Here is a 56,967-nt window from a genome sequence, read left to right on the forward strand (position 1 = left end):
TTTATCCGGTCACCTACCAGAAGGATTGGGCCATCGTGCGGGAAGTGGCCGAATCGGGCGGCGAGAGCTTCAACCGCGCCGCCTATGACCGCGAGGCCGCCAAGTCCAAGGGCAAGCAATAAGCATGACGACGTCTTTGCGTATTACCGGCCTGGTCAAGGAGTACCGGGCCGGGCAGCCGGTGCTCAAGGGGATCGATCTGCAGGTGGCCGGCCAGGGGCTGACCGCCATCATCGGCCCCTCGGGCACCGGCAAGAGCACGCTGCTGCGCTGCGTGAACCGGCTGATCGAGCCCACCCGCGGCGAAATCGTGCTGCAGGCGGACGGCGCCACCGTGGACCTGGCGCGCGTGCGCGGCCAGGCATTGCGGCATGCGCGCCGGCGCATCGGCATGGTGTTCCAGGAGTACAACCTGGTCGAGCGGCTGACCGTGATGGAAAACCTGCTGACCGGGCGCCTGGGCTACACCTCGGCGCTCAAAGCCTGGTTGCGGCGTTTCGAGCCCGAGGACATCGAACGCGCCTTCGCGCTGATGGATACGGTGGGGCTGGCAGGCTTTGCCGATCAGCGCGCCGACGCCCTGTCCGGCGGGCAGCGCCAGCGCGTGGGCATCGCCCGGGCCCTGATGCAACGCCCCCAATTGCTGCTGGCCGACGAGCCCACCTCGTCGCTGGACCCCAAGACCTCGGTGGAGATCATGGAGCTGCTGACCGAACAGGGCAGCGCCAGCGGGATCCCGGTGCTGGTCAACATCCATGACGTGGAGCTTGCCCGCCGCTACGCCTCGCGCATCGTGGGCATGTCCGGCGGCCAGGTGGTCTACGACGGCGACGGACGGGGGCTGGACACGGCCACGCTGAAAGCCATCTACGGAGGCGAGTCGTGGTTGCAGTAGCAAACAGCCAGCGCAGCGGCCGGCGGCCGTTCGCCCTGTCATGGCAGACCCGCCTGCTGGCGTTGCTGCTGGTGGTGTACGCCGTCTATGCCGCAGCGCAACTGGACTTTAACTGGACGCGCATCAAGCATGGCATGGACCATGCATCGACGTTCCTGGCGCGCATGTTTCCGCCCAATTTCGAAAAGCCCGCCACCCTGTGGAAGGGTATCGCGGAAAGCCTCGAGATCGCGGTGCTGGCCTCGCTGCTGGGCATTGTGCTGTCGCTGCCGGTCGGGCTGCTGGGCGCGCGCAATATGATGCCGGCCTGGGTATCGTGGCCGGCGCGCACGCTGGTGGCGCTGTGCCGGTCCTTGCATCCGGTGATCGTGGCCATCCTGTTCGTCAAGGCGGTAGGCTTTGGCGCGCTGGCCGGCATCCTGGCGCTCACCGTGGCCTCCATCGGCTTTATCGGCAAGCTGTTCACCGAGGCCATCGAGGAAATCTCGCTCAAACAGGTCGAAGCAGTGCGTGCCACGGGCGCATCGTTTCCCAACCTCATCATCTTCGGCGTCCTGCCCCAGGTGTTCGCCCGCTTTGTGGGCTTTGCCACCTATCAGTTCGACTCCAATTTACGCAACTCCACCATGGTGGGCATCGTGGGCGCGGGCGGCGTGGGCGGCACGCTCTTTTCGGCCTTCCAGCGCTTTGACTATGACTTCGTCTCGGCCATCCTGATCACGCTCATCGCCATCATCATGCTGGGCGAAATGCTGGCCGGCATGGTGCGCGCCGTGTTCCTCGAGGGCTGGAGCTTCGACCGCATCCTGGCCAAGCGCTTCAATGGCGCGCGCGGCCTGGGCAAACCGGAGCGCCGACCATGACCAGTGCGCTGATGTCCCAACCGCAGGCCGGGCAACGCATCTGGCGGCGCTACAGCGCAGGGCAACGCCTGCTGCGCTTCATGCTCTATCTGCTGGTGGTGGCCGCCGTCGTGCAGGCCGTGCGCAGTGTCGAGGTCATTCCGGAGTTTCTATACGACGCGCCGGAACAGATGGCCGATCTGCTGCGCCGCATGTGGCCCATAGACTGGTCGTTCTACGCCGAAGGCGTGCATGGCCCGCTCATCGAAACGCTGCACATCGCCACACTGGGCACGCTCCTGTCGGTGCTGCTGGCCGTGCCGGTGGGCCTGCTGGCCGCGCACAACCTCACCCCCAGCCGCATCCTCAATCAACTGGCGCGCCTCATTCTGGTTTCCAGCCGCTCGGTCAATTCGCTGGTGTGGGCCTTGCTGTTCATCGCCATTTTCGGTCCGGGCGCGCTAGCTGGCACCCTGGCCATCGCCTTCCGGTCCATCGGCTTTGTCGGCAAACTGGTGGGCGAAGCCCTCGAGCAGGCCCATCGCGGCCCCATTGAGGCGCTGACCGCCACCGGGGCCAGCCGCGCCGCGGTGCTGTGGTATGGCTATTGGCCCCAGATACGGCCGGCGTTCTGGTCCATCGTGCTGCTGCGCTGGGATATCAATGTGCGCGAATCGGCCGTGCTGGGGCTGGTCGGCGCGGGCGGCATCGGTATGGCGCTGGACACCGCGCTGAACCTGTTCCAATGGGATCGGGTCGCGCTGGTGCTGGTCTCCATTTTTGCGATCGTCGTCGTGGCAGAGATCCTCATCACCCAGGCCCGCAAGCGCATCCTTTGAGCCGCCGGCAGGCCGCCCGGACCATGCCGCCCCTTTCGGGCGGCTTTTTTTCGCCGGCGCCGGGAGGTTAGTCGCGGAATTGGCGATAAAGCACCGGATTTACTCAATTTTCTTGATTTATTTCCAATATATGACCGGTCATCAAGAACCGGCTATGCCATGATTACTATCCCAACTTTTGCGTGGGCCAGGCCGACATGTCAGAACAAGAGTTGAAACTGCACGTCCCCGCCGCCGCGGTCGACGGCGTCAAACAGGAAATCGCCGCACGCCAGGCCACGCGCCTGCCTCTGCGCGCCATGTATTTCGATACACCCGAGCGCGAGCTGGTCAGGGCGCGCATCGCCTTGCGTCTGCGCCAGGAAGGCGACACCTGGGTGCAGACCGTCAAGATGCCGGGCGCCAATGCGATCAGCCGCATCGAGCTCAATCACATTCGTCCCGGCCCGGTGCTCGATCTGTCGGTCTACGCCGGCACCGAGGTGGGCGACGCCCTGGCGCGCATTCAGGGACAACTGGGTGTGCGCTACGAGACCGATGTGCAGCGCCTGCTCTGTAAGCTGCGGGCCCGCGAGGGCACGATCGAAGCCGCCCTGGACCTGGGCGTGCTGCGCGCTGGCGGGTTGGAACTGCCGATCTGCGAGGTCGAGTTCGAGCTGCTCTCCGGCCGCCCTCAGGCGATCTTCAGCGTGGCGCGCAGTTGGCAGCAGCGCCACGGACTGGTGCTGGACTCACGCAGTAAATCCGAGCGCGGCGATGCGCTGGCGCAACTGGCCGCCGCGCTGCAGCTGGCGGGCGACGAAGCCACCGCCCAGCAGATCGTGGCGCGTTTCTGGGCCCCGCGGAACGCGGCCAGCGTCAAGCTCGGCGCGGAGATGACGCCCGTGCAGGCGATGAGCCGGGTGGGCGACGAATGCCTGGAGCAGATCATCCGCAATGCGGCGATGCTGGCCGAAGTGGACACGGCCGGGGTGTACGCCGCGGGCGGCCCCGAGCATGTCCATCAACTGCGCGTGGGCATGCGCCGCCTGCGCTCGGCATGGAGCCTTTTCGACGGCGTCGTCGAAGCCGCGCCCGAGCCCTTGCAGGCGGGGTTGCGGGAATACTTCGGCGCACTGGGCGCCAGCCGCGACCAGGATGTGCTGGCCGACACCATCATCCCCGCGCTCACCGAAGCCGGCATGCCCGACATCCCGGTCGAACCCGTAGCACGAGGCGCCGATGCGCGGGCGCTATGCGGCGGCGCGGCCTTCCAGAGCTGGCTGCTGGACTTATACGAATGGAGCATGAATGTGCGTCCGGCCCCGGGCACCCAGGGGCTGCCCGCCGCGGTGGTGAGCGACGGCTTGCCTATCGAACCGGCCATCATCCCGCTGGACGCCGCGCCGCCCAAGCCGACACTGCAACCCTTTCTGGCCGGACGGCTGCGTAAATGGCATAAACAGGTCGTCTCGCAAGGCCGGCAGTTTGCCGATCTGGAGCTCGAAGCACGCCATGAACTGCGCAAACGCGCCAAGCGGCTGCGCTACGCGCTGACGTTCGCGGAATCCCTGCTGCCCAGCGCACGGCTGCGCGCGTATCGCAAGCAACTGGCGCGAGTGCAGGATCTGCTGGGCGAAATCAATGATCTGGCGGTCGCCGCGGAGCACTATCGGGCGCAGACGCTGCATCATCCGCAGGCCTGGTTCGCCCTGGGCTGGATCGCGGCCCGCCTGGAGACGCTGGCCGCCGAGGCCCAGCCCACGTTCGTGAAGCTGGCCGGCGGCAAGGCTTTCTGGAAGCGCTGACCCTGGCGCCAGGCTTGCGGGCGCGCGGCCCGCAAGCAGGCCGCCCACCCGCCACGCCTCAATCGGCCAGCAGCGCGGAGGCGAACTCCTCGGCCACAAAGGGTTGCAGGTCTTCGAGGCCCTCGCCCACACCGATCCAGTAGACCGGCACGGGCCGCACGCCCTGGCTGCCCGCGGCCACCGCCGCCAGCGTGCCGCCCTTGGCGGTGCCGTCCAGCTTGGTCACGACCAGGCCGGTCAGTTGGATGGCGGCATCGAAAGCGCGGATCTGCGCCAGCGCGTTTTGCCCGGTATTGCCGTCGACCACCAGCAACACCTCGTGCGGCGCGCTGGCGTCGGCCTTGCCCACGACGCGGCGGATCTTCTTGAGCTCTTCCATCAGATGCAACTGCGTGGGCAGACGCCCGGCGGTGTCTATCATGACCACGCCGACGCCCCGGGCGCGGCCCGCATTGACGGCGTCAAACGCCACGGCGGCCGGATCGCCACCCTCTTGGGCGATGACGGTGACGTTGTTGCGGCTGCCCCATTCGATCAGTTGCTCGCGTGCGGCGGCGCGGAAGGTGTCGCCCGCGGCCAACAGCACGCTGGCACCCTGGCGCTGGAAGGTGTGCGCCAGCTTGCCGATGGAGGTGGTTTTGCCCGCGCCGTTGACGCCGGCGATCATCACCACCAGCGGCTGCGTGCGCTTGAGATCAAAGCTGCGCTCCAGCGGCTTGAGATGTTGCGTCAGCAACTGACGCAACGCGGTCTTGACCTGGGCGGCGTCTTCGATGCGTTCTTTCTTGACGCGGGCGCGCAGTTCGGTGAGCAGCTTGTCGGTGGCCTCGATGCCGGCATCGGCCATGATGAGCGCCGACTCCAGTTCTTCGAACAGGTTCTCATCGACTTTGACGCCGACGAAAATGCCGCCGATGCTCTGCCCCGTACGCGCCAGGCCTTGCTTGAGCCGGCTGAGCCAAGAGGATTTCTTGGGCGCGGCGGCGGCTTCGGGCTCGGCAGCCGGCACGGGCGCGGCAGGCGGCACGCTGGCCGGCGCCGGCGCCGCGGTTGGCGTTGGCGTTGGGGCGGGTGCTGGGACGGGTGCCGGTGCCGGTGCCGGCGCGACGGGCGCGGGGCTGGGCGCGGCCGGCGCCGCGGCGGGCCGAGGCACGGCCACCGGCGGCGGCGCGGCGGGTGCCGGCGCGGACGGGACGGGGGCCGGGGAGACCGGGGACGGAGCAGCGGGCGGCGAGACGGGCTCGGCCGGCTGGGTGACGGGCTCCGGCGGCGGCGCGGGCGTGGCCGGCGCGGCGGGCGGAGGGGTCTTTTTCTTGAAGAAGCTGAACATGAGCAAAAGTATATTCGGGATCGCCATCACCACGCTGCGACCGGCTACTATTCGCGCCAGGAGGTTCCGTTCTTGAAGCAATCCGCAAGCGGCGCACGCGCCATACGCATCGTCGGCGGCCAGTTCCGCCGCACTCCGATCACCGTGCCGGATGTCCCCGGCCTGCGGCCCACGCCCGACCGGGTGCGTGAAACCCTGTTCAACTGGTTGAGCCACCTCTGGCAGGACGGCTTCCACGACAAGCGCGTGCTGGATCTGTTTGCCGGCAGCGGCGCGCTCGGGCTGGAAGCCGCCTCGCGCGGGGTGGCCCAGGTTCAGATGGTCGAGCGCGACCGCGCGGCGGTGTCCGCGCTGCGGACGCTGCGCGACAAACTGAAGGCCGAGCAGGTCCGCATCCATGCGGGCGACGCCATGCATGCCCTCGCGCGCATGGACGCATCGCGCTTTGATCTGGTGCTGCTGGACCCGCCTTTCGGGCAGGGCTGGCTGGAGCGGATCTGGCCCTTGCTGCCCGCCGTGCTGGACGACGGCGCCCTGGTCTATGTGGAATCGGAAGCGCCGCTCGCCCCGCCCGCGGGTTTTGAGCTTTTACGCAACGGTAAAGCCGGCGCTGTCCATTACGGTTTGCTCCAGTTTGCTGCATTGCGGAAAACGGACAATAATCCGGTTTCGGAGGATGGTGTAACGCCATAAACAAATAAGGTTTGGGAGCCTGCATGATCACTGCCGTATACCCCGGCACGTTCGACCCGCTGACGCGCGGTCACGAAGACTTGGTGCGCCGCGCCGCGGCCCTGTTCGACAAAGTGGTCGTGGGGGTGGCGTTCAGCCGCAACAAAAAGCCTTTTTTCAGCATCGAAGAGCGGGTGGAGATCGCCCGCGAGGTGCTGGGCCATTACCCCAATGTCGAAGTGCGCAGCTTCGGCGGCCTGCTCAAGGACTTCGTGCGCGAGCAGAATGGCCGCGTCATCGTGCGCGGGCTGCGCGCCGTATCGGACTTCGAGTATGAGTTCCAGATGGCCGGCATGAACCGCCATCTGCTGCCCGACGTCGAGACGCTGTTCATGACGCCCTCGGATCAATACCAGTTCATTTCGGGCACCATCGTGCGCGAAATCGCCCAACTGGGCGGTGACGTCAGCAAATTCGTCTTTCCCTCGGTCGAGCGTTGGCTGCAAGCCAAGGCCAAGGAACGCCGCGAGCAGTCCTGGCCCAATAACGCGGGCTGAGCACGCCGGGCGGGCGCTACAATGCGAGGGACTCCCGTCCCTCGCACCGCTTTGCCATGGCCCTACTCATTACCGACGAATGCATCAACTGCGACGTCTGCGAACCGCAGTGCCCCAACGAAGCCATTTCGATGGGCGAGGACTATTACGTCATCGATCCTGACCGTTGCACCGAATGCGTGGGCCATTACGATGAGCCCCAATGCCAGGTGGTGTGCCCGGTCGAGTGCATCGAATTGCACCCCCAATGGAAAGAAGGCCAGGAAAGCCTGATGGCCAAGTATCGCCGCCTCACGGGTGCCCCCGCATGAGCGGGGCCGGCTCGTCGTCCACGCTGTCTTCTCCCCGCCACCGCGCCGCGCAAGACTTCTCCGTCTCGGCGCTGGTTGCCGGCCTGGTGGCGGTGATTGTCAGCTTCAGCGGCACGGCCGTGCTGATGGTTCAGGCCGGCCATGCTGGCGGGCTGAGCACCGCGCAGATCGGATCCTGGCTGGGCTCGATCTGTCTGGCGCTAGGCCTGGGCGGCGCGGTGATCAGTCTGCGTACGGGACTGCCCGTGGTGTTCGCCTGGTCCACGCCCGGCGCGGCGCTGCTGGTGACCGGATTGGTGGGCGTGCCGTTCGATCAGGCGGTTGGCGCTTTCATCCTGGCTGCGCTGCTCACCCTCGTGTGCGGCATCTTCGGCTGGATAGACCCCATCGTGCGACGTATCCCGGGCGAGATCGCCGGCGCCATGCTGGCAGGGGTGCTGCTGAATTTCGGCATGGGCGTGTTTCGCAATATGGCGGGCGCGCCGGCGCTGGTGCTCACCATGTGCCTGGCCTATCTGATTTTCAAGCGCTGGCTGCCGCGGTTTGCCATCATGGCCGTGCTGGTGCTGGGCCTGGCCGTGGCCGCCAGCCAGGGCCTGCTGCATCTGGAGACCGTGCGCTGGGAATGGACGACCTTCGTCTGGACCACGCCACATTTCACCCTGCCGGCCGCCATCAGCCTGGGCATCCCTTTGTTCGTGGTGGCGATGGCTTCACAAAACCTGCCCGGTCTGGCTATTTTGCAGGCCGCAGGCTACCGCCCGCCGGCATCACGGCTGGTCGCCGTGACCGGCCTGGTGGGTTTGGCGGCGGCTCCCTTCGGCGCGCACAGCGTCACCCTGGGCGCCATCATCGCCGCGATCTGCACAGGCCCGGAAGCGCACCCCGATCCCGCCCGGCGCTATATCGCGGCGGCGACCTATGGCATCAGCTATGTGCTGCTCAGTGTGGCCGCCGGTACGGTCGCGGTGTTCTTTCAGGCCTTGCCCGCAGCGCTCATCGCCGCGCTGACCGGTCTGGCCTTGTTGGGCGCGATCATGGGCGGCATGGCCAACGCCATGGGCAATGCGCAGCGGCGCGAGGCCGCCTTGATCACCTTGCTGGCGACCGCCTCCGGCGTGAGTTTCTGGGGTATCGGTTCGGCCTTCTGGGGGCTGGCCGCGGGCCTGCTGGCCCATGCGATATTCAGCCTGCGCGCCAGGGCCTAGCCAGGCCAGCGCACCGATTCCATATCGGGATGCACTTTGAGCAGGCGCGCCGGGATGCCCAGATAGTTGGACATCCAGGCCGAGGCCAGCTCGCCCTCATCGACCACGTCGACCGTCTGCTCGCCGATCAGAATTTGATAGCGCACGCTGTCGTCGTCCTCGATGACGTCCAGCGGGATGTCCAGGCGCAGCATGCCCGGGGCCCGCAACACCAGATATCCCAGCCGCAGTTCGATGCCGATCTCGGCCAGCCGGGGTGCGAGCTCACGCGTGAGCCACTGCCCGGCATCGTTGCTGATCAGCCAGCGGCGGTGATAGCCGGCCGCCTGTGCCTGGCCGGTCAGGCCGCACTCGGCCACGGGTTGATAGCTGGCGCTCATTTGCCCAGAATGCCCTTGAGCGCCTTGCCCACTTCGCTTTTGCCGGACTTGCCGCCCAGCGCATCCTTGATCTTGCTCTCCACGCCGCGCTTGAGCAGCGAACCGGCGATGTCGCGCCACTGCACGGTATAGACCGGCTTGTCGAACGTGCCGCTGATGAGCACGGGCACGGGCAGATTACGCAGATCGGCCAGATCCTTGCCTTCATTGCTGGTGTTGACCACGCGCGCGATCGCCACGAAGTTGATGGCGCTGTTGACGAAGTCGATGGTGGCGGGGCTGCCCTGCGTGACGCGCAGATAATCCGTGGCGATGTCCAGGCGCTTGACCGTGCCCACCCCCTTGGCCAGCGTCATATCGCCTTCCATGGCGGTGAAGGCCGTCTGGCGCGAGTTATCCGCGGCAAAAGACATTTCCTGAGACTGGCTCACCACGGCCTTGAGGTCGCGCAGCGTTTGAGACAGGTTGATGCCTTTGAGCGCCCCATTGCGCAGGCGCACTTGCACCGAACCGGCCAGATTGTTGGTCAGCGCGTACGTGTTGGCGCCCGCGGTGCTCAGATCGAGCGTGAGGCTGCCGGACCCGGACAAAGCATCCTGCTTGGCCACGTCGACCAGCAGGGGCTCGATGGCGATGCCGGTGAGGTTGAGCTTGGCCGCCATCTGGTTGCCCTCGGCCGCGTTGACCGACAGGCTGCCCGCCAGTTTGCCGCTGTAGAGATCCGCGGCCAGCGCAGAAATGTCCAGCTTGCCTTTCTCGAGTTTGATGTTGGCGCCGACCTGCGCGGCCTTCAGGCCCCGCACGACCAACTGCCCTATTTTGACGGAGCCCGTGGCGCTCGGGCCCACCAGCCCGGACAGGTTGATGCTGTCGTCACTGGGTTTGGCGGGCGCGGCCGGTTTGGCCGGCGGCTTGGACTCATCCTGCTTGCCGTCGCCGGCGGGCTTGGCCGGCGCCGCGCCGACCGGCGGCACGAGCTTGTCCAGATCGAGGGTGTCGACGGCCAGCGCGAACTTGAGTTGCGGCTGGGCCGAGAGCTGGGACAGATCGGCGGTCAGGTCGAATTTGCCGCCTTCGAGGACGGCGTTGATCTTGGCGCTGGCCAGATCCTTGAGCAGATCGGCCGACAGGCTGCCGATCACCGGGATCTGCAGGCTGCCCTTGGGCAGCGCCGGATCGGTGATGTTGACGTCGCCCTTGAGCGCGGACAGGCCAATGACCCGCGGCACCAGACGCAAGGCGACCGGCGAAGCGAAGGACGCTTTGACGACGCGCTCGCCCTGCTTGAAGCTGCCGTCGACCTTGGCTTCTTTGATGTCCAGCTCGGACGCATTACCGCTGATGCCGGTCAGGCCAAAGCTGGTGTCGAGCGTCTGGGTGCGCACCCGGCCCGTGAGGGCATCGCCGCCGGCCGAGGTCGGCGAGACATGCAGGTTGGGCGTGTCGAGCGCGAACTCGAACGGCCCGTCCGGCGCCGCACCCTTGGCGCGCACCGCGAGTTTTTCGACCTGCAACTGCGTCTTGTGCGGATCCAGCGAGAGCTTGGGCACCGCCAGACTGGCCTCCACCCCGGTCAGCCTGGTCGCAGCGTGAGCGATGTCGCCCTGAAACAGTAATTCCAGGCCGGCCACATCCAGCGAGGACGTCGCGCCATTGAACGCCAGGTTGCCGCGCATCACCAGGCTCTTGGCCTGCGCGCTGGGGATCTGGCCGTCCATGCGCAGGTCCAGCCGCTGCGCCGAATAACGCTTGGCCGCCGGATCCAGACGTAGCAAGGCCTGGCCGGTGAGGTTGGCGTCAAAGCGCGGATCGCCGCCTTCGACGCGCGCCGTCAGGCTGACATCAAACGGCTGATTGAACGTGACCCGCCCCGTGTTGGCATTGAGCTGCGTGACCGAGACCGCCATCCCCGTCATGGCGTCCTGCATCTGCAGTTCGCCGTCTTTGAGGTCCAGCCCGGCGATATCGATCTGCATGCTGCGCGGCGCCTTGACCGTGCCGCTGGTCAGGGCCTGCGCAGCACCCGCGATGGCGCCGGCCGTGGCCTCGGCCGCGTTGGCCGGAACCGCGGAGCTTTGCACCGAGTCGCCCACGAGATTCTCGAAATTGAAGTGCCCGTTCTTGTCGCGCATGATGCGCGCCTTGAAGCCGTTGATCGTGACGTGATCGACCACCAGATTGTCGGACAGCAACGGCCAGACAGCCACGGCCAGACGCATGCTGTCGATGGAGGCGAAGGTCTCGGGGCTCTTGGTTTCGGACAGCGAGACGCCTTGCACCGACAGGCCGATGCGCGGGAAGAGCGACAGCTCGATCTCGCCGTCGATGGTCAGCGTGCGCTGATAGCGCTCCTGAACCAGCTCCTCAAGCTTGTACTTGTAGGCGTTGGGATCGAAGGTCAGCAGGAAGATGGCCGCACCGACGACCGCCACCAGCACCAGCACCACCAAGCCTATCAAAATGCGCTTGAACCACGTCTTCATTGCCGCCCCGTCGATAACTCGACTTGGAATATTCCCAAAGGGCCGGCCCCTGGAGACCGGCATGTTTGCCGTGGCAGCCCTTCGCCAACCAGGGCTGCCCGCGTTGGCGGCAAGCCACATCGACCTGGTCAACGGGACAAGGCGCAGGTAGGGGGAAAGGGAGCGCAACGGCTAGATCCGGGCGCAGTGCGCCGGATACCGCTATCGTAACAAATCGGGGGCGTGTAAAAGAGAATGCCGCGCATTCGGGAAGACAAAACCCCCGGGTTTGATCAAGGATAAGGGAAAATCCCAGGCCCTGTTTGCGGCAAAACCCGAAAAACGGCGCGCGCGCCGGCGTTTTCCCAGTGCGCGCCGGCAGGTTTTGTTGCGCAATGCCGAGTTTTGCAACGCGACAAGGCCGGCGCCTGCCCGGCCGGAAGTCGTCTAGAATCCTCAGCCATCATGCCCGCTCCGACCCACCGCCTGCCGCGATACCGCGCCGCCTTCTGGCTGGCGCTGGTGCTTTTCGCGCTCAAGGCCATGGTGCCGCAGGGATTCATGCCCGGCTCGGCGCGGGGCGGCACATTGATCCAGCTGTGCTCGGCCGCCGGCCCGGTCTGGGTGCAAGGCCCGGCCAAGGCCGACCACGCGCCCGATGAGCGGCATGCCGCGCAGGCGGCCGCCTGCGCCGTCGGCGCCGCCGTGGCCGCCGCGGCCTTGCTGGGCGCGCCGCCCAGCCCAGTGCCGGTCGCAGAAAAGATCTTCCCGGTAGCGGCGCGCGCACCGCCGACCCGGCGCGCCTACCCCGTCCTGAACGCGCCGCTCGGCGCACGCGCCCCACCTTTGTCTCTCGCCTGATCGACGCCGGCCTGCTGCCGGCGTGTTTCCTGCCGCGCGCCACGCGCGGCCGTCCCCGATCTGAACGAGAACTTCATGCCTATCTCATCCGTCAGGATGTTCCTGGCTGCGCTTTGCTGCGCGCCAGGCGTGTCTTGCGCCGCGTCCGTCGCCACCTTGCCCGGCATCGCCGTGCATAGCGATGACCCGGACAGCCTGCTCCTCGAATCCGCCGCCACCGGAACGCTGCTGGGGCTCACCCCGTTGCAGACGCCGGCCAGCATCGAAATCATCGACAGCGCCCAATTGCGCGAACGCGCCGCGCCCACCGCCATCGACGCCATCACCCAGGCCACCGGCATCAGTGCCATGCGCCATCCCGGCAATGGCGGCTCTTCGCTGTCCTCGCGCGGCTTCAGCGACAGCAACTCGGTCGCCCTGCTCTACGACGGCGTGCGCCAGTTCGGCGGCGTGGGCCAGACCTTCGTCTACGACCCCTGGGCGGTCGAGCGCATCGAAGTGCTGCGCGGCCCGGCCTCCGTGCTCTATGGCGAGGGGGCGATCGGCGGGGTGGTGAATGTGATCCCGCGCAAACCCGCCCCCGGACCCATCGAGAACGAACTCCAGCTCACCGCGGGCACGCACGATACGCAACGCCTGGGCTTTGGCAGTGGCGGCTCATTGGATGACCGCTGGTCATATCGCCTGGATGTCAGCGGCAATCACACCGATGGCGGCATGAGCCTGGGTGACAGCCGCAACGCCGCCGTGACGGCCGGCCTGCGCCTGGACGTCTCGCCTGAGCTGAGCCTGACGCTCACGCAGGCGTTCTCCTGGCAGGAACCCATCCGCTACTTCGGCACGCCGCTGGTCGACGGCGAGCTGGACTTTGGGCTGCGGCATCAGAACTACAACGTGGCCGACAGCAAGATTGTCTACCGCGACCACCGCAGCGAGCTGAAGGCGGAATGGACACCCAACCCGGCCACCCGCGTGCGGGCCCGGGTCTACTACCTCGGCAGCGACCGCGACTATCGCGATGCCGAGGAGTACCGCTGGCTGCCCTCGGGGATGATAGAACGCAGCGCCTACACCGACATCCGGCATGATCAATCGCAAACCGGCGCGGTGATGGACGCCAGCTTCGACGGCCACCTCCTCGGCCTGCGCAACACCGTGGCGATCGGGGTGGAACGCAACCGCGCCTCGCTCAAGCACACCAACAACTCGCCCTATGGGGGGACGTCGCTGGTCGACCCCTACGAGGTGAACCATGGCGACTTCATGAACCTGGCCGGCACCACGCCTCGCTACCGCAACACCGCCGAACAGTACGCGCTGTTTGCCGAGGATCGCCTGATGCTGACCGAGCGATGGTCGATTCTGGCCGGCATGCGTTACGACCACATCGACCTCAAGCGCCAGGATCTGGTGGCGGGCCAGACGGCTTATCGCACCCGTTTCAACAATGTGGGCTGGCGTGTGGGAACGGTCTATGCCTTCACGCCCGATGTCTCGGTCTATGCCCAGTACGCGCAAGCGGCCGATCCGGTGGGCAGCCTGCTGCTGCTGTCGCCCGCCAACAAAGATTTCGACCTGTCCACCGGCAGGCAGGTCGAGGTCGGCGTCAAGCAGGTGTTCTGGGATCAGCGCGGCCAATGGACGCTGGCTGCCTACCATCTGCGCAAAGACCACTTGCTCAGCCGCGATCCCGCCGACCCCAGCCTAAGGGTGCAGGTCGGCGCGCAATCCAGCCGGGGGCTGGAGGCCACGCTGGGCCTGCAGCTCACCGCCGCCTGGCGCCTGGATCTGAATGCCGCCCTGCTGCGCGCGCGTTACGACGACTTCAGCGAATCCCAATCCGGCCAGACCGTTTCGCGCGCCGGCGATGTCCCGACCGACGTGCCGCAAAAGCTCGCCAACGCCTGGCTGAGTTGGCGCTTCGCCCCGCAATGGACCGCGGCGGCTGGCCTGCGCTATGTCGGCCGGCGCTACGCCGACGCGGCCAACACGCTCGAGATGGCGGGCTACACCACGACCGATCTGGCCCTCATCTGGCAGGCGCGCCCCGACCTCACGCTCGCGCTGCGCGGCTACAACGTGTTCGACCGTCAGTACGCGGAGACCGCCTATTACAACCAGACCCAATGGCTCATCGGCGAAGGACGGCGCCTGGAACTGAGCGCCAACTACCGATTCTGAGGAGACCCCAGTATGTCTTTGCCCCTCCCTGACACCACCGCCCCGCGCCCGCCCGCGGGTGACCTGTACCGTGCCGTGTGGCGTTGGCATTTCTACGCCGGCCTGCTGGTGCTGCCTTTCATGATCGTCCTGGCCATCACCGGCGCGCTCTATCTGTTTCACAACGAAATCGAAGACGCCTGGTATCGCGATCTGCGCGAGGTGCCCGCCGCAGTCGGCACCGCGCACACGCCGGCGCAAATCGCCCAGGCGGCGGTGGCCGCGCAGCCCGGCAGCACGCTGCTCAAGTATCTGCCGCCCACCGGGCCGGGCGCTTCGGCGCAGGCCGTGGTGCGCACGGCGGCCGGCGTGCGCCTGTCGGTCTACGTCGATCCCTACACCCGGAAGATCCTGGGCAGCCTGCCAGAGCGCGACACCCTGATGTGGACCATCAGGCGCCTGCACAGCCTGGATTACTTTGGCCCCGTGGCCAATGCGCTCATCGAAGTCGCCGCCGGCTGGTCCTTGCTGCTGGTGGCCAGCGGGCTCTATCTCTGGTGGCCGAGAGGCCGGCGCCAGGGGGTGGTCACCGTTCGCGGCGGCCCGGCGCAGCGGGTGTTCTGGCGCGATCTGCATGCGGTGACCGGCGTATTCACCGCTTTCTTCATTGCCTTTCTGGCGCTCACCGGCATGCCCTGGTCGCAGGTCTGGGGCGCGAAGATCAACCAATGGGCCAATGGCAGCAACTTCGGCTACCCCGCCGGGGTGCGGGTGCAGATCCCGATGTCGGAGCTCAAACTCGCCGACCAGGGCAAAACGACCTGGTCGCTGGAACAGGCCAGGTTGCCGCAGTCGGCGGCTGGCGGGCATGAAGGGCATGAAGGCCATACTGGCCATGAAGGACACGCCGGCGGCGCCTCGCAGGCGCCGCAACCGGCCCGGGACGAACACGCGGGCCACGGCGGCGGACCCGCCGCGCCCGCAAGCCAGGCACACGCCCTGCCCGCCGCCCCGGCCATCGGCCTGGATCGTGCCGTGGCGGCATTCCAAACCTTGGGGCTGGCCCCCGGCTACGCCGTGAGTGTGCCCAATGGGCCGCGTGGTGTGTATACCGCGTCGGTCTATCCCAATGATCTGCAACAGCAGCGCGTCGTGCACCTGGATCAGTACACCGGCAAACCGCTCCTGGACATGGGCTACCAGGATTACGGGCCACTGGGCAAAACGCTGGAGTGGGGTATCAACGTCCACATGGGGCAGGAATTCGGCCGGGCCAATCAGATCGTCCTGAGCCTGGCCTGCCTGGGCATCGTACTGCTGGCCGTGTCCGGCGCGGTCATGTGGTGGAAGCGGCGCCCGGCCGGCAGCCTGGGCATTCCCCCCGGGCCGCGCGATGCACGCGCCCTGCGCGGCGTGCTGGCCATCATGGTGGCGGGCGGCCTGATCTTCCCGCTGGTCGGGCTGTCGCTGATTGTGATGTGGCTGTTCGATAGGCTGGCCTTGCGCCTGGCGGCCCGCGCGGGCTGAGCGGACCGCCAGCGGGCGCTAGCGCGTAAAGCCCACGACGCGCTGGCGCTGGCTGCCCAGGCCCTGCACGCCCAGGGTCATGACATCGCCCTCGCGCAGAAACACCGGCGGCTTCATGCCCAGGCCCACGCCCGGCGGTGTGCCGGTGATCACCACATCGCCGGGAAGCAGCGTCATGAAGCGGCTGACATAACTCACGATGGTCTTGACGCTGAAAATCATGGTGCGGGTGTTGCCGCTTTGCATACGCTGGCCATTGAGATCCAGCCACAAGTCCAGCGCCTGCGGATCGGGCACCTCATCGGTCGTGACCAGCCACGGACCGATCGGGCCGAAAGTATCGCAGCCTTTGCCCTTGTCCCAGGTGCCGCCCCGGTCCATCTGGAACTCGCGCTCGCTGACATCATTGACCACGCAATAGCCCGCCACATAGTCAAGCGCCGCGTCCTCTTCGACATAGCGCGCGCGCTGGCCGATGACGATGCCCAGCTCCACCTCCCAATCGCTTTTCTGCGAGGCCTGCGGCAACATGACAGGATCGTCCGGCCCCTGGATGCACGAGGTGGCCTTCATGAAAATAATGGGCTCTTTGGGGATGGGCGCGCCCACCTCGGCCGCATGGTCGAAGTAGTTCAGGCCGATCGCGATGAACTTGCCGACCTGGGCTACCGGGCACCCCATGCGCGGCTCGCCCTCGACCGCGGGCAAGCGGGCCGGATCATGTCCGGCCAACGCCGCCAGCGCCTGCGGGCTCAGTTGCTGCGCGCCGATATCGGGCACCACCCCCGACAGATCCCGCAATACGCCCTGCGCATCGATCAGGCCGGGCTTTTCCTGGCCCGCCGGGCCGAATCTCACCAGTTTCATACTTGCTTCCTCATTGCTGCTTGGATGATAAAAGGCGCGGGACATGCCGCGCCGTGACTTGCCGGCCTGGCGCCCTTATTCCAGCTGGACGTTGGCGTTCTTGATGGTATCTCCCCAACGGACGATTTCGGCCGAGATGTATTGGTTGGTCTGCTCGGGCGTGCTGAGCATGACCTCGGCGCCCAGCGCGCCCAGTTGCTGTTGTATGGCCGGCTTCTGCAACGCGACCTGCATGGCCTGGTTGAGCTTGGCGACCATAGGCGCGGGTGTGCCCTTGGGCACCAGCAGCGCGGCCCAGGTCTGAGCGTCAAAGCCCGGCACGCCGGCACGGTCCATGGTGGGGATGTCCGGCAACGCCTTGGACCCGTTTCGGCTGCCCACGGCAAACACCTTGAGCGCGCCCTTTTGCACGTGCGGCATGATGGCCGGCCCCGACTCGAACATCATCGCCACGTCGCCGCTCATCAGCCCGGTCAGCGCCGCCGCGGCGCCGCGATAGGGCACATGCGTGATGTTCAAGCCGGCCTGATGCTTGAACATTTCCATCGTCAGGTGGTTGGTCAGCCCCGTGCCGCCCGAGCCGTAATTGAGCTGGCCGGGATGTTTTTTGACGTAGTCGATCAGTTCCTTGAGATTGTTGGCGGGAAAATCCGCCCGTGTGACCAGGAACTGCGGCACCACGACCACCATGGACACGGCGGTGAAATCTTTCTGCGTGTCATAGGGCAACTTCTTGTATAGCCCGGGGTTGATCGCCAGCGGGCCGCTGGAGGCCATCAATAGCGTATAGCCATCGGCCTCGGAGCGTTTGGCGCCCTCCATACCGATGATGCCGCCGGCTCCGCCGCGGTTGTCCACGAAAAACGCCTGCCCCATGGATTCCGTCAATTGCTGGCCGATGGTGCGCGCCAACACGTCCGTCGTCTGTCCGGCCGGGAAAGGCACGATGATCTTCACGCCCCGGTCCGGGTAATCGGCCTGGGCGGGCGCGCTCAGGACCGCGCCCATGCATAACAGTGCTGCGAGTGCTCGTTTCATGGATTGTCTCCTCCATCGTTTTTTCCGAGCACGCCACAAATCAGCCGAGAGGGATGCTGCTCATGGCTCCTCTCCACGTTCCCATTCGGTCTGTAACTTGAAGCGGTCGGCTACATAGAAGTTTTCAGAAACCGTCAACAACCGGTCTTGCGGGTCGAAATAAGCGCGCAGCATCCGCAAGGCGGGGCTGCCGCTGTCCAGGCCGAGCTGAAACAGGGCGTTCTCGGGCATCAGCGTGGCCTCGATCTGCTGGCGGATCCGGTGGATGTCCTGACCATAGTCATCCTGCAGCAGCTTGTAGATGCTGGGATGATTGCCGTGCAGCTTTTCTTTGATCTTCTCGAATTCGGGGCGCAGATAGACGCGCGTATAGGAAATCACGCGGCCGTTCTCGATCAGGCAGCGGTTGGTGTGCAGCACCAGCCATTTGGAGCCCGGCTCGCAGCGCAGCGATTCGGCCATGGCGTCATCGGCCACGGCAACCGTCTCGCCAAACACCTCCAGGCGGGTCTGGTCCGTATAGGCCAGGATGTCTTTCATGGTGCCCAGGCCGGCCACATAGCTGGGCTGAGTCACGCCGGGCTGGGCCGACATCACCACCGTGCCGATGCTGGGATAGCGCACGATCATGCCGGTGTCCACCAACCGCCGGGTGGCCTCGCGAACTGTATGGCGGCTCACGCCGAAGGTCGCGCTCAGTTGCGCCTCGGTCGGCAACAAGGAGCCCACGGGGTATTTCCCCGACACGATGCCGTCGAGCAGGCTTTGATGCAGCCACGCATAGCGCGGCTGGGTCTTGCTTCTGGGCGTGGCCCGCGTGGGCTTGCCCAGCGGCTTGCCGTCGTTCCTGGACATGTGTCCACCTTCGTTCCAAAAAATTTAGAAAGCAATGTACGTACATTAAAACTCAATGTAAAGTGATGAATGTACGTACATTGAATAAAGCGTTTTAGCGCCCGCCAGAGTGCGCATAGGACGGAGACATTTCATGCAACCTACGAGCGACACCTCCCCGGACTCGCCCGCCCGCCCCTTTGAAGGCATGGTGGTGGTCGAGCTGGGGCACAGCGTGGCCGCGCCCTTCGCCGGGCAGATTTTCGGTGAACTGGGCGCGCAGGTCATCAAGATCGAAAAAGCCGACGGCGACTCCGCCCGCGCCTGGGGGCCGCCCTTCCAGGAGGGCGCGGCCACGTTGTTTCAAGCGCTCAACCGCAACAAGCAATCCGTGGTCTGCGATCTGCGCGACCCCGCGCAGACCGAAACCCTGCGGCAGTTCATCACCGAACGGGCCGACGTCGTGCTTCAGAACCTGCGCCCCGGCCAGGTGGATGCGCTGGGGCTGGGCGGCGCCGCGCTGCTGGCGCGCAAGCCCGCGCTGGTGTATTGCAACATGGGCGCCTTTGGCGGCGCGGGCCCGCTGAGCCAGCATCCGGGCTACGACCCGCTGATGCAGGCGTTCGGCGGCATCATGAGCACCACGGGCGAGGCCGGCCGGCCCTCGGTGCGCGTGGGCGCTTCCATCGTCGACATGGGCACCGGCATGTGGGCGGTGATCGGTGTACTGGCCGCGCTGCTGCAGCGCCAGACCAGCGGCCTGGGCCGCATCGTGGACGTGTCCTTGTTCGAGACCGCGACCACCTGGGTGTCGCTGATCGCCGCGCAAGTGCTGGCCTCGGGCGAGGCGCCGGCGCGCTACGGCTCGGGCACGGCCAGCATCGTGCCCTACAAAGGCTACGCCACCGCGGACGGCGAAATCGTCGTGGCCGCCGGCAACAACGGCCTGTTCCGCAGCCTGGCCCTGGCCGTGGGTCATCCCGAATGGCTGGCGGATCCCCGCTACGCCGACAACCCCCGCCGCGTGGCGAATCAGGTAGGCTTGTACGCGGCGCTGGACGCCATCTTCGCTCGGCACCCCACGGACTACTGGCTCGAACGCCTGGAAGCCGCCGGTCTGCCCTGCTCACCCGTCAACGACATGAACCAGATGCTCACGCACCCGCAAACCCAGGCCCTGGGCCTGGTGCAGCGCGTGCCGGGCACTGGCATGGACTTCATCGGCCTGCCGCTGAGTTTCGATGGCCAGCGGCCACGGCCCCATTCCCGCCCGCCCACGCTGGGCGAACACACCGAGGCGCTGCTGGGGCCGTCCCCCGCCGCCCAGGAGACCGGTCTATGACAGCGCAGTCCCCCGCACTTCCCGCCTACGACACCGTCAGCACCCGCCTGCACGGCGAACACACACTGGTGGTAACGCTCAACCGCGCGCCTAACGGCAATGCCATCAATACCCAAATGGGCCGGGATCTGCTCGATCTCTGGAACCGGCTGACCGAGGACGCCGGCGCGGTGCGCTGCGTCGTGCTCACCGGCGCGGGCGAACGCATTTTCTGCGCCGGCGGCGACCTCAAGGAGCGCAATGGCATGAGCCGCGAAGCCTGGCAGCGGCAGCATGAGTTGTTCGAGCGCATGTACTGGACCCTGGTTGACCTGCCGCTGCCGGTCATCGCCGCCGTCAACGGCCACGCCTATGCCGGCGGACTGGAGATGGCGCTTTCCTGCGACTTTGTCTATGCCAGCACGCAGGCCCGCTTCGCCCTGACCGAAGTCACTCTGGGCATCATGCCCGGCGCGGGCGGCACGCAGAACCTGCCGCGCGCCGTCGGCGACCGTCGCGCCAAGGAAATCCTCATGACCGGCCGCCCCTTCGACGCCGCGCAAGCCGAGCGCTGGGGGCTGGCCAATGCGCTTTACGAGCCGGCCGAGGTGCTGCCTGCTGCCCTGGCCACGGCAGACATCATCGCCGGCAATGCGCCCCTATCGGTGCGCCAGATCAAGAAATCCGTGCGTTATGGCGGGCAGATGGAGCTGCGCACCGCATTCCGGTTTGAGATCGAAGCCTACAACCATTTGATCGATACGGAGGACCGGCGCGAAGGCGTGCTGGCTTTCAATGAAAAACGCAAGCCGGTCTTCAAGGGCCGGTGAGGAGAACAGCATGACAAGAGAGGTCACCCTGCGCGAAGTGGGCCTGCGCGACGGTCTGCAGAGCATCGCCACCTTCGTTCCGACGGCAGACAAACTGGCCTGGATCCGCCAGGAAGCCGCTGCCGGCGTGGCGGAGATCGAAGTCACCTCGTATGTGCCGCCCAAGCTATTGCCCCAGTTCGTCGATGCCGCCGAAGTCACGCTAGGCGCCTTGCAGATCCCCGACCTGATGGTGGCCGCGCTGGTGCCCAATACGCGCGGCGCGCAACGCGGCCTGGAGCTGGGTGTGCATAAGATCAATTTCGTGATGTCGGTCAGCGAGACCCACAACATGAAAAACGTGCGCCGCAGCCGCGAAGACTCGCTGGCCGATTTCCGCACCATGGCGCAGTTGGTGCGCGAGCAAGCCTCGCGCCCCATTCTGTGCGGCGGGCTGGCCACCGCGCTGGGCTGCTCTTACGAAGGCGACGTCCCGGTTGACGACGTCGTCCGTTACGCCGTGGCGCTGGTCGAGGCGGGCGCCGACGAGCTGATCGTGCCCGACACCGTCGGGTACGCCAATCCGGCGCTGGTGCGACGCGTGTTCAAGGCCGTGCTGGCCGAAGTCGGCGATCTGCCCGTCGCGGCGCATTTCCATGACACGCGCGGCACGGGCCTGGCCAATCTTCTGGCGGCGCTGGACTGTGGCGTGCGCGCCTTCGACGCCTCGCTGGGCGGATTGGGCGGCTGCCCGTTCGCGCCGGGCGCCACCGGCAACATCGTCATGGAAGACGCCGCCTACATGCTGGAGTCCATGGGGGTCGACACCGGCATCGACCTCGATGCCCTGCTGGCCTTGCGGCCATTGCTGCAGGCTGCCCTGCCCGACGTGACGCTGTATGGCGGCCTGGCCCGCGCGGGCCTGCCGCGCGGCTTTGTTGCGGCGCGCGCAGCGCTGGCCGCCTGACCCGGATTCGAGACACCATGGACACTTACTCCACCCCGCTTTCCATGCCCGTAGGCGAAGACTTCCCGGACATCCGCGACAGTGTGCGCCGCATCTGCGAACAGTTTCCCGGCGAATACTGGCGCGCCCTGGAGCAGGATGAGCGCTACCCCGACGAATTCGTCGCGGCGCTCACGGCGTCCGGCTTTCTGGCCGCGCTGATACCGGAAGAATATGAAGGCAGCGGCATGCCGCTGCGCGCGGCCGCTGTCATCCTGGAGGAAATACATGCCGCCGGCTGCAACGCCGGCGCCTGCCATGCGCAGATGTACACCATGGGTACCGTGCTGCGCCACGGCAGCGCGGAACAAAAAGCCCGCTATCTGCCCGCCATCGCGCGCGGCGAACTGCGCCTGCAGGCCTTCGGCGTCACCGAACCCACCAGCGGCACGGACACCACGCGTTTAAAGACCCGCGCCGTGCGCGAAGGCGACAGCTACGTCATCAACGGCCAGAAAGTCTGGACCTCACGGGCGCTGCAATCCGATCTGATGCTGCTGCTGGCCCGCACCACGCCTTACGACGCCGTGCAGAAGAAAAGCGACGGCCTGTCGGTCTTCCTGGTGGACATCCGCGCCGCCCTGGGCCAGGGCATGGAAATCCGGCCCCTGAAGGCCATGGTCAATCACAACACGACGGAGGTCTTCTTCGACAACCTGCGCATTCCCGCCGACAGCCTGATCGGCCAGGAGGGCAAGGGCTTTCGCTACATCCTGGATGGAATGAACGCCGAGCGCATCCTGGTCGCGTCGGAGGCCATCGGCGATGCGCGCTGGTTCATCCGCACCGCGGTGGCCTATGCCAGCGAGCGGCGCGTCTTTGACCGGCCCATCGGCCAGAACCAGGGCATCCAGTTTCCGATCGCGCGCGCACACGCCGAGACCCTCGCCGCCGACCTGATGCTGCGCAAGGCGGCCACGCTGTTTCAGGCCGGCCAGCCCTGCGGCGACGAGGCCAATATGGGCAAGATGCTGGCTTCCGAAGCCTCGTGGCACGCCGCCGAAGCCTGCCTGCAGACACATGGCGGCTTTGGCTTTGCGCGGGAGTACGACGTCGAGCGCAAATGGCGCGAAACCCGGCTGCTGCAGATTGCGCCCATCTCGACCAACCTCATCCTCTCTTACATCGGCCAGCACATGCTGGGCATGCCGCGCTCGTTCTGAGCCGCCCCCGCCACGGAGACCATCATGACAGGACTGACCCAGGCGCTGGGCGCCTATATCGCCAACCCTGGCTTTGGCGCGCACCCGGCGCGGGCCGAGGCCATTGCCCGGCAAGGCATGACGGACACTATTGCCGTGGCCTTGGCCGCGCGAGACGAGGACGTCACCCGCGTGGCGCTCGCGCACGCGCGCAATATGGGCGGCGCGGGCGACGTCCCCCTCTGGTTCGACGCGGCCGCCCTGCCCCCGGCGATGGCCGCTTTCGTCAACGGCGTGGCCGGCCACGCGCTGGACTATGACGACGTGGCGCTGTCGGGCCATCCCAGCACCGTGCTCACCCCGGCCATCCTGGCGCAGGCGCATGTCCAGGGCGCATCGGGCCGGGACTGCCTGCGCGCCTATATCGTGGGCTACGAAGTGTGGGCCGAGCTGACCGCGCGCGAAGCCGACCCGTATCACATCAAAGGCTGGCATCCGACCGCCGTATTCGGCACGGTCGCCGCGACGGCGGCGCTGGCCTATTTGCAGGGGTTCAACGCCGCAGACGCCGCGCGGGCGCTGGCCATCAGCGCCAGCCTGGCCAGCGGCCTGGTCGCCAACTTCGGCACCATGACCAAACCCCTGCATGCAGGGCGCGCGGCGGCGCTCGCCTTCGAGGCCATCAGCCTGACCCGGCTCGGGCTGACCGCCGCAGCCGATGCGCTGGAACATCATGCGGGCTTTCTGGCCGCGCTATCGCCGCAGGGCCGGGTCGATCGCGAGCGCCCCTACCAGCCGGGCGAACCCCGCATCCTGGCTACCGGCCTGTCGATCAAGAAATACCCCGTCTGCTACTCGGGCCACCGCGTCATCGACGCGGTGATCGATCTCGCGCGCGACCACACGCTGGACCCGGACCAGGTCACACGCGTGGCCATCGGTATCGGCCGCCCCCAGGCCTCCATGCTGCGCAATGCCGCGCCCATCACCGCGCTGGAAGCCAAGTTCAGCGCCCAGTTCGCGGTGGCCGCCGCGTTGTCGCGCGGCAAGGTCGGCCTGAGCGAACTCGATGACGGCGTTGTCAATGAACCCGGCGTGCGCGCCCTCTACGACATCGTGGATATCGATCTGATCGAGGAGGCCGACCCCGAGGACAGCGCGTTTTCCCGTTATGACACGGTGGCCATCACCTTGCGCGACGGTCGCGTGCTGCGTTCCGGAGAAATCCGCTACCCCCGCGGTCACGCGCATCTGCCCTTGTCGGAAACCGAGTTGCGGGCCAAGTTCGACGATTGCGTGACCCGCTGGCGCCGTTCCCCTGCGCCCGAGGGTATGCCCGCCGGAGGCGCCTTGTACGACCGCCTCGCCAGCCTGGCGCAGGTCGATGATGTGCGCACCCTCTTTCGGAGTTGAGCATGACCGATACCATCCCCTGGTCGCAGGAACTGCACACCCTGGACCAGCGCTTCGGGCAAGCGGTCGCCGTCGATGACGGCCACACGCAACTGAGCTTCGCGGCCCTCAACCGCCGGGCGCATGCGCTGGCCTGCGCCTTGCAGGCCCAAGGCGTGGGCGCCGGGGACTATGTGGGCATTTATCTGCCCAACGGCTGCGCGGCGGTGTGGGCCGATTATGGCGTGACGATCAGCGGCGCCTGCCTGGTGCACCTGAACGCCGCCTACACCCGTGAAGAGATCATGTGGGCTCAGCAGCTCACCCCTATGCGCCATATCATCACCGACCGCGCCCTGGCGCCGACCTTGGCCGATCTCGGCGCAGCCCTCGTGCTCTGCGAAGACATCGTGCCCCTGGATTCGCCGCCCGTGCTGCCCGCCGTCAATGCCACCGACCCCGGCCGCGTGATCTTCTCGTCCGGCACCACGGGCAAACCCAAAGCCCTGCTCTACGACCAGGGCCGCCGCTGGCTGGCCGCCGTGATGCTGCGCGCCGTGCTGCCTTTCACACCCGGGCCAGGTTCGCGGGTGCTGTTGATGACGCCTTACGTGCACGGCGCCTCCATGCAGGCACGCGCCTGGCTGGATCACGGCGGCACCGCGGTGCTGCTCAATGGGGTGGAACGGGAGGCCGCCGGCCGCGAATTGCGCAGCGGCGCGCTGGACGCGATCTTCGCCCCGCCGACGGTGCTGGCCAAACTGGCCGCTTCATTCGAGGGTGAGCAGTTTTCCAGCGTACGGTGTGTCTTCACCGGCACGCAGACCCTCACGCCCGGCCTGTATGCCAAGGCCCGCGCCATGTTCGGCCCGACCGTACGCATCACCTACGGCAAGAGCGAGAACGTCAACCCCATCACCGTGCTGGATCCCCAAGCCACGCAAGCCTGCTTTGATGCCGCGCCGGCCGAGGGCGCCTGCCTGGGATGGCCCGCGCCCGGCGTGCAGTTGCGCATCAACGACCAGGGTGAAATCGAACTGCGCTCGCGGCACATGTATATCGGCCACATCGACCAGGAGGGTTTCCACGCCCCGCCCGCCGATGGCTGGCATCGCACCGGCGATCTGGGCCGCATCGACGAACAAGGCCGGCTCTGGCTTCTGGGCCGGATGGCAGACGTCATCAAAAGCGGCGGCTACAAGATCTACCCCGACGAAATCGAGGCCGCGCTGGCCGGCATGCCGGACTGCGGCGATATCTGCGTGGTGGCGCTGCCCTCCGATTATTGGGGCGAGGTCATCATCGCCGTGGCCGAACACGCGGACCCGGCCTGGCAGGAGGCCGCGCAACGGCGCGTAGCGGAACTGGCCCGCTACAAGCACCCGCGCGCCCATATCGCGGTCGCCGCGCTGCCGCGCAATCCGCAAGGCAAGATCAGCCGCCGCGCGGTGCGCGACCTGGTGCTATCGACCCACACACTGATCGACGGCCCCTACCCGAGCGTCCAGGCGCGCTGATCAATCCACCCGGGCATTGGACGTTTTGACGGCCTGCCCCCAGACCGATATTTCGCGCGCGATGAACTCGCGCGTCTGCTCGGGGCTGGCCGATACCGTCTCGGCGCCCAGACCCGCGAGCTTGGCCTGCAGATCTGCGCGGCCCAGGGCCTTGCGCGTCGCCGCATTGAGCTTGTCGACGACCGGCCGGGGGGTGCCCGCCGGCGCCAGCAGCACGATCCAGGCCTGCGCCTCGTAGCCCGGCACCCCTGACGCGGACACCGGCGCGGCCTTGGGAAAGGCGCGCGCCGGCTCCTTGCCGCCGACGGCCAGCACCTTCAAGGTGCCGGCCTGCACGTGCGGCATGATGGCCGGCCCGGCCTCGAACATCACGGCGACATCGCCACTGATCAGCCCGGTCAGCGCGGCGGCGGCTCCCCGATAGGGCACATGCGTGAGGTTCAGCCCGGCCTGGCTCTTGAACATTTCCATCGCCAGATGATTGGTCAGCCCGCTGCCGCCCGAACCATAATTCAACTGCCCGGGACGCTGCTTTACGTAGTCGACCAGCTCGCGCACATTGTTGGCGGGGAAGTCGGCGCGCACCACCAGAAACAGCGGCACCATGGCCACCAGCGCGACGGGTTCGTAGTCTTTCTCGACGTTGTAGGGCAGTTTGCTATAGAGCCCCGGATTGATCGCCACGGGGCCGCTTGCCGTCATCAGCAGCGTGTAGCCATCGGCCTCCGAGCGCTTGGCGGCCTCCATCCCGATGATGCCGCCGGCGCCTCCCCGGTTATCCACGAAGAAGGACTGGCCCAGGGCCTCGCTGAGTTCCTGCCCGACGGCGCGGGCAATCACATCCGTGGTCTGCCCGGCCGGATACGGCACGATGATCTTGACCCCCCGCTCGGGGTAGGCCGCCTGCGCCGCCGCGACCACGCCCGCGGCGCCCAGCAGAACACCCGCAATCCAATTGCGCATCCTCATTCTCCTTTGATGGCCCGGCGCAGCTCTTTGGCTACATCCGTACATAGAACATCTTGCTGATATTCATTATGTACGTACATTGATCTCGGGCCAATCAAAATCGTCAGCGAGGTCCTCTACCGGCCTGTCACGCCTGCGCCGCCGAGAAGTATCCGGGCCACAAGCCCGCCGCCGAGGCCGCGTGCACCGGGACGACGTGTTCGGTGCCCAGGCCAAAACGCATCACCGCAGGGCGGGCGGGATCAAACCCGGACCAGCCTGGCGATTGCTCGACGATGAAGTCGCGCCAATGCCCCATCATGGCCTGCGACGCGGCCAAGGCCTCGGCGGGCCGGCCTATTTTCTGGCTCACGTGCGCCTGGCCGGTATTGCCGAACACGAAAGGAACATCCGCCGCATGCGGTGAGCTGTCGGCGCTGCCAGCGACCGGAAACCCGAACTCGTAGGCCCAGGCCGGCATCCCGGCGCGCGCATGGCGCGCCAGCATATGCAGCATCGGCGCCCGGAAGACCAAGTCGGTATAGAGCGCTCGCCAGATGGCCGGCGCCGTGTCGTGTCCCTGGGCGTAGAGGTCGATGACCTCGCGCACGTCGGGCGCCTGGGCGAAAGCATAGTGGGCCGCGATCAGGGCGGCCGCACGCGGCTGCAGTTCGGCCAGCGTGGCCGGCGCCTGCATGGGAGACAGGCGCTGCCCCTGGCCGTCGGTCAGATCAAACCAGAAGTCCGCCTCGGTGGCCGTCCACCCCGCCAGCAGCGGCACCCGGGCGGCCGGGGCATCGTATGGCCACTGCCGTATCAATTGGCCGTCACGCACCGGCGCCGTAGCCGGCCGCTTGAAAGCCGCCGAAACCGCAAACGCCTGCTCCTGCTGTTGCAGCACGGCGCCATCGATCTGGCGCAGGCCCGCGACGTCCACGCCCAACGACGCGCACAGCGCTTCGGTATAGGCGCTGGCGGCCTCCATCTCCGCGAACATGGGAGGGCGAAACAAGGGCGGGCTCTGCGTGATGATGCCGCGATACAGCCCGGCCTCCAGCCCATGCTGGGCGATGAGGGCGACATTGGCTGCCCCCGACGACTGCCCAGCCAGCGTGACCCGGGCCGGATCGCCCCCGAAGGCCGCGATACTGTCGCGCACCCAGCGCAAGGCGGCGAGCTTGTCCTGCAGCCCCCAGTTGGCGCACAAGCCGGTGTCAGGATCGGCGAGCAAGGGATGCGCCAGCCCGCCCAGCGCGCCCAGCCGATAGTTGATCGTCACCACCACCACGCCATGCGCGGCCAGCGCCGCGCCATCGATGGCGCTGGCCGCGCCACTGCCATTGCGGGTAGCGCCGCCATGCACCCACAACAGAACCGGGTGGCGGCCCGAGGTCGAGGGTGTCCATACATTGAGGAACAGGCAATCCTCCGACTGGGCGGCCGGCGGTTCGTTGAGCCAGCTCTGATTGCCCAGCGGCGTCTGCAAACTCGCCGGCCCGGGCCGCAAGGCATCCCGCGCACCGCTCCAGGGCCGGCAAGGCCGCGGCGAGCGCAGGCGCAGCGCGCCTACTGGCGGCTCAGCGTAAGGAATACCAAGAAAGGCGCTCACGCCGCTTTGGCGCTGCCCGCGCAACAGGCCTTGCGGCGACGCCGCCATTACGAAATCCGTCATCCATCCTCCACGATATGCCGCGCCCGCAAGCGGCCGCGCCCTCAAAACAATATTGAGAATTGATTGCATTATGAATGCAGACCCGCCGGTGGACGCCCCGCTTCGCAGCAACATAAATAATGAGTATTATTCTCAACCTATCCGAAGGCGCCCGGCTGGCGTCTCGCATCCGGGGCGCCCGCATGTCCACTACCGAATTCGCCGGTTCTCGGCCCAGGCTCGAGCACTTGTATGCCGAACACCATGGCTGGCTGCGCACCTGGTTGCGCCGCCGCCTGGGTAATGCGTTCGACGCGGCGGATCTCGCGCACGACACTTATCTGCAGTTGCTCAAGACCGGCCACCTGCCTGAACCGCAGGAATCGCGTCAGCATCTGGTGCAGATCGCCCGTTGCCTGGCCATCGACCTGCATCGCCGACGCAAGATCGAGGCCGCCTATCTGGATGCCCTCGCACAATCGCCCGCCACGCATGTCCCCTCCGAAGAGGCGCGCGCGCAGGTCATCCAGACCCTGATGGAAGTCGACAGGCTGCTGCACAGCCTGCCGGCCAAAGTCCGCATGGCGCTCTTGTGGTGCAAGCTCGACGGCCTGAGCTACGCCGAGATCGCCCAGCGGCTGGGCGTTTCCACGTCCTCCGTGAAAAAATACATCGCGACGGCGCTGCTGGCCTGCTATGAGGCAGACCCGGGTCAAGGCGCATGAGCGACACCGCCCGCCCCCCCGCCTCGCCGCGGCCCATCGATCCTGGCGTTATGCGCCAGGCTGCGGAATGGATCGCCCAGCTCTGGTCGGACGACGCCAGCGAGCAGGATCAACGGGCCTGTGAGCGCTGGCGTGCCCGCCACCCCGACCACGAGCAAGCCTGGCAACGCCTGATCGCCTTTGAAGCCAAGCTCGGCAGCGTCCCGCCAGACGCGGCACGCCTGGCCCTGCATCAGCCGCTGGCCAACGGCCGCAGGCGCGCGCTGCGCGCCTTGAGTCTGGGCGCGCTGGTTCTGGGGACAGGCTACGTCGTGCACCGCAGCGACACCTGGCAACGGGCCACGGCCGACCACCGCACCGCGACCGGCGAGATCCAGGCCCTCACCCTGCCCGACGGCACGCAAATCGTGCTGGCGACGGATACTGCGCTGGACGTGCGCTACAGCGGCACCGAGCGGCTGCTCGTGCTGCGGGCCGGCGAAATCCTGGTCGCCACCGCGCCCGACAACCACCAGCCGGCCCGGCCCTTCCGGGTCAGCACCCGCCACGGCACCGTGCAGGCGCTGGGCACGCGCTTCACCGTGCGCGAGGACGCCGACGCCGCGCGCGTGGCGGTCTTCGAAGGCGCCGTCGAAATCCGCGCCGGCGGGCCGGTCGTGCGCGTCGACGCCGGCCAGGGAACACGCTTTACGCAGTACGCCGTGGATGCGCCTGCCCCCGTCTCGGAGCAGGCTGCCGCCTGGGCGCAGGGCGTGCTGATCGCCGACAACATGCGGCTCGACGCCCTGCTCGCCGAGCTCGGCCGCTACCGCAAGGGGCTGCTGCGTTGCGATCCTGCCGTCGGCGGCTTGCGTGTCAGCGGGGTGTTCTCGTTGCGCGACACCGACCGGGCCCTGCACAACCTGACCCGCGCCCTGCCCGTGGACGTGATCTACCGCACCCGCTATTGGGTCAGCGTGCGCGCGGCGAGCTAGCCCCGCGGCCGGCCGTTACAATTTTTTTGAGGCAACCGTTGGCCCTTTGGCCGTGCTCGAACGGAATACAAGGTGACCCCATCCACCTTGGTTCCTGACCAGCAAGGCTTCACGCATGCCCTCTCATCCCTTCCGTCCTGAACACCGCCGCCCCCCCGCGCGCTCCACGGCCGCTGACTCCGCCCTGGGCCGGCAACGCCGCGCCGCCCACCTGGCCTGGCTACTAAGCACCACACTGGCGTTGGCCACGGCCGGCGCCGCGGCCCAAAACCAGGCCACGCCACAGGCCCGCGCCTACGCCATCGCTGCGGCGTCGTTGAGCCAGGCGCTCACTGCCTACGCCAACGCAGCGGGAGTGGAGCTCACCATGGATGCCAAACTGCTGCAGGACAAGCAGAGCCCGGGCCTGAACGGGCGCTACAGCGTGGCCGAGGGTTTCGCCGAACTGCTGCGCGGCCATGGCCTGCGCGCCGAGCCGGAGGCCAACGGCAGCTACACCTTGAGAGCCGCCGGTGCGGCCGACAGCGTGACACTGGCGCCGGTCAACGTCACCGGCCAGGGCGAGAGCGCCACGGGGCGCTTTACCGGCTATGCCGCCACGCTCAGCGCCACCGGCACCAAAACCGACACCCCGCTGATCGAAACGCCGCAATCGATCTCGGTGGTCGGCGCCGAAGAAATCGAAACGCTCAAGGCCCAGAACCTGCAGGACGCCCTGGGCTATGTCGCCGGCGTGAGCCGGTTCGAGGGCATCTCGCGCGTGCAGGACACCCTCTACATTCGGGGTTTCCAGGCCCAGGCGGGCACCGGCAGTTTCTATCGCGACGGCACCAAATACACCGTCAATGCGTTCAACGGCAAACAGGAAATCTACGGCCTGGAGCGCATCGAAGTCCTCAAGGGCGCCTCCTCCGTGCTGTACGGCTCGGCCGCACCTGGCGGCCTGGTCAATATGGTGAGCAAACGCCCCACGCCCTATGCGCTGCGCGAACTGAATGTCGAGCTCGGCAACTTCGACCGCAAACAGATCTCGGGCGACCTGGGCGGCCCCCTCGACGATGACGGTGTCTGGTCATACCGGCTGACCTTCCTGCAACGCGACAGCGACACCTTCGTCGACCATGTCAAAGACGACCGCAGCTTCGTTGCCCCCGCCCTGAAATGGCAGCCCAATGCCTCGACCTCGCTCACGCTGCTGGCCGATTACCAGAAGGACAAGACCAACTACGTTTATTGGCTGCCCGCCGACGGCACGATCTTCTCCACGCCCTACGGACGTATCCCGCGCAACCGCTTCACGGGCGAGCCGGGCTACAGCAAGTTCGACGTCGAGCGCTACTCGGTGGGCTATCTGTTCGAGCATGCCTTCAACGACCAGGTGACGTTCAAGAACAGCCTGCGCTACTTCCATTCGCGCAGCGACTTCCCCCAGGTCTGGGTCTCCGGGCTGGCCGCCGATCAGCGTACATCGGCCTACCGAGGCGGCACGCTGCGCTGGGAGCGCTCATCGGCCATCGTGGCCGACACCTCGGTGCAGATCCGCGCCTCGCACGGCGCGGTCGACCATACCCTGCTGGCAGGCTTTGACTACACCCGCCCCAAAAACCAATCCGAACGCTACGACCGAAGCGCCAGCAATATCGATTACTACAACCCGGTCTACGGCAGCCCGCTGGGCGCGCCCACGCGCGACGACTGGTGGTCATACAACGCCGACACGACCCAGTTGGGCGTCTATCTGCAGGACCAGATCAAGATCGCCAACAAATGGGTGATCCTGCTCGGCGGCCGCTACGACCATGCCCGCGATAACCAAAGCAATCTCTACACCGGCGTAAAGTCCGTCGACAACGAAACCAGCCAGGCCTTCACCGGCCGCGCCGGGCTGGTCTATCTCGCGGACAACGGCCTGGCTCCGTTCTTGAGCTTCGGCCAATCGTTCGAGCCCACCACGGGCACCGATCGCCAGGGCTCGCGCTTCGAACCGTCAACCGGCGACCAATACGAAATCGGCCTGCGCTATCAACCTCCGGGCTCGCGCACCTTGATCTCCATCGCCGCCTACCAACTGACCCGCCAGAAAGTCTCCGTCACCGACCCGGTGGATCCCAGCTACTCGGCGCAGATCGGCGAGGTGCGCTCGCGCGGCTTCGAACTCGAAGCGCGCAGCCGCATCGGCAGCAGCACCAACCTGATCGCCGCCTATGGCTACACCGACGCGCGCACGACCAAAGCCAGCCCGCTGCAACCCGCACAAGTCGGCCTGCGCTCACCCGGCATACCTTTTCACCAGTTCTCGGTGTGGGCGGACTACAGCTTCGGCCAATTCGGCCTGCCCGGCTTCAAACTCGGCGCGGGCGTGCGCTACCAAAGCTCGACCAAGCCCAACACCGGCGACTTCAACGTTCCGGCCTTCACCCTGGTCGACGCCATGGCCGGCTATACCACCGGCCCCTGGAGCCTGGCGCTCAACGTGACCAACCTGTTCGACAAGACGTATGTCGGCAGTTGCACCACAGGCTGCTTCTACGGCGAACCGCGCCGCATCATCGGCACGGCGAGCTATCGTTGGTGAACAGGCAGGGCTTCGGCCCTGCCGCCAACTTCAAAATGCCTGCCGATAAATAGACAGCGCGTCACCCATTCCTACTGGGCGCCGATTATTTATCAGGAGCCGTTGCTGCGCCATAGCGTCCTCAGCCAGACCCTCCAGGTCGCGCTCTTCTATACCGACATCTCGCAGCCGGAGAGGTATGTCTCCGATCTGAATGATCTGCTCCATACGCTCGATCAAAATCGCTGCAGCCTCATCTCCTTGCCCTGCTGCCGGTAAAGCCAAGCCATGGGACAGCTCGGCGTAAAGCGATGCGCAGGCTGGCAAATTGAATCGCATGACATGCGGCAACATCAGAGCATTCGACAAACCGTGCGGGATATGAAAACGCCCACCAATTGGATAGGCCAAAGCGTGCACCGCCCCGACAGGGGCATTAGCAAAAGCCTGGCCCGCGAACATAGAGCCAAGCAACATAGCCTCTCTGGCCTGAAGATTCTCACCGTCCTCCAGAACCGCTTCAATGTTGCTTATCAACATGCGCAGCGCAGCTAATGCGTAATGATCAGAGATCGGATTCTTCAAGCGAGCTGTCGTGTACGCCTCGATCGCGTGCACCATCGCATCGATGGCCGTTGCAGCGGTAACGGCTTTAGGAAGACCGACTGTTAGGGCAGGATCCAGTACCACCGCATCGGCATACAACAAATCAGAAACAACACCGGCCTTGACGCCTTCGCCCACGCTCAATATGGCAATGGGCGTGACTTCGGAGCCAGTACCCGCCGTTGTGGGAACCTGCAACAACGGCAGCCGCGGACCATCAGCTTTACCGATACCGTAGAGCTGATTGAGCGCCTGCTTGCTGCCCAAGAGCAGCGCCAGGACTTTCGCACTGTCCATGGACGATCCGCCTCCCCAGCCAATGATCACGTCGGCGCCCGCCTGCTCTGCCGCTGCCGCCAACGCCAGCACGACCTCCTCTGGAGGATCTGCCACCACGCCGTCGAGCGTGGTGACCTGCCAACCGGCCTTACGAAGCGCGTCTATTGGGACGCGCAGCATGCCGCTAGCCGCAATCACCGCATCCGTCACGATTACGGCTCGTCGCCCCGGAGTCATCGAGGCCAAGGTGTCGTGAAGCTCGGCGCTGCGGCCAACACCGCATATCACTGACGCCACCGTTTTAAAGGTGAACGATGTCGATCCGGAGGAGGCACTCACTTTGCCTCTCCTCGTGTGGCGTACCCAGCCTGAACAATGCTATTCCTCAGCAGTCCAACCCCCTCAATTTCAACCTCGCAAACATCGCCTGGCTTCATCCATAACGGCGGAGTCCTAGCCGCCCCAACTCCCGAAGGCGTCCCAGAGAGAATCACATCTCCCGGCAGAAGTGTCATAACCTCGGAGAGAAGCTCAATGAGTCGCGCGACATTGAATATCATGTCGTCCGTGTTGGCCTGTTGTACGACTTCCCCATTCAAGCGTGTCTGTATTGACAGACCTGCGCCGCCCTTAGGCAGCTCGTCTGCGCTCACGAAGCAAGGGCCAAACCCTCCGGTCGCATCGAAATTTTTCCCCATCGTCCACTGATGCGTGCGTAATTGATAATCGCGTAAAGACGCATCATTGAATACTGAATAGCCAGCAACATAATCCAGCGCGTCGTCGTAACTCACCCCGCTACACCGTCGACCGATGAAGACCGCCAACTCCCCCTCGTAGTCAAGTTCCTGAGACACAGCAGGACGCACTATTGGAGCGTCATGCCCCACCAACGTCGTGGTCGTTCTCAAGAAAACCACTGGATAGTCTGGTTTCTCGAACCCAGTTTCGGAAGCATGATCGATGTAATTCAAACCGATACAAATTAGCTTTCCCGGATGCTGAGAGGGCGGAAGCAACTCTAACTTCGCCAGGGGCAGGCGCTCTGCATTGCATTGGTCCAGGCGTGAGCGGATGTGCTCAATAACCCCGGATCCGGCGGATAGTAATTCGTTCATATCCTGCGGCAACGCAGGATCCAAGGCCTGCAGCGCAATCACTTGCTGACCTTCAAGGACCCCCAACTGGCTTGTATTCTCCCCGCGAAATGAAACGAGTTTCATACTGTCCCCTGCGAGTGGCCTGGTAGAGAGATATAGCGCTCCCCAAATACGGTATAGGTCTGGCTCTTCGGACCAACGCGATCTTCGGCGTGCACGAACCTGGTAGAGCCGAGTCCCTTCACGGATCGTGGCAGAAGCAAACCACGGACGAAAGCTGTCGTCTCTGTTTGACTCATTACTGCAGACACGGGCTCATCGATTCCATTCTCGATGAAAACATCGCCTGGCCTGTGGATATGCCGCACGCCGCCCGGACCGATAGCATCAAGCTCTCCGGTCAATACGTAACGCAATCCTGGGCCTTGATGCATATGCACCGGGGCCGCCGATCCAGCCGGAAAGCTCACCTGATCACAGCGCAACAGCCATTCAAATGCGGGATCGAGATCCACTTCGCAGTCCATCCGGACCACTGACTCGGACTCCGGCGCGGACTTCAGACGACCCGTGTATCCGCCGCCTAGAGAAACCAACTCCCAACGCAGCAGGTGGGTTCCACTCGAACCGGCGTGGAAGGTTGCAGCAGTTTCATTGATCCACGATGACGCCGCACGAACCAGTTGCCGCGAACAATCAGTCTCAATCGTGACGTCACCCGCAACCACATAGACACCGCGCGCCGCGCGCGGAAGAAACACCGGGCTATTGCCCTTGCCAAGCTTGTCTTCAATGATACGAAAAGAGAAAAGCACAGTAGCTCCAGCTCAATGATTCAAAAAGTGTTCTGCCACCCGGAAGGGAACAATCTCGATGTCGTGCCAGACGCCAGAAACTCGCCACGGGTCGTCAGCAAGAATTCCCTCTAACTCCTGCAGCGAGTCGACGTTCCAGATCGCGCCAGAACCGGCGGGATTCTCATGAGTGTCCTTAATCATCCCCCCGATCAGGAGCTTTCCCATCGCCTGGAATTTGGCGGCACGTTCAATATGCGCTGGCCTTAGCTCCAGACGTTTACGCTGCGTCTCTGCATCCAAAGGATCTCGCATCCGGCATAGGACTATGAATTGCATAACAAGTGGATTCCTGCTTACTGGATAATGGAAAAGACACAACCGCCCAGCGTCTCGGCGCGCAACCTCACCCTATCTCCTGCCTGTAATGCCACGGCCGCCGTGGCGCCTCCAGACATGAGAATGTCACCCGCCAACAACTCACCGCCATAGCGCGTCACAAGCTCAGCGGCCGCAACCAGAGAGCGGCTCGGATGACCCAAGATCGCGGCACTTGAACCGATCTCCCGCGCTTGGCCATTCACTTCCAGAATCATCCCCAGATTGGAGACGTCAACGGTCGGCGGGAACCAAGGACCCAGTACCACGCCGCACGATGATGTGTTGTCTGCAATAGCGTCTGCAGCGCGGAACTTGAAGCTCTCGTAACGGCTATCTATGATTTCCACGGCAGCGGCCACGCCGCCCACGGCAGCCCAGGCTTGCAAAGGAGTCACCTTACCTTTGAGGGGCGCTTTCAGTAGGAATGCGATTTCTGGCTCGGCTCGGGGGTGAATCATGCGCGAACGAGAAATCGACCCACCATCTTCGATGCACATGCCGTCGGTCAATCTTCCCCAACTCATTTCATCCACGCCGACCTGGGCCATCTTAGCTTTGCTAGTCAAACCCATTTTGATGCCAAGCCTGCGTTCACCGCTGGCAAGGCGCTTTTCGACCAAGCGCCTTTGGACCTCATAGGCCTGGGTAGACGTCATGGAGAATCCCGGCTGTGGAATGGGCCGCGCACTTTCCGCTGCGGCACAAAGCCGATCTGCCAGAGTGGTCATATCATTGTCCGTCATGACAAAACTCCTTGTTTCTTCTATTTCGCCGAATCAGTGCCGTAGTTGACCGCGACGCTACCCAGGCCAGAGATGCGTATGCAAATGTCGTCACCGGGCCGCATCGATACCATCGGCCCCAGAGCCCCGGACAGCACGAGGTCTCCGGCAAGCAGCGGGCGTCCCAACTTGACCATGATGCGCGCTAGCCACAACACAGCCTGCAAAGGATTCCCCATACAAGCAGCGCCCGCGCCAAATGACACCCCCTCCCCATTCCGCTCAACCGTCATCCCTACGAGTTCCAGGTCGAGGTGAGCAAGGCTCACCGGGCGTGTTCCCAGCGCGTAGTAACCCGACGAGGCGTTATCGGAAATGGTGTCTTCGATGCCGAAATCCCAGCCGATATACCGGGTATCGATGATCTCCACCGCAGGCAAGGCATAATCGAGTCGGCCGATCAACTCCCCCAAAGTGATGTCCTCAAGAGTGAGGTCCGCCCCAACCATGAACGCTATCTCGCCTTCGGCCTTAGGAAGATTCATAGAACGACCCGGCAATACTTCCCCGCTAGGAATCTCCATGTCGGCAAACAGCATGCCGTAATCCGGTTGATCAATACCGGCATTGCGCTGCACCGACTTCGAGGTAAGGCCAATCTTGCGACCAACCAGGCGGCGTCCCTCCGCTATCCACCGTTGCGTATTGACCTCCTGTACCGCGTAAGCGGCAGCGATGTCCCCCGGTTCGAGCAGCCCCCCCACTGGCTGGCAAGGAATACCGCTCAATCTAGCGTCGTATATGAAGCGAGCGGCCGACTCGATGGCGGCACGGTCGGTCTGTCGGGAAGCACGCATTGGATGAACTCCGATCGGTGATACGTAAGATGCGATTCAGGATGAGCGAGCGTTGCGTTCTGACTCTTTGTCTCGTGCAGCCAGGTCCATGCCGCGCGTTTCCGGCAGAAACAACAGAACCAGGAGCAACAGCACGTTGGCGCCCATAGTGAAGACTGCGATGGCAACGTTCAAAGCCATCTTGGCTGACAAGAAGCCGATCAATGCCGGCATCAGCGCGCCAACGGCTCGTCCAGCGTTGTATGTCAGTCCTTGCGCGGTACCCCGGACACGACTGGGGAACAACTCGGCCAGATAGGCGCCGAAAGGACCAAAACCTCCTGCCACCACGGCCCCAAGCGGCAAACCCAACCACAACATCGCCGTGTCGCTGATCGGCAGTACCATGTACGAGTATGTGAGCGCTATTGATAGCACCGCGCACAACGCAAAGGCTTTTTTTCGACCATAGCGGTCGGCAATAAATCCGCCCGCCCAGACCCCAAGAATGCTGCCTACGATGAATACGAGGGTGTACCCGCTCGTACCAAACACGGACAAACCGCGCTCTTGCTTTAAATAGGTGGGCAACCAGGTTGTCATCGCGTAGTAGGCGCCTTGCAAGCCCGTGGTCAGCAAGGAACCAAAAAAGACATAGCGCAACACGCCGGGCTGAGTGAACACGGCGAGACGCGACACTTGCTGCTCATCGTTTTTGGCGGCATCGCGCTGAAACAGCTCAGGCTCCCGCACGTGCTTACGAACGTAAAGCACAAAAAAGGCTGGCAAGACTCCCAACGCAAACATCACGCGCCAGGCCCATTGCTCCGGAACCAGAGAAAATACGGCCCAATACAGAATCGCAGCCAGCCCCCATCCAAACGCATGCCCGGATTGCACGACCGATAGTGCTCTGCCGCGATACTTTGCCCGAATCGTTTCGCTCAACAGCACTGCGCCACATGCCCATTCACCGCCAAACCCGATGCCCTGCAACACACGCATGATGAGAAGCTGATCAAAGTTCTGGGTAAAGGCGCTCAGCAAGGTAAAGAAGGAGAACCAAACAATGGTCACTTGCAGGATTCGAACGCGTCCGAAACGATCGGCAAGGTAGCCCGCAAGAACGCCGCCAACGCATGAGGAGAGCAGCGCTGCACTACCCAGCAATCCAGCCTCTCCCTTGCTAATTCCCCACGTGGCAATCAAGGTAGACATGACGAAGCTGTAGAGCATTACGTCGAAGGCATCGAGCGTCCACCCACCGAAAGTGGCGGCCATGGTCTTTTTTTCGTTTTGATTCAGTTCTGAAACCCATGACACCATGGTCACGGCTTCCTCGCTGCGCGGCGATGACGCGGGGGTCGGCATAAACAGTCTCCAGTGTTTTTTCTGACGTGGCTCCCGGGGTATCACCACGTCGACGATGTGCGCTGAGTATAGGTATCAAGCCTGGAAATTAGATGATTTCCAGGCGTTTTACTTCCATATAATGAAAGCCCCAACACGCCCATCGCTCCGGCCGACACCCATGACCACCACACCACCACCTTCCGAGCACCCCGAGGACGCAGACCACCAAGAACCCGCAGCGGCGGAGGGCTGGTCGCCGAGCAGCGCCGATGGACTCCTGCTTGCATCAGCTCCCACAGTGCCCGCAGAGGACGGCGCCCAGAGCATTCGCCGCACAATCTCCGTCCTTCAGGCAGTCGCTCACGGCCGACTCCGAGGCCTGAGACTGACCGAGATCTCAGACATCACGGGCATCGCCCGCCCCACGGTCCATCGGCTATTGAATGTGCTCACAGCGGAGGGGCTGACAAAACGCTCGACGAGCTCTGGCCGCTACTACATAGGCCCGCAAGTAAGCCTGCTGGCACTCGCCAGGCCAGCACTGCCAGCGCTGCTTCGCTGCGTTGAAGGCCCCTTGGCCGATATCAGCACCCGTTTCGGCGAGACCGCATTTTTCTCGATTCGCTCCGGCCTCGATTCCATTTGCGTAGCGCGTAGCCTGGGCCGATTTCCAATACAAGTACTGGCCATCGAAGAGGGCGACCGGCGCCCCTTAAGCGCCATCACGTCAGGCATCGCAATGCTGGCAGCCCTGCCTGAAGCCACCGCCACACGAATTCTCTCCTGGGACAGACGGCGAGCAGAGGCCATGGGCATCGATCTGAAACTGACCTCCGAGCGCCTCGCAGAGGCCCGTGAGCGTGGCTTCGTGCTGCGAGACGGCGGAGTTCCTCCTGGCACCAAGGCAGTGGCCGTCAGCCTAACAACGAGCCAACATATCCCTTTCGCAGCGATCAGCGTAGCCGGGACTAACGCACGCATGGACCATGAGCGCTGCCTGGAAATCGCAGCCTATGTGCGAGAGAAAGCAGACGCCCTAGCCGCGATTCTCAAACCGCCCTCAGCACAAACACCTTTGACACCAGACTAGTAACGTCCTTCACGAGCACAATACGTCCATATTATGGAATCATTAAGGCAGGCGAAAATCTTACCAGGCCGCCCCATCGAGATAATGCGCACTCCCCCTCAAAGATAGATATCAGGAGTCGCCGTGCAGCAAAATCGCATCGCCATGAATAACCGTCACGCAATCGTGACCGGAGCAGCCAATGGCCTCGGACTCGCGATCGTTCAGCGCCTGCACGCCAGTGGCGCCCGCGTCACGTTATGGGATACCGATACAATCCGCGGCACAGAAGCAGCAGACTCTTTGGGATCTCACGCGCGGTTCTCCACCGTTGACGTAACGTGCGCCCCAACAATATTGGCGCACGAACTCCAGCAGTCAATTGAAGCATTCGGCCCAGTGGATGTATTGATCAATAACGCTGGCATCGCAGGGCCCAACGCCACTGCTTGGGAGTACCCCTTGGAAAAATGGCGTCAAGTCATTGAGATCAACGTGATCGGTGTTCTTCAATGCTGCCGAGCTGTTCTGCCAGGCATGATCCAAGGTGGCTACGGACGCGTCGTCAATATCGCTTCCATTGCAGGGAAAGAGGGTAACGCTACGGCTTCCGCCTATGCAGCATCAAAGGGTGCGGTGATAGCGATGACAAAATCAATAGCCAAGGAACTGGTTGGTACAGGCGTACTCATGAACTGCATTGCTCCCGCGGCGATCGAGACGGACATATTCAAACAAAACGACCAGGATTTTAAGAATCTGCTCCAGTCGAAAATTCCTATGGGACGGTTGGGCCAACCTGAAGAGTTGGCAGCACTCGTAGCCTGGATGGCCAGTGAAGAATGCTCGTTCAATACAGGGGCGGTCTTCGATCTGTCGGGCGGCCGGGCCACCTACTAGCATCCTGGTGGCAGCGTGCGCGCATACCTCCCCAGGTTTGCGACATGCTCCCCCTGCCCCATCAGTCAGACGGATGCCCTCAAGCGTCGCCGCACCACGATAATCAAGAGTTAATCTAAGGGCTGGTACGCTGCCCTTGAAGCGTTTTCTCGGCAGTCCCGTGCCAGACATCACCAGTTCACAATCGTCCCATAGGGAAAGTGCCGGGCTTGATTGTCGGTCCAGCCGGCACGCCAACACTACCCTGTTTAGCTAACATCACCACCTCGAAGCACTCACTCCGGCAATGACTCCTCGGCAGCTGCGGTACTTTCTGGAAATCGCGCATTGCGGCAGCTTCTCGGTCGCGTCGGCGGCCTTGCGCGTGGCGCAGCCGGCGTTGAGCCAGCACGTCGCGTCGCTGGAGTCCGAACTGGGCGTGATGCTGTTCGACCGACGCGCCAAGGGCGTCACACTGACGCCGGCGGGCGAGCGCCTCAAACAACGGGCTGCCTCCATCCTGGAGCAGCTCGATGCTTTGAAAACCGATGTGGCGGGCCCGCCCGGCAAGCCGCGCGGCCCGGTGCGGGTCTGCCTCTCGCGCTCCTTGGCGCGGGTGCTAGTCGCGCCGCTGTTGCGCCACGTCGAGCGCGAGCTGCCGGACGTACGCTTGCTGCTGTCGTCAGCGTTGTCCAGCGAAGTGCGCACGGCGCTGGAAACCCGCCAACTGGATGTGGCCCTGATGCCCAACGCATTCGAGTTGCCCGGGCTGGATTGCACCCCCATCTACGAAGAAGGGTTCTCGCTGTTCGGCCGGGCCTCGCTCTTCGAGCGTCCGGGCAAGACCATCGCCTTTTCCGCCATCGGCTCGCGCCCGCTGGTCGCACCGGACAGAGATCATGATCTGCGCCGGCTGATCGAACGCACGGCCATCGATCTGAACTGCCCGCTCAATGTGAAGTACGAGGTCAACGATCCCGACCTGAACTATGCGCTGGTGCGCGAGGGTCTGGCTTTTGCGATTCTTCCGGCCAGCGCCACCCTCGACCTGGGCATGCACGACGCCGCCATCGCGGAACGCAAAGTGATCCGGCCCGCCATCACGCGCGTGCAGTCCATCGTCCGTGTGCCGGGCGAAGCCCAAACCGCAGCCGCACAAGCCGTCGGCCAGGCGCTCATCACGGTTTTGCAAGCGCTGGTCAAAACCAAGTTGCTCGGCGGGCGCATCATCACCGCGCAGCCCTGAACGGCACGGGCCGCGCCATCTCCGGCACGCCAATGATTTTCTGGTGATAAGAAAATCACTGCGGCGCCGGCCGCAGTGATTGCATCGTTTAATCGCCCCAGGTTGTATCGCGGCTCGCGGCCTGGGCTGCGAGACCGATGGCGTTCGTTGCGCGGTGGATATTCATATGTTTTCTTTTGATTAGACCGCCTCAGCGATGAAATATAGGATTCCCAGTCTTCTGAATCCTCTCCGCGCAAGGCGGGACATCTCATGCTTTTCACACGCAGGCGGTTCAATCTCTTGATGGGTTTGGCAGCGATCGCGCAAGGCGCCATTCCTACGATCGTTTTCGGCAAGTCCGCCGGCACGGTGACCGAGTATGCCAACGAGCCCGCTGTCCTGACGCAGATCGACCGCAACGGGCCGGAGGCCATCGCCGCCAAGATTCTCGAAGGGCTGGTCGACCATGACGCCGATCTGAAGCTGGTGCCAGCCCTGGCCGTGTCGTGGGAGCAAAGCCCGGACGCGCTGCGGCACACGTTTCATCTGCGCAAAGGCGTGAAATGGCACGATGGCAAGCCCTTCACCTCGGCAGATGTCGCCTACTCCCTGCTGACACTGAAGAAGGTCCATCCCCGGCGCAAATCGACCTTCGCCAATCTGGTCGATGTGGAGACGCCCGACGCTTCAACGGCGGTGCTTGTGTTCTCCAAACCCGCGCCCTACTTGTATGGCGCGCTCGGAGCGGGCGCGCCGATCTTTCCCAAGCACCTGTATGACGGCGTGCCCCTGGCGACCAACCCGGCTCAGTCAGCTCCCGTCGGCACCGGCCCTTTCGTCTTCAAGCAATGGGCCCGAGGCAGTCATGTACTGCTGGAGCGCAATCCCGACTATTGGGGCGGCGCGGATCCGCAGGTTGACCGCGTCGTCTTGCGCTTTATTCCAGACATTGGCGCACGCGTGGCCGCGCTAGAGACGGCGGAGTTGGACATCGGCGGGCCAGGCGTGCCGATCTCCGAGGTGGATCGCCTGCGCAAGCTGAGCAAGCTCACCGTGGTCGACGACGTCAAGGATCTCGGCGGGCCGCACATCCAGTTCTTCTACAACCTGGACAAGCCCTTGCTGCAGGACATCCGTGTCCGCAAGGCCATCGCGCATGCCATCAATATCCCGGAAGTGATCTCGACGGTGTTTCGCGGCTACGCCAGACCGGCGCCGTCGGTCATTGGCCCTAACCTGCCCGATTTCCACGACGCGAGCATACAACCCTATGCGTTCGACCTGGATCTTGCCAACCGCTTGCTCGACGAGGCCGGCCACGGGCGCAAGCCGGACGGCAGCCGCTTCAGTGTGCGGATTCTTTACAACCCCTTCTCCGATCAACCCGGCAAGGTCGCGGAATACCTGCGCTCCGCGCTCGACAGGATAGGCGTGCGCGGCCAGATCGTTCCCTACGATTACGCCACTTACGTGACCAAGGTGTACGGCGAGCGCGACTTCGACATCGAGGTCGAGCAGTTGGCCAATGGCTACGACCCGACGGACGGGGTGCAGCGCGGCTATTGGTCCAAAGCGTTCAAACCCGGCGTTCCCTGGTCCAACGCCGCGCATTATCACAGTGCGCGCGTGGATCAGTTGTTCGAGGAGGCCGGCGCGGAGCCGGATGTCGCCCGGCGTCAAGCGCTTTACTTCGAGATCCAGAAGCTCGTCTACGACGATATTCCCTCGGTCGGCATCGCCGCGCCGCAGACCTTCGCCGTCTACAACGCCAGGCTCGATGGCGTGCTGGATCGGGTCTCGCTGTCGCGCGCCAAGCTGCGCCAGAAAGACAAGGCCTAGCCATGCGCCTGACTTCGGACGCGGCCTGGGCCCCGGGTCGTGTGCAACGTTTCTGGTCCCGGTTGTCGCGACCGCTGCGCATCGCCGGCAAACGAACCCTGGACGCCGTACCGACCGTGCTCGGCATTGTGGTGCTGAACTTTCTGCTGCTGCAGCTGGCGCCTGGCGACGCGGCCACGGCCATCGCGGCCGAATCCGGCGCGGCCACGCAGGAGATGATGGACGATCTGCGCACGCAGTTCGGCCTGAATCTGAGCGTGGCGACCCAGCTCGGCCACTATCTGTTCGATCTGGCGCACCTTGACCTGGGCGTCTCGCCGCGCTTCAACATGCCCGTCATGCAGTTGATCATGGAGCGCCTGCCCGGCACGCTGGCGCTGATGAGTTGCGCGCTTGTGATCGCGACGGCGCTGGGCCTTTCCGCCGGGGTGGTGATGGCCAACCATGCCGGCCGACTGCCCGACCGGGTGCTGTCCTTCCTGGTGCTGTTCTTCTATTCGATACCAGGATTCTGGATCGGCTTGATGCTGATCGTCGTTTTCTCGGTCCATCTGGGATGGCTGCCCAGCGGCGGCGCCATGCCGGCCTGGTCCAGCGCGACCGGCTTGAGTGCGGTGCTCGAGAAAGCGCGTTTCATGGTGTTGCCCGTCACCTCGCTCTCCTTGCTGTATATCGCCATCTATAGCCGGATCACCCGGGCCGCCATGCTCGAGGTGCGTTCGCAGGATTTCGTGCGCACCGCCCGGGCCAAAGGCTTGCGCCCTGCCCGCATCAGCGTGCGCCATGTCCTGCGCAACGCGCTAATTCCCATCACCACACTCGCCGGGCTGCATATCGGCGGCATTCTCGGCGGCGCGGTCATCATCGAGACGGTGTTCAGTTGGCCGGGGCTCGGCCGACTGGCCGTCGAATCCATCATGGCGCGGGACTTCACTGTGCTCATGGGGATACTGCTGCTCTCTTCCCTTCTTGTCATCCTGGTCAACATCGTGCTGGATCTGCTGCACGCTGTGCTCGACCCTCGCATCGAGCTTCACTGATGGCCGCCTCGCCCGATTCCTCCCCCCAAGGCGCGGCCGCGCCCCAGCCAGACTGGGTCAATGTTCACGCCCGCGAATCCACCCGCACCGTGGCCAGTCTGCGGCAAGCGCCGCCCCACGACCCGCGCCGCTGGGCCCGCGTCTTGCTGCGCAATCCCAATGCCCGTATCGGGCTGGGATTCCTGGGCACGCTGGCGCTCATCGCCTTGCTGGCGCCGGTGTTCTTCCCCGGGGATCCGTTCGCCATTGTCGGCGCGCCGCATCTCTGGCCTGGGCAGAACGCCGCGTTTCCCTTGGGCACGGACAGCTACGGCCGCGATGTGCTGACGGGACTGGTCTATGGCACCCGCGTGTCTTTGCTGGTCGGGCTGGCGGCCGCAGCGCTCAGCCTGGTGTTGGGTATCGTCATCGGCGCCCTGGCTGGGTACTTCGGCGGCTGGACCGACCGCAGCCTCACGCGGCTCACGGAGATCTTTCAGACCATGCCCAGCTTTGTTCTGCTGGTAGTCCTCGTGGCCATCACCTCCACCTCCATCAAGATCATCATCGTGGCGATCGCGCTCATCACCTGGCCCAATATCGCCCGCTTGGTCCGCGCGGAATACCGCAGCCAACGACAGCTCGAGTACGTCGTGGCGGCGCGCAGCCTGGGCTACGGCAATCTGCGCATCATTTTCTCCGACATCCTGCCCAATGCCCTGCCCGCCGTCATCGTCACGGCCTCGACGCTGGTCGCGTCGGCCATCCTGATGGAGGCAGCGTTGTCTTTCATGGGGTTTGGCGACCCCAACGCCATTTCCTGGGGCACCATGATCGGCGCGGGACGCGAATATCTGCGCAGCTCCTGGTATCTGACTGCCATTCCGGGCCTGGCCATCGTGCTCACGGTCATGGCGATCAATCTCGTCGGCGATGCCATCAACGACGCGCTCAATCCTCGACTGCGGGAGCCGCGCTGATGTCTGCCCCGATACCCGCCGCACGCGCCACCGCGCCCGTTCTTGACGTTGCCCATCTGACCATCGCGTTCCCGGGGGTGCAGCCCGTACGTGATCTGAGCTTCGAGCTTCATGCCGGAGAAACGCTGGCCATCGTGGGCGAATCCGGTTCGGGAAAATCCCTCACCGCGCTGGCCGCCATGGGCCTGCTGCCGCCCTCGGCACGGGTTGCCGGCGGCAGCATACGTTTCAACGGTCAGGACATCAGCAGCCTGGACGAACGGCAACTGACGGATCTGCGCGGCAATCGCCTGGCTATGATTTTCCAGGAGCCGATGACCTCGCTCAACCCGGTCATGTCTATCGGCGCGCAGATCGCCGAGGCCATACAACGTCACGAGCGCCTGCCCCATGCCCACGCCTGGGCGCGCGCCGTTGCCGCGCTGGACCAGGTACGCATCCCCCACGCCGCGACGCGCGCGCACGACTACCCGCATCAACTGTCCGGCGGACAGCGCCAGCGCGTCATGATCGCCATGGCCATCGCGCTAAGACCGAAATTGCTGATCGCCGACGAACCGACCACCGCGCTCGATGCCACGGTGCAGGCCCAGGTACTGGCGTTGATAGACCAATTGCGTCGTGAACTGAACATGGCGGTGCTGCTGATCACGCACGATCTGAGTGTCGTTGCCCGCTGGAGCGACCGCACCTTGGTCATGCATCAGGGCGTCAAGCTCGAAGCGTTCGCCACGGCCGACCTGGGTCTGCCCCTGCGCCACCCCTACACGCAAGGCCTGATGCAGGCATCGGTGCGGCTGGAGCGCGGCGTGCATTACAGCACCTCGTCGCTGGCGGAGATCAAGGCCGTCAAACGCGACGACGGCGGCCAGGACTTCCGCATCAAACCCCCGGTCAGCGCGCTCCCAGGCCCACGGCCGGCCGGCGCCACCGAACTCGTGCGCATCGACAACCTGAGCGTGGACTACGCGTCGGCCGGCAAGCGCGCCCTGGACCGGGTCTCGCTGAGCATCGCCACCGGCGAGACCCTGGGTATTGTCGGCGAGTCCGGCAGCGGCAAGTCCACCCTGTCCAAGGCGCTCATGCAATTGGTCCCATTCAGTGGAGAGATCCTCTTTGAGGGCCAGGACCTGGCCCGGCTTTCTGCAAGCCAGTTGCGGCAGCAGCGCCGCCGCATGCAGATGATCTTCCAGGATCCCTTCGGCTCATTGAACCCGCGCAAATGCGTGAGCCAGATCCTGGAGACGCCGCTGCTCGTGCATGGCTACAAAGACCGCCATGAGCGGCGGCGGCTGGTCAGCGACACCCTGGACCACGTCGGCTTGCCGCAGTCGGCGCTGGCGCGCTATCCGCACGAGTTCTCCGGCGGGCAGCGTCAGCGTATCGGCATAGCCCGCGCCCTGATCCTGCGCCCATCCCTGGTGATCTGCGACGAGCCCGTCTCGGCACTGGACGTATCCATCCAGGCGCAGATTCTCAACCTGCTGGTCGATCTCAAGCGTGAACTCGGCCTGTCGTATTTGTTCATCTCGCATGACCTGGCTGTCGTGCAATACATCTCGGACCGCGTTGCCGTCATGAAAGACGCCCGCATCGTCGAACAGGCCGACCATCGCCAGATCTGGACCGCCCCTCAGACAGACTACACACGTAGTCTGATCGCCGCGGCCAGCGGGGCCTGGGTCCCGGACGGTGCGCGGCAGGCCGCTTGACGCGCGTTCCCCGACCTTGTCCGCCGGCCGCTGCCGCCCGGCCCACCTCCTTCTACCGTTAAGCCGTATGCCCGACTCGCCACGCCTGACTCCCTTGCCGGATCCCCTCACGCCGCCGGCAGCGCTGCCGCCCGGCTTTCTCGATAAGCTGCGCCTCGGCGCCAGCGCCCGGGACGCCGAACGTCTGCTGCCCTACGCCGAGATCGCCGAACTCAAGGCGCTCAGATTCGGCGCGCGGCGCCTGCCCATTGCCCTCGGCGGCGCGGGCGCCAGCATCGCTGAGGTCATGGCCTCTCTCATCGATCTCGCCGAGGCCGACCCCAACATCGCGCACATCTGGCGCAATCACACCATGCTGCTCGAGCGTGTGGGCATCGCGCCGACCCGCGATGCCGCGCTGCTGCGCCTGCGCGCCCGGCTGGCCCAAGGTGACCTTTTGAGCCTGGCCGCGACCGAACTGGACCGCGCGCAGACGGGCGGCAGCAGCCGCTTTTCCTCGACCTTCCGGCCGGCGGGCGACCATTTCCGCTTTTCTGGCCGCAAGTTCTACTCCACCGGCGTGCTGTACGCCGATTGGATACTGGTCACCGGCTCCCGGGAAGATGGCAGCAATGCCTCGGCCATCGTGCCGGCGGATCGCGCCGGCATCGAGCGGCTGGATGATTGGACGGGCATGGGACAACGCCTGACCGCGACCGGCACCACGCTGTTTCACGACGTGCGCATCGAGCCGCAGGAGATCATCTCTGCCGAAGCGATCCCGCCTGAAGCCGCGCCGCTGTCGTCCACCACGGCACAACTGGTGCTCACCGGCGTGGTCGCCGGCATTGTGGCCAGCGTCGCCCGCGATGCGGCCGAGCTGCTCGCGCGGCGCAAACGCACGTACTACTTTGCCCCGGCCGAGCATGCCAACGACGATCCCATTTTGCTGCAGGGACTGGGCGAACGTCAGGCCGACGCCTTCGGCGCGCGCGCCATCGTGCTGGCGGCGGCGGATTTCCTGGATCGGGCCGCCGCCGCGATGGCCGCCGGCGCCGCGCCTGACGAGCAACAGCATCTGACACAGGAAGCGGCCGCGGCCGCCGCCAAAGCCAAGATCCTGGTCGACCGCATCGCCCATGCCGCAGCGACCGCGCTTTTCGACGTGGCGGGCGCCTCCTCGACCCTGAGGGAAAAGAATCTGGATCGGCATTGGCGCAATCTGCGCACAGTATCCAGTCACAACCCCGCCAGCTACAAAGCTTTCGCCCTGGGTAATCGCACACTCAACAACGTGCCGCTGCCCCGGCTGGGCTTTTTCTAACGAGACCCCGCATGCCACGCAACGACCTCGCCGATAAGGCGGCCCAGCTTCACCAATTGCATCGCTCGCTCTTTGTCATGCCCACGGTCTGGGATGCCATGTCGGCCCTGGCCGCACTGGCAGCCGGCCACCGCGCCGTCGCCACCTCCAGCGCCGCCCTGGGCCAAGCCCTGGGCATCAAGGCCAGCGAACGCGTGACATTCGAGATGCTCGAAGCGCAGATCCGCATCATCGCCGGCGCGGTGCCCGTGCCACTGGTCATCGATCTGGAAGATGGCTACCCGGAGGTGGCAGGCGGCGTCGGGCAGGCCATCGCGCGCATCATCGCCGCTGGCGCGGCGGGCGCCAACATCGAGGACAGCCGCGCCGGCCATCATCGCCCCCTGGCCGACGCCGAAGATCATGCACGCCGGATTGAAGCCGCGCGCCGCGCCGCCGACGCGCACCTGCCAGGCTTCTTTCTCAACGGGCGCACGGACCTGTTCTTGCAGCACCCAGGCGTGGAGCCGGAAGTGTCGGTGCGCGAAGCGATACGGCGCGCCCGGCTGTATGTGGAGGCGGGCGCCGACGGCATCTATGTCGCCGCCGGGAACTTGAGCGAAGAACAAATCGCCGAACTCGTAGCGGGCATTCCCCGGCCCCTGACCCTGGTGGCGCGCGAAGGCCTGGACCTGCGGCGCTGGCGCGAACTGGGCGTGAGCCGCGCGTCGCTGGGCACGCTCTTGATCCGCGAGGCCTATGCGGCGATACGGGACAAGCTGCTACGCATCGAGGCCGACCAGGGCATTGCCCAGGCGCAAGCCGTCGACCTCGATGCCGCGATCGAAAGCGGCCGCGCGCCGGCGGGCGCCGCCTGACGGTCCATCGATACACAGAGACACTGATATGGCAGACAAGAAAACGCTGAAACTGGCGGGCTTTATCTTCTCGGGCTCGAACTCCCAATCCTGGCGTGTCCCCGAGTTCTCCGCGCACGACAGCCTGAACATCGAGTACTTCATCGAGTACGCCCAGTTGGCCGAAAGCGCGGGCATCGAAACCCTGTTCCTGGCCGACGGCGCCAGTTTCCCCACCGGCCCCAAGGAGGTCGTGGAGTCGCTGTGGTCCGTATCGACTTTCGAGCCGGTGACCATGATGGCCGCGCTGGCTGCGCGCACCCAGCACATCGGCCTGATCTATACCGCCTCGGTTGCCGACAACGAGCCCACGCATCTGGCCCGCCAGCTCGTCTCCCTGGACCACATCAGCCATGGCCGCGCCGGCTGGAATGTCGTCACCACCCCGGGGCCGGGCGGCTACAACCTGGGCATCCATCAACCGGACGCCGAAGACACCAAGTATCAGCGCGCCCGCGCCTTCATCGATACGACGCTGGCGCTGGTCGATAGCTTCGAAGACGACGCCGTGATCCGCGACAAGGCGCGCGGCCGCTACATCGACCTGGACAAGATCCACGCGCCCGCCATCGACAATGGTTATTACCGTGCCGACCAGCCGTTGAAGCTGGAGCGGCCGCCCCAGGGGCACCCCATCATCGCACAGGCGGGCACCTCGCCCGCGGGCCTGGCGCTGGGCGCGGAGACGGCCGACGTCATCTACTGCGCCAACTACTCCATCGAGGCCGGCCAGCGTACCTGGCGCGCCATCAAGGACCACGCGGTGTCGGCCGGCCGCCGCCCCGAAGATGTCGTCATCCTGACCGGTGTGGCCGTCGTCTGGGGAGAAACCCAGCAAGAGGCCGAAGCGAAACTGGAGCAGGTCAGCTCGCTCTGGCCGATCGAAGTCGCCTTGCGCAACATGGGCATCGACTTCCCGGGCCACGACCTCGACGACCCTTTCCCCGAGGACTACGTGGTGCGATTTTCCAGCGGCCGCTCCGCGGCCATCGCGCACCATGCGCTCACGCATGGCCTGACGATCCGACAGACCGCCTATCGCGTCTCGGTAGGCCTAGGGCACCGGCCGCTGGTGGGCACCACCCAATCCATCGCCGACGATTTCCAGGCTTGGCTGGAGGCCGAGGCCACGGACGGCTTTGCCCTGATCCAACCGCGCCTGATCGACGGCCTGCGCGATGTGGTCGACCACGTGTTGCCTGAACTGAAGCGGCGCGGCATCTTCCGCGGCGCCTATCCGGGCAAGACGCTGCGTGAAAACCTGGGCCTGCGACGACCGCAGAACATCCACCTGCGCTAAGCCCGGGCGCGGCAACGCGTCTGCCTGCCAGGACCGGGTGCAGGTGGAGGTAGCGATATAAGATAAAACCTATATCGCCGCACGAAAAATAATATTTGTCCTCTCGCTTGGTCCAACCTTACGCTTTCGGCTAAGCAGGCACGTCCACAAGTGCCGATACGGAGACAATGATGAACATCCCCCGCAGACATCTGCTGCGCGCCCTGGGCGCGGCCGTTTGCTGTAGTGCGCTGCCGATCGCGCAGCCTAAAGCCAGCTCCCCTATCCGCCTTTTGGTCGGGTTCGCTCCCGGCGGGGCGATAGACCTGGTCGCGCGGGCGCTGGCCGAGGGCATGCGCGCCGCGGGCTACAGCATGATCGTGGAGAACAAGGCGGGCGCCGGCGGCCGTATCGCCGTCGACGCGCTGCTCAACGCAGCCAACGACGGCAATACGCTGTTGTTCACGCCGTCGACCAATCTGACGCTCTATCCCTACCTGTACAAATCCATCCATTATCAGCCGGCCGACTTCACCCCGTTGGGCACCGCCTGCAAATTTGATTTCGGTTTTGCCGTGGGCGCCGACAGCCCCGCCAAAACTTTGGCCGAGTTTCTGGCGCTGGCCCGCCGGGATCCCAAATTCGCCGTATACGGCACGCCGGGCGCGGGCACGGTGATGCAGTTTCTGGGCATGATGCTTGCGACCGCGAGCAAGGTGCCGCTCACGCCCATCCCCTACAAAGGCGGGTCGCTCGCGCTGACCGACACCATGGGCGGCGTGCTGCCGGCGCTGATCACCACCCTGCCCAACCTCATCCCCATGCACAAGGCGGGCAAGATCCGCATTCTGGCGACCACCGGTTCGGCGCCGTCGCCCGCTCTGCAGGACGTGCCCACCTTCGCCGCCGCCGGCTACCCCACGCTCACCCAGTCGGAATACTTCATGCTGCTGGGCCGCAAGGACATGCCCCAGGCCGTGGGGCAGGCGCTGGCCAAGGCCATGGCCGGCGCGGTGCAGTCGCAAGGTTTCGAAGACATCATGCGCCAGCAGTTCTTCGAACCCCTGGTCACCGCCCCGGCGCGCTTGCAACAGCAGCTACAGCAGGAAAGCCAGTTCTGGTCTGGCGTGGTCAAGGAAAGCGGCTACGTGCCCGAAGCGTGACACGGGCACGAACGCCCCAGCGATCTTTAGGAAATGCAATGAAAGGCAGAAACATCGTCGTCATCATGTCGGATGAGCACAACCCCGCATTCATGGGCTGCTCCGGACATCCGTTTATCCAAACCCCGCACCTCGATGCCCTGGCCGCCCGCGGCGTGCGCTTTCCCAACGCCTATACGCCCAGCCCCATCTGCGTGCCGGCCCGGGCGGCCTTTGCGACCGGGCGGCGTGTGCACCAGACCCGGCATTGGGACAACGCCATGCCCTACATCGGCGATCCTTCCGGCTGGGGGCATGCCCTGCAGGCGCATGGCGTGCGGGTCGAAAGCATAGGCAAGCTGCACTATCGCAACGAAGAAGACCCGGTCGGCTTCGATGCCGAGCATATCCCCATGCACGTGTTGGGCGGCCACGGCATGGTCTGGGCGTCGATACGCGACCCGTATCTGCCCTCGCAGGGCCGCAAGCGCATGCTGGGCGATCGCATCGGTATCGGCGAGTCGCCCTATACCGCCTACGATCGTTCGGTGACCGAGCGCACCCTGGACTGGCTGCGCGATGCCGCCGCCAAGGATCAACCCTTTGCCCTATACGTGGGCCTGGTCGCGCCGCACTTCCCGCTCATCGCGCCGCAAGCCTTCTTCGCCCTGTATGAGGCGCGGCAGATTCCCGAGGCCAAACTGCATCCCAAGCAGGGCTACGAGCGCCATCCCTGGGTGCAGGCCTATGCCGAGTTCGAACGCAGCGAAGAGACCTTTGCCGATGAGAACGAGCGCGTGAATGCTTTCCTGGCTTATTACGCGCTCTGCAGTTTTCTGGACAGCAATGTCGGGCGCATCCTGAGCGAGCTGGAAACCCTGGGGCTGAAGGATTCCACCCATGTGGTCTACACCTCCGACCACGGCGACAATGTCGGCGCCCGCGGCCTGTGGGGCAAATCCACCCTCTATCAGGAAAGCGTGGGGATCCCCATGCTGCTGGCTGGCCCCGACGTCACCCCCGGGGTGTGCGAGACCCCCGTGGACTTGCTCGATCTGTTCCCCACCATACTGCAGGCCGTGGGCCTGGATGCCGGGCCGTATAGGGATCAACGCCCGGGAGTCTCTCTGTTTGCCCTCGCCGGCCAGCCCACCGATCCGCAGCGCGCCATTCTGAGCGAGTATCACGCCGCCGGCAGCAATACCGCCGGCTTCATGCTCCGCAAAGGCCCGTGGAAGTATCACCACTATGTTCGTTTCGAGCCGGAGCTCTTCAACCTCGAGCAGGACCCCGAAGAGCTGCATGACCTGGCCGCGGACCCCGCCTATGCCACGGTGCTGGCGGATATGAAGGCCGCGCTGTACGCGATCTGCAATCCCGAGGACGTGGATCGCCAGGCCAAGGCGGATCAGGCCGCGCTGATCGAACGGCTGGGCGGCGCGGAGATCGCCTCGACCATGGGTTCGAGCAGCGCCACGCCTGCGCCGGTCGTGGAGAAGCAGGCATGACTGTCGATGAGCGCTATCTGCGCGACTGGAGCGGCCTGACCCGCGGCGTGCCGCAAACCGTGCACCAGCCTGCCAGCACCGACGAGGTCGCCGCCCTGGTGCGTCAGGCGCGGCGCGAGGGCAAGCACATTACCGTACAGGGCGGTCTGACCGGCCTGGCTGGCGGCGCCGTGCCCGCCGATGGCGACGTCGTCATCAACATGGGCCGCATGAACCGCATCGAGTATGTGGACGACGTCGAAGGCATCATGCAGGTGCAGGCCGGCGCGACCCTGCAACAGGTGCAAGAAGCCGCCGCTGCCGCCGGCTGGTTTTTCCCTGTGGATTTCGCGGCTCGCGGCAGTTGCCAGATCGGCGGCAATGCCGCCACCAATGCCGGGGGTACCCAGGTGCTGCGCTATGGCACCCTGCGCGACTCGGTGCTCGGCATCGAAGCCGTGCTCGCCGATGGCGAGATCGTCACCTCGCTGACCCGGCTGGTCAAGAACAGCTCCGGCCTGGACCTGCGCTTTCTGTTCATCGGTTCGGAAGGCACCCTGGGCATCATTACCCGCCTGACGCTGCGGCTGCAGCCCCCGCCTGGCGCATCGGCCACGGCCCTGGCCCAGGTTCCCGACATCGCCTCGCTGTCCGCCCTGCTGCGTCACCTGAGGGTCACGCTCGGCCCGCAGCTGACCGCTTACGAATTCATGTCAGCGGAGTTCCTGCAACAGGCTAGCGAACTGACCGGCGTGGCCTCTCCGCTGGGTCCGGGCAGCGCATGGAGTGTCCTTATCCAGGCCAGCGGCGGCGCCGACGCGCACGCCAACCTGGAGGCCGCGCTTACCCGCGCCTACGACGATGGCCTGGTGACCGACTGCGCCGTGGCCGCGAGCCTGGCCGACGCCGACAAATTCTGGCGCCTGCGCGAGAGCATCCCGGAACTGATGTCCACGCTCAAGCCCACGGTCAATTTCGACTGCGGCTTACCGATGGCCCAAATGCCCGACTTCGTGGAGCAGGTCCAACGCGCCCTGCAGCAGCGCTACCCGCAAGCCCGGCATCTGTTCATGGGTCACCTGGGCGACAACAACATCCATATCCTCACCGGTCCGCATCCGGAGAGCGAATGGTTCAATGTCGAAGAGATCGTCTACAGCGCCTTGCGGGGCCGCCAGGGCACCATCAGCGCCGAACACGGTATCGGCTTTCTGAAAAAGCCCTTCCTCGGCTACACGCGCAGCGCCGGCGAACTGCAACTGCTGCAGCGCATCAAACGGGCGCTGGACCCGGACAATACGCTCAACCCCGGCCGCATCTTCGACTGATCGTCGCAGCCGGCGGCCGCATGAGCGGCCAGGCTGGCCTGCGGTGTGTACGTGCCTCCGCAGGCCAGCCCGTGGCACACACCGGCACGCTCAGTAATCCAGCACCAGCCTGGCGCTCTTGGCCCGCGAGCAGCAGACCGTCAGGCAATGCTCCTTCTCTTCGTCGCTCAACACGAAGTCGCGGTGGTCCACCTCTCCTTCGAGGTAGTCCACCTTGCAAGCCCCGCACAAGCCCGACAGGCAGGAGGTCGGCACACGCAAGCCCGCCAGCTCCATCGCCCGCACGATCGTCTGATCCGGCTGCACCGTCACCGTCACGCCGCTGCGGGACAGCTCGACGTCGAAACTGCCATCGGCAGCGCCTTCAGGACGCACCACTTCGGGCGCCTTGAAGTGCTCGCTGTGCACCGCCGCGGCGGGCCAATGGCTGCTGGCCTGCGCGCATGCGGCCATGAAACCGGTAGGCCCGCAGTAGTAGACGTGGCGGCCCGCCTCATCACCGGCCAGCAGGGCGGCAATGTCCAGACCCTTGCTGCTGTCGCCCTCATCAAAGTGCAGATGCAGCCGCCCTTCGGGCAGCAGCGCCCGCAACTCGTCCACGAAGGCCGCATGGCCCGCGGTGCGGGCACAGTAATGCAGCTCGAACGAGCGGCCCTGCGCGGCCAGGGCATGGGCCATGGCCTTGAGCGGCGTAATGCCGATACCGCCAGCCAGCAGCACGGCATGCTCCCCGTCGGGCGACAGCCCGAAGGCATTGCGCGGCAGCCCCACCTTGACGATGTCGCCCACCCGCAAGCTCTCATGCATGGCGCGCGAGCCGCCCCGGCTCTTGGGCTCGCGCAGGACGCCCAATATCCAGCGCGAACGGTCCGCCGGGTCGCCCGCCAGCGAATAGGAGCGCACCTGTCCGCCGGGCAGATGCACGTCGATATGCGCGCCCGCCTGCGCGGCGGGTAATTCCGCGCCGTCCGGATGGGTGAACTCGAAGGCAAGAATTCCCTGCGCCTGCAGGCGTATGGCCCGCAGTTGGACCTCGATGATGTCCAGGCCGGCCATGGCCTGCAAGGCGGTCGAGGAAGCCGGCGCGTTCAAGCCATTCTCCGCGCCAGCACTTCCTGCTGCAGGGCTTCCATTTTCTCGGTCACAAAGGCGTGCCGCTGCGCGCCGCGCAGGCCGTCGGCCTCGGTGATGATCTGTACCACCTGGCGGGCGAGGTGGCGGCGCAAGGTGATTTCCTCTTCCGTGGTTCGGCCCACCGGCAGCTCGAACACATTCCCCGAGCAGTAGCTATTGGGATTGCCGGAGCAATCGCGCAGCCATTGCGCGAACTGCTCCGGGCTGGCGTTGGGGTTCTTGCCCCGCACGGCATCGCGCAGCAGCTTGCGGAACACATACAAGCCCGCGTCGAATTTTGTCGGGTTCTCCAGCGCATGCACCGCGATGGGCCGCTGGCTGATGATGGCTTCATAGTCGCCCGGCGCGTACTGGCAATCCTTGTAATGGGCGCGGGCGCGGTGGTCGGACGGGATGGGCGGAAGATCTTCGAGCGCATATTGGCCGAAGCGCTCCGGCCGGCGCATGGCGACCTGGCCCTCCAGAAAGTCGATGGTTTCATAGCCCACCATGCTCTTGTCGCCAATGCCACGCGTGTCCACGCCCGGGCCCATGACGCGCCAGCCGATCATCTTGCTGTTGTGATCATCGACCGGCACCGTCCAGCGGATCATATGAAAGCGGCTGAAGAGCTTCTTCTTCTTGCCATCTTCGGACGTGTAAGCATGCAGGCTGAAGTTGGGCAGCACCTGATGCTGCACGCGGATATGCATGCGCTCGTCATCCGAGCGGCGCGCGCCGGCGCAGGCCAGGCTGCGTCCGCCGTGCACGGGCACGAACTGCATATCCGGCGGCACTTCCATGGTCGCCGCGCCCACCTCGTCGAAGGTCGTGCCCTGGAAATGCTCGCCCGTGACTTGCCGCTTCGCGTGCAGCGCCATCGTGTGATAGTTGTCGGCCGCGTTGTCCTGCACCTGCAGCCAGTTGCAGTGCTGGAAATTGCTATAAGGCACCAGCTCGTCCGTTTCCGCGACGGTGAAGTCCCCCTCCCATTCCGGGAAAGGCGGCTCCTC

51 protein-coding genes and 1 pseudogene (2 of these 52 running past the window's edge) are annotated in these 56,967 nt (G+C 65.1%); 35 read left to right on the top strand and 17 right to left on the bottom strand.

Features of this window, described 5'->3' with window-relative positions; genetic code table 11:
• The 5 genes from phnD to CAL22_RS17655 all read left to right on the top strand — a co-directional run.
• A protein-coding gene (gene phnD, locus CAL22_RS17635; RefSeq protein WP_094815508.1) for a phosphate/phosphite/phosphonate ABC transporter substrate-binding protein crosses the window boundary here: on the top strand, positions 1-122 show its 3' portion. The gene continues 883 nt to the left of window position 1, outside the view; only the last 122 of its 1,005 coding nucleotides appear in the window; its start codon lies beyond the left edge, outside the window; the stop codon is at positions 120-122.
• 2 nt (positions 123-124) lie between these two features.
• Positions 125-895 (top strand): phosphonate ABC transporter ATP-binding protein, encoded by a 771-nt coding sequence (gene phnC, locus CAL22_RS17640; protein WP_094815509.1) that lies wholly within the window; start codon positions 125-127, stop codon positions 893-895.
• A complete protein-coding gene (gene phnE, locus CAL22_RS17645) occupies positions 883-1,758 on the top strand; it encodes a phosphonate ABC transporter, permease protein PhnE (protein WP_094815511.1) in 876 nt (291 codons plus the stop codon). Before phnC ends, phnE (CAL22_RS17645) begins: the two co-directional genes overlap by 13 nt.
• Positions 1,755-2,576: a phosphonate ABC transporter, permease protein PhnE gene (phnE, locus tag CAL22_RS17650; protein ID WP_094815513.1), complete on the top strand. Its 822-nt coding sequence runs from the start codon at positions 1,755-1,757 to the stop codon at positions 2,574-2,576. Before phnE (CAL22_RS17645) ends, phnE (CAL22_RS17650) begins: the two co-directional genes overlap by 4 nt.
• Before the next feature lie 197 nt (positions 2,577-2,773).
• Positions 2,774-4,363, top strand: coding sequence for a CYTH and CHAD domain-containing protein (locus tag CAL22_RS17655; protein ID WP_094816764.1), 1,590 nt, complete (start codon positions 2,774-2,776; stop codon positions 4,361-4,363).
• A 58-nt stretch (positions 4,364-4,421) separates the two neighbouring features.
• Here the strand turns inward: CAL22_RS17655 and ftsY are convergent, their stop codons facing one another.
• Complete coding sequence (gene ftsY / locus CAL22_RS17660) at positions 4,422-5,693, bottom strand: signal recognition particle-docking protein FtsY (protein ID WP_167383722.1); 1,272 nt, start codon at positions 5,691-5,693, stop codon at positions 4,422-4,424.
• A gap of 72 nt (positions 5,694-5,765) precedes the next feature.
• On the opposite strand from ftsY, the gene rsmD reads away from it, so the two are divergent.
• The 4 genes from rsmD to CAL22_RS17680 are packed head-to-tail and all read left to right on the top strand — an operon-like array spanning position 5,766 to position 8,441.
• Positions 5,766-6,386 (top strand): 16S rRNA (guanine(966)-N(2))-methyltransferase RsmD, encoded by a 621-nt coding sequence (gene rsmD / locus CAL22_RS17665; RefSeq protein ID WP_094815515.1) that lies wholly within the window; start codon positions 5,766-5,768, stop codon positions 6,384-6,386.
• 23 nt (positions 6,387-6,409) lie between these two features.
• Positions 6,410-6,922 carry a pantetheine-phosphate adenylyltransferase gene (gene coaD, locus CAL22_RS17670; RefSeq protein WP_094815517.1) on the top strand — a complete coding sequence of 171 codons (513 nt, stop codon included), beginning with the start codon at positions 6,410-6,412 and terminating at the stop codon, positions 6,920-6,922.
• A 56-nt stretch (positions 6,923-6,978) separates the two neighbouring features.
• On the top strand, positions 6,979-7,233 hold the full coding sequence (locus CAL22_RS17675; protein ID WP_005015357.1) for a YfhL family 4Fe-4S dicluster ferredoxin: 255 nt from the start codon (positions 6,979-6,981) through the stop codon (positions 7,231-7,233).
• On the top strand, positions 7,230-8,441 hold the full coding sequence (locus CAL22_RS17680) for a benzoate/H(+) symporter BenE family transporter (protein WP_094815519.1): 1,212 nt from the start codon (positions 7,230-7,232) through the stop codon (positions 8,439-8,441). The genes CAL22_RS17675 and CAL22_RS17680 overlap by 4 nt, the downstream gene beginning before the upstream one ends.
• On the opposite strand, the gene CAL22_RS17685 is transcribed toward CAL22_RS17680, so the two are convergent.
• Both CAL22_RS17685 and CAL22_RS17690 read right to left on the bottom strand, forming a co-directional pair.
• On the bottom strand, positions 8,438-8,821 hold the full coding sequence (locus CAL22_RS17685) for an MOSC N-terminal beta barrel domain-containing protein (protein ID WP_094815521.1): 384 nt from the start codon (positions 8,819-8,821) through the stop codon (positions 8,438-8,440). The genes CAL22_RS17680 and CAL22_RS17685 overlap by 4 nt on opposite strands.
• Complete coding sequence (locus tag CAL22_RS17690; protein ID WP_094815523.1) at positions 8,818-11,304, bottom strand: AsmA family protein; 2,487 nt, start codon at positions 11,302-11,304, stop codon at positions 8,818-8,820. The genes CAL22_RS17685 and CAL22_RS17690 overlap by 4 nt, the downstream gene beginning before the upstream one ends.
• 444 nt (positions 11,305-11,748) lie before the next feature.
• Between CAL22_RS17690 and CAL22_RS17695 the strand changes: the two genes are divergently transcribed.
• From CAL22_RS17695 to CAL22_RS17705, 3 genes are all read left to right on the top strand, one after another.
• Positions 11,749-12,144: a DUF2946 family protein gene (locus CAL22_RS17695; protein ID WP_094815525.1), complete on the top strand. Its 396-nt coding sequence runs from the start codon at positions 11,749-11,751 to the stop codon at positions 12,142-12,144.
• 75 nt (positions 12,145-12,219) lie between these two features.
• Complete coding sequence (locus tag CAL22_RS17700; RefSeq protein ID WP_432264311.1) at positions 12,220-14,325, top strand: TonB-dependent receptor; 2,106 nt, start codon at positions 12,220-12,222, stop codon at positions 14,323-14,325.
• A gap of 12 nt (positions 14,326-14,337) precedes the next feature.
• Positions 14,338-15,831, top strand: a complete 1,494-nt coding sequence (locus tag CAL22_RS17705) for a PepSY-associated TM helix domain-containing protein (protein WP_094815528.1) — start codon at positions 14,338-14,340, stop codon at positions 15,829-15,831.
• 18 nt (positions 15,832-15,849) lie between these two features.
• On the opposite strand, the gene CAL22_RS17710 is transcribed toward CAL22_RS17705, so the two are convergent.
• The 3 genes from CAL22_RS17710 to CAL22_RS17720 all read right to left on the bottom strand — a co-directional run bounded on the left by CAL22_RS17710 (position 15,850) and on the right by CAL22_RS17720 (position 18,591).
• The gene (locus CAL22_RS17710) at positions 15,850-16,698 is read right to left on the bottom strand and encodes a fumarylacetoacetate hydrolase family protein (protein ID WP_094815530.1); all 849 of its coding nucleotides are present in this window, start codon (positions 16,696-16,698) and stop codon (positions 15,850-15,852) included.
• 75 nt (positions 16,699-16,773) lie between these two features.
• Positions 16,774-17,736 carry a Bug family tripartite tricarboxylate transporter substrate binding protein gene (locus CAL22_RS17715; RefSeq protein WP_094815532.1) on the bottom strand — a complete coding sequence of 321 codons (963 nt, stop codon included), beginning with the start codon at positions 17,734-17,736 and terminating at the stop codon, positions 16,774-16,776.
• A gap of 60 nt (positions 17,737-17,796) precedes the next feature.
• Positions 17,797-18,591, bottom strand: a complete 795-nt coding sequence (locus CAL22_RS17720; protein WP_094815534.1) for a GntR family transcriptional regulator — start codon at positions 18,589-18,591, stop codon at positions 17,797-17,799.
• 133 nt (positions 18,592-18,724) lie between these two features.
• Here CAL22_RS17720 and CAL22_RS17725 point away from each other — a divergent pair, with 133 nt between their 5' ends.
• The 6 genes from CAL22_RS17725 to CAL22_RS17750 are packed head-to-tail and all read left to right on the top strand — an operon-like array spanning position 18,725 to position 25,757.
• Complete coding sequence (locus CAL22_RS17725) at positions 18,725-19,912, top strand: CaiB/BaiF CoA transferase family protein (protein WP_244193932.1); 1,188 nt, start codon at positions 18,725-18,727, stop codon at positions 19,910-19,912.
• Entirely contained in the window at positions 19,909-20,721 is an 813-nt protein-coding gene (locus CAL22_RS17730; protein ID WP_094815536.1) for an enoyl-CoA hydratase/isomerase family protein, read from the top strand. Before CAL22_RS17725 ends, CAL22_RS17730 begins: the two co-directional genes overlap by 4 nt.
• Before the next feature lie 10 nt (positions 20,722-20,731).
• Entirely contained in the window at positions 20,732-21,667 is a 936-nt protein-coding gene (locus CAL22_RS17735) for a hydroxymethylglutaryl-CoA lyase (protein ID WP_094815538.1), read from the top strand.
• Positions 21,668-21,684: 17 nt separating this feature from the next.
• Positions 21,685-22,869, top strand: coding sequence for an acyl-CoA dehydrogenase family protein (locus CAL22_RS17740; RefSeq protein ID WP_094815540.1), 1,185 nt, complete (start codon positions 21,685-21,687; stop codon positions 22,867-22,869).
• Between the two features lie 24 nt (positions 22,870-22,893).
• Complete coding sequence (locus CAL22_RS17745; protein WP_094815542.1) at positions 22,894-24,261, top strand: MmgE/PrpD family protein; 1,368 nt, start codon at positions 22,894-22,896, stop codon at positions 24,259-24,261.
• 2 nt (positions 24,262-24,263) lie between these two features.
• Positions 24,264-25,757 (top strand): class I adenylate-forming enzyme family protein, encoded by a 1,494-nt coding sequence (locus CAL22_RS17750; protein WP_094815544.1) that lies wholly within the window; start codon positions 24,264-24,266, stop codon positions 25,755-25,757.
• Here CAL22_RS17750 and CAL22_RS17755 read toward each other — a convergent pair whose 3' ends face one another.
• Positions 25,758-26,720 carry a Bug family tripartite tricarboxylate transporter substrate binding protein gene (locus tag CAL22_RS17755; RefSeq protein WP_094815546.1) on the bottom strand — a complete coding sequence of 321 codons (963 nt, stop codon included), beginning with the start codon at positions 26,718-26,720 and terminating at the stop codon, positions 25,758-25,760.
• 133 nt (positions 26,721-26,853) lie between these two features.
• Positions 26,854-28,377: a carboxylesterase/lipase family protein gene (locus CAL22_RS17760; RefSeq protein ID WP_094815548.1), complete on the bottom strand. Its 1,524-nt coding sequence runs from the start codon at positions 28,375-28,377 to the stop codon at positions 26,854-26,856.
• A gap of 182 nt (positions 28,378-28,559) precedes the next feature.
• On the opposite strand from CAL22_RS17760, the gene CAL22_RS17765 reads away from it, so the two are divergent.
• The 3 genes from CAL22_RS17765 (at position 28,560) to CAL22_RS17775 (ending at position 32,630) form a co-directional block, all read left to right on the top strand.
• Positions 28,560-29,081 carry a sigma-70 family RNA polymerase sigma factor gene (locus tag CAL22_RS17765; RefSeq protein ID WP_094816770.1) on the top strand — a complete coding sequence of 174 codons (522 nt, stop codon included), beginning with the start codon at positions 28,560-28,562 and terminating at the stop codon, positions 29,079-29,081.
• A complete protein-coding gene (locus CAL22_RS17770) occupies positions 29,078-30,055 on the top strand; it encodes a FecR domain-containing protein (RefSeq protein ID WP_094815550.1) in 978 nt (325 codons plus the stop codon). Before CAL22_RS17765 ends, CAL22_RS17770 begins: the two co-directional genes overlap by 4 nt.
• A gap of 115 nt (positions 30,056-30,170) precedes the next feature.
• A complete protein-coding gene (locus CAL22_RS17775) occupies positions 30,171-32,630 on the top strand; it encodes a TonB-dependent siderophore receptor (protein WP_094815552.1) in 2,460 nt (819 codons plus the stop codon).
• Between the two features lie 30 nt (positions 32,631-32,660).
• Here CAL22_RS17775 and CAL22_RS17780 read toward each other — a convergent pair whose 3' ends face one another.
• From CAL22_RS17780 to CAL22_RS17810, 7 genes are read right to left on the bottom strand one after another with little or no spacing between them, the layout of a single operon-like run.
• The gene (locus CAL22_RS17780) at positions 32,661-33,833 is read right to left on the bottom strand and encodes an iron-containing alcohol dehydrogenase (RefSeq protein ID WP_094815554.1); all 1,173 of its coding nucleotides are present in this window, start codon (positions 33,831-33,833) and stop codon (positions 32,661-32,663) included.
• The gene (locus tag CAL22_RS17785) at positions 33,830-34,717 is read right to left on the bottom strand and encodes a fumarylacetoacetate hydrolase family protein (RefSeq protein ID WP_094815556.1); all 888 of its coding nucleotides are present in this window, start codon (positions 34,715-34,717) and stop codon (positions 33,830-33,832) included. Before CAL22_RS17785 ends, CAL22_RS17780 begins: the two co-directional genes overlap by 4 nt.
• Positions 34,714-35,409, bottom strand: a complete 696-nt coding sequence (locus tag CAL22_RS21035) for a hypothetical protein (RefSeq protein ID WP_143276986.1) — start codon at positions 35,407-35,409, stop codon at positions 34,714-34,716. Before CAL22_RS21035 ends, CAL22_RS17785 begins: the two co-directional genes overlap by 4 nt.
• 12 nt (positions 35,410-35,421) lie before the next feature.
• A complete protein-coding gene (locus CAL22_RS17795; protein WP_094815560.1) occupies positions 35,422-35,727 on the bottom strand; it encodes a YciI family protein in 306 nt (101 codons plus the stop codon).
• 17 nt (positions 35,728-35,744) lie between these two features.
• Positions 35,745-36,512: a 2-keto-4-pentenoate hydratase gene (locus CAL22_RS17800; protein WP_208622026.1), complete on the bottom strand. Its 768-nt coding sequence runs from the start codon at positions 36,510-36,512 to the stop codon at positions 35,745-35,747.
• A gap of 20 nt (positions 36,513-36,532) precedes the next feature.
• Positions 36,533-37,348: a 2-keto-4-pentenoate hydratase gene (locus CAL22_RS17805; protein WP_094815562.1), complete on the bottom strand. Its 816-nt coding sequence runs from the start codon at positions 37,346-37,348 to the stop codon at positions 36,533-36,535.
• 36 nt (positions 37,349-37,384) lie between these two features.
• On the bottom strand, positions 37,385-38,698 hold the full coding sequence (locus CAL22_RS17810) for an MFS transporter (RefSeq protein ID WP_244193933.1): 1,314 nt from the start codon (positions 38,696-38,698) through the stop codon (positions 37,385-37,387).
• A gap of 160 nt (positions 38,699-38,858) precedes the next feature.
• Here CAL22_RS17810 and CAL22_RS21485 point away from each other — a divergent pair.
• The 14 genes and pseudogenes from CAL22_RS21485 to CAL22_RS17875 form a co-directional block, all read left to right on the top strand.
• Positions 38,859-39,140 (top strand): annotated as a pseudogene (locus tag CAL22_RS21485) (helix-turn-helix domain-containing protein); the annotation flags it as partial.
• Between the two features lie 114 nt (positions 39,141-39,254).
• Positions 39,255-39,770, top strand: a complete 516-nt coding sequence (locus CAL22_RS21375; protein ID WP_244193934.1) for an IclR family transcriptional regulator domain-containing protein — start codon at positions 39,255-39,257, stop codon at positions 39,768-39,770.
• A gap of 123 nt (positions 39,771-39,893) precedes the next feature.
• Complete coding sequence (locus tag CAL22_RS17820; RefSeq protein WP_432264312.1) at positions 39,894-40,649, top strand: SDR family NAD(P)-dependent oxidoreductase; 756 nt, start codon at positions 39,894-39,896, stop codon at positions 40,647-40,649.
• Between the two features lie 286 nt (positions 40,650-40,935).
• Positions 40,936-41,874 (top strand): LysR family transcriptional regulator, encoded by a 939-nt coding sequence (locus CAL22_RS17825; RefSeq protein WP_094815566.1) that lies wholly within the window; start codon positions 40,936-40,938, stop codon positions 41,872-41,874.
• 252 nt (positions 41,875-42,126) lie between these two features.
• Positions 42,127-43,695, top strand: coding sequence for an ABC transporter substrate-binding protein (locus CAL22_RS17830; protein ID WP_094815568.1), 1,569 nt, complete (start codon positions 42,127-42,129; stop codon positions 43,693-43,695).
• 2 nt (positions 43,696-43,697) lie between these two features.
• Positions 43,698-44,735, top strand: coding sequence for an ABC transporter permease (locus CAL22_RS17835; RefSeq protein ID WP_094815570.1), 1,038 nt, complete (start codon positions 43,698-43,700; stop codon positions 44,733-44,735).
• Positions 44,735-45,694, top strand: coding sequence for an ABC transporter permease (locus CAL22_RS17840; RefSeq protein WP_094815572.1), 960 nt, complete (start codon positions 44,735-44,737; stop codon positions 45,692-45,694). Before CAL22_RS17835 ends, CAL22_RS17840 begins: the two co-directional genes overlap by 1 nt.
• Complete coding sequence (locus CAL22_RS17845; protein ID WP_094815574.1) at positions 45,694-47,406, top strand: ABC transporter ATP-binding protein; 1,713 nt, start codon at positions 45,694-45,696, stop codon at positions 47,404-47,406. Before CAL22_RS17840 ends, CAL22_RS17845 begins: the two co-directional genes overlap by 1 nt.
• 67 nt (positions 47,407-47,473) lie before the next feature.
• Positions 47,474-48,709: an acyl-CoA dehydrogenase gene (locus CAL22_RS17850; RefSeq protein WP_094815576.1), complete on the top strand. Its 1,236-nt coding sequence runs from the start codon at positions 47,474-47,476 to the stop codon at positions 48,707-48,709.
• Positions 48,710-48,720: 11 nt separating this feature from the next.
• Positions 48,721-49,566, top strand: a complete 846-nt coding sequence (locus CAL22_RS17855; RefSeq protein ID WP_094815577.1) for an isocitrate lyase/phosphoenolpyruvate mutase family protein — start codon at positions 48,721-48,723, stop codon at positions 49,564-49,566.
• Between the two features lie 28 nt (positions 49,567-49,594).
• The gene (locus CAL22_RS17860) at positions 49,595-50,905 is read left to right on the top strand and encodes an NtaA/DmoA family FMN-dependent monooxygenase (protein WP_167383678.1); all 1,311 of its coding nucleotides are present in this window, start codon (positions 49,595-49,597) and stop codon (positions 50,903-50,905) included.
• A gap of 170 nt (positions 50,906-51,075) precedes the next feature.
• Entirely contained in the window at positions 51,076-52,047 is a 972-nt protein-coding gene (locus tag CAL22_RS17865; protein ID WP_094815579.1) for a Bug family tripartite tricarboxylate transporter substrate binding protein, read from the top strand.
• Positions 52,048-52,085: 38 nt separating this feature from the next.
• Positions 52,086-53,534: a sulfatase-like hydrolase/transferase gene (locus CAL22_RS17870; RefSeq protein WP_094815580.1), complete on the top strand. Its 1,449-nt coding sequence runs from the start codon at positions 52,086-52,088 to the stop codon at positions 53,532-53,534.
• Positions 53,531-54,841: an FAD-binding oxidoreductase gene (locus CAL22_RS17875; protein ID WP_094815581.1), complete on the top strand. Its 1,311-nt coding sequence runs from the start codon at positions 53,531-53,533 to the stop codon at positions 54,839-54,841. The genes CAL22_RS17870 and CAL22_RS17875 overlap by 4 nt, the downstream gene beginning before the upstream one ends.
• Positions 54,842-54,931: 90 nt before the next feature.
• Here the strand turns inward: CAL22_RS17875 and CAL22_RS17880 are convergent, their stop codons facing one another.
• Entirely contained in the window at positions 54,932-55,933 is a 1,002-nt protein-coding gene (locus CAL22_RS17880; RefSeq protein ID WP_094815582.1) for a PDR/VanB family oxidoreductase, read from the bottom strand.
• A protein-coding gene (locus CAL22_RS17885) for a Rieske 2Fe-2S domain-containing protein (protein ID WP_094815583.1) crosses the window boundary here: on the bottom strand, positions 55,930-56,967 show its 3' portion. 516 nt of this gene lie beyond the right edge of the window; 1,038 of the gene's 1,554 nt are visible here — the last part of the coding sequence; its start codon lies beyond the right edge, outside the window — the gene reads right to left on this strand; its stop codon occupies positions 55,930-55,932. Before CAL22_RS17885 ends, CAL22_RS17880 begins: the two co-directional genes overlap by 4 nt.

Origin of the sequence: Bordetella genomosp. 12, from assembly GCF_002261355.1 — a bacterium.
Classification (GTDB): domain Bacteria; phylum Pseudomonadota; class Gammaproteobacteria; order Burkholderiales; family Burkholderiaceae_B; genus Bordetella.

Excerpts from the sequence above, each read along its gene's own strand:
- phnC (WP_094815509.1), top strand. The coding sequence starts at position 125 with ATGACGACGTCTTTGCGTATTACCGGCCTGGTCAAGGAGTACCGGGCC.
- phnE (WP_094815513.1), top strand. The coding sequence starts at position 1,755 with ATGACCAGTGCGCTGATGTCCCAACCGCAGGCCGGGCAACGCATCTGG.
- CAL22_RS17655 (WP_094816764.1), top strand. The coding sequence starts at position 2,774 with ATGTCAGAACAAGAGTTGAAACTGCACGTCCCCGCCGCCGCGGTCGAC.
- ftsY (WP_167383722.1), bottom strand. The coding sequence starts at position 5,693 with ATGTTCAGCTTCTTCAAGAAAAAGACCCCTCCGCCCGCCGCGCCGGCC.
- coaD (WP_094815517.1), top strand. The coding sequence starts at position 6,410 with ATGATCACTGCCGTATACCCCGGCACGTTCGACCCGCTGACGCGCGGT.
- CAL22_RS17675 (WP_005015357.1), top strand. The coding sequence starts at position 6,979 with ATGGCCCTACTCATTACCGACGAATGCATCAACTGCGACGTCTGCGAA.
- CAL22_RS17680 (WP_094815519.1), top strand. The coding sequence starts at position 7,230 with ATGAGCGGGGCCGGCTCGTCGTCCACGCTGTCTTCTCCCCGCCACCGC.
- CAL22_RS17685 (WP_094815521.1), bottom strand. The coding sequence starts at position 8,821 with ATGAGCGCCAGCTATCAACCCGTGGCCGAGTGCGGCCTGACCGGCCAG.
- CAL22_RS17690 (WP_094815523.1), bottom strand. The coding sequence starts at position 11,304 with ATGAAGACGTGGTTCAAGCGCATTTTGATAGGCTTGGTGGTGCTGGTG.
- CAL22_RS17695 (WP_094815525.1), top strand. The coding sequence starts at position 11,749 with ATGCCCGCTCCGACCCACCGCCTGCCGCGATACCGCGCCGCCTTCTGG.
- CAL22_RS17700 (WP_432264311.1), top strand. The coding sequence starts at position 12,220 with ATGCCTATCTCATCCGTCAGGATGTTCCTGGCTGCGCTTTGCTGCGCG.
- CAL22_RS17705 (WP_094815528.1), top strand. The coding sequence starts at position 14,338 with ATGTCTTTGCCCCTCCCTGACACCACCGCCCCGCGCCCGCCCGCGGGT.
- CAL22_RS17710 (WP_094815530.1), bottom strand. The coding sequence starts at position 16,698 with ATGAAACTGGTGAGATTCGGCCCGGCGGGCCAGGAAAAGCCCGGCCTG.
- CAL22_RS17715 (WP_094815532.1), bottom strand. The coding sequence starts at position 17,736 with ATGAAACGAGCACTCGCAGCACTGTTATGCATGGGCGCGGTCCTGAGC.
- CAL22_RS17720 (WP_094815534.1), bottom strand. The coding sequence starts at position 18,591 with ATGTCCAGGAACGACGGCAAGCCGCTGGGCAAGCCCACGCGGGCCACG.
- CAL22_RS17725 (WP_244193932.1), top strand. The coding sequence starts at position 18,725 with ATGCAACCTACGAGCGACACCTCCCCGGACTCGCCCGCCCGCCCCTTT.
- CAL22_RS17730 (WP_094815536.1), top strand. The coding sequence starts at position 19,909 with ATGACAGCGCAGTCCCCCGCACTTCCCGCCTACGACACCGTCAGCACC.
- CAL22_RS17735 (WP_094815538.1), top strand. The coding sequence starts at position 20,732 with ATGACAAGAGAGGTCACCCTGCGCGAAGTGGGCCTGCGCGACGGTCTG.
- CAL22_RS17740 (WP_094815540.1), top strand. The coding sequence starts at position 21,685 with ATGGACACTTACTCCACCCCGCTTTCCATGCCCGTAGGCGAAGACTTC.
- CAL22_RS17745 (WP_094815542.1), top strand. The coding sequence starts at position 22,894 with ATGACAGGACTGACCCAGGCGCTGGGCGCCTATATCGCCAACCCTGGC.
- CAL22_RS17750 (WP_094815544.1), top strand. The coding sequence starts at position 24,264 with ATGACCGATACCATCCCCTGGTCGCAGGAACTGCACACCCTGGACCAG.
- CAL22_RS17755 (WP_094815546.1), bottom strand. The coding sequence starts at position 26,720 with ATGCGCAATTGGATTGCGGGTGTTCTGCTGGGCGCCGCGGGCGTGGTC.
- CAL22_RS17760 (WP_094815548.1), bottom strand. The coding sequence starts at position 28,377 with ATGACGGATTTCGTAATGGCGGCGTCGCCGCAAGGCCTGTTGCGCGGG.
- CAL22_RS17765 (WP_094816770.1), top strand. The coding sequence starts at position 28,560 with ATGTCCACTACCGAATTCGCCGGTTCTCGGCCCAGGCTCGAGCACTTG.
- CAL22_RS17770 (WP_094815550.1), top strand. The coding sequence starts at position 29,078 with ATGAGCGACACCGCCCGCCCCCCCGCCTCGCCGCGGCCCATCGATCCT.
- CAL22_RS17775 (WP_094815552.1), top strand. The coding sequence starts at position 30,171 with ATGCCCTCTCATCCCTTCCGTCCTGAACACCGCCGCCCCCCCGCGCGC.
- CAL22_RS17785 (WP_094815556.1), bottom strand. The coding sequence starts at position 34,717 with ATGAAACTCGTTTCATTTCGCGGGGAGAATACAAGCCAGTTGGGGGTC.
- CAL22_RS17795 (WP_094815560.1), bottom strand. The coding sequence starts at position 35,727 with ATGCAATTCATAGTCCTATGCCGGATGCGAGATCCTTTGGATGCAGAG.
- CAL22_RS17800 (WP_208622026.1), bottom strand. The coding sequence starts at position 36,512 with ATGACGGACAATGATATGACCACTCTGGCAGATCGGCTTTGTGCCGCA.
- CAL22_RS17805 (WP_094815562.1), bottom strand. The coding sequence starts at position 37,348 with ATGCGTGCTTCCCGACAGACCGACCGTGCCGCCATCGAGTCGGCCGCT.
- CAL22_RS17810 (WP_244193933.1), bottom strand. The coding sequence starts at position 38,698 with ATGCCGACCCCCGCGTCATCGCCGCGCAGCGAGGAAGCCGTGACCATG.
- CAL22_RS17825 (WP_094815566.1), top strand. The coding sequence starts at position 40,936 with ATGACTCCTCGGCAGCTGCGGTACTTTCTGGAAATCGCGCATTGCGGC.
- CAL22_RS17830 (WP_094815568.1), top strand. The coding sequence starts at position 42,127 with ATGCTTTTCACACGCAGGCGGTTCAATCTCTTGATGGGTTTGGCAGCG.
- CAL22_RS17835 (WP_094815570.1), top strand. The coding sequence starts at position 43,698 with ATGCGCCTGACTTCGGACGCGGCCTGGGCCCCGGGTCGTGTGCAACGT.
- CAL22_RS17840 (WP_094815572.1), top strand. The coding sequence starts at position 44,735 with ATGGCCGCCTCGCCCGATTCCTCCCCCCAAGGCGCGGCCGCGCCCCAG.
- CAL22_RS17845 (WP_094815574.1), top strand. The coding sequence starts at position 45,694 with ATGTCTGCCCCGATACCCGCCGCACGCGCCACCGCGCCCGTTCTTGAC.
- CAL22_RS17850 (WP_094815576.1), top strand. The coding sequence starts at position 47,474 with ATGCCCGACTCGCCACGCCTGACTCCCTTGCCGGATCCCCTCACGCCG.
- CAL22_RS17855 (WP_094815577.1), top strand. The coding sequence starts at position 48,721 with ATGCCACGCAACGACCTCGCCGATAAGGCGGCCCAGCTTCACCAATTG.
- CAL22_RS17860 (WP_167383678.1), top strand. The coding sequence starts at position 49,595 with ATGGCAGACAAGAAAACGCTGAAACTGGCGGGCTTTATCTTCTCGGGC.
- CAL22_RS17865 (WP_094815579.1), top strand. The coding sequence starts at position 51,076 with ATGAACATCCCCCGCAGACATCTGCTGCGCGCCCTGGGCGCGGCCGTT.
- CAL22_RS17870 (WP_094815580.1), top strand. The coding sequence starts at position 52,086 with ATGAAAGGCAGAAACATCGTCGTCATCATGTCGGATGAGCACAACCCC.
- CAL22_RS17875 (WP_094815581.1), top strand. The coding sequence starts at position 53,531 with ATGACTGTCGATGAGCGCTATCTGCGCGACTGGAGCGGCCTGACCCGC.